The 57,671-nt window shown below is 64.0% G+C and carries 41 protein-coding genes and 1 other RNA gene (1 of these 42 running past the window's edge); 18 read left to right on the top strand and 24 right to left on the bottom strand.

The features are described from left to right. Both F6X62_RS10135 and F6X62_RS10130 read right to left on the bottom strand, forming a co-directional pair. Positions 1-854, bottom strand: the 5' portion of a protein-coding gene (locus tag F6X62_RS10135; RefSeq protein ID WP_054893623.1) for a MoxR family ATPase. 106 nt of this gene lie to the left of the window's left edge; 854 of the gene's 960 nt are visible here — the first part of the coding sequence; the start codon lies at positions 852-854; the stop codon falls past the left edge of the window. 159 nt (positions 855-1,013) lie between these two features. After that, a complete protein-coding gene (locus F6X62_RS10130; protein WP_371105597.1) occupies positions 1,014-2,249 on the bottom strand; it encodes an NCS2 family permease in 1,236 nt (411 codons plus the stop codon). A 467-nt stretch (positions 2,250-2,716) separates the two neighbouring features. Here F6X62_RS10130 and F6X62_RS10125 point away from each other — a divergent pair, with 467 nt between their 5' ends. Next, positions 2,717-3,472: a GntR family transcriptional regulator gene (locus F6X62_RS10125; RefSeq protein WP_151924144.1), complete on the top strand. Its 756-nt coding sequence runs from the start codon at positions 2,717-2,719 to the stop codon at positions 3,470-3,472. Positions 3,473-3,672: 200 nt separating this feature from the next. Here the strand turns inward: F6X62_RS10125 and guaD are convergent, their stop codons facing one another. From guaD to xdhA, 4 genes are all read right to left on the bottom strand, one after another. Continuing rightward, on the bottom strand, positions 3,673-4,977 hold the full coding sequence (guaD, locus tag F6X62_RS10120; RefSeq protein ID WP_153773405.1) for a guanine deaminase: 1,305 nt from the start codon (positions 4,975-4,977) through the stop codon (positions 3,673-3,675). 10 nt (positions 4,978-4,987) lie between these two features. Next, complete coding sequence (gene xdhC, locus F6X62_RS10115) at positions 4,988-5,833, bottom strand: xanthine dehydrogenase accessory protein XdhC (RefSeq protein ID WP_153773404.1); 846 nt, start codon at positions 5,831-5,833, stop codon at positions 4,988-4,990. Positions 5,834-5,950: 117 nt separating this feature from the next. Next, on the bottom strand, positions 5,951-8,350 hold the full coding sequence (gene xdhB, locus F6X62_RS10110) for a xanthine dehydrogenase molybdopterin binding subunit (RefSeq protein ID WP_153773403.1): 2,400 nt from the start codon (positions 8,348-8,350) through the stop codon (positions 5,951-5,953). Further along, entirely contained in the window at positions 8,343-9,797 is a 1,455-nt protein-coding gene (xdhA, locus tag F6X62_RS10105; RefSeq protein ID WP_153773402.1) for a xanthine dehydrogenase small subunit, read from the bottom strand. Before xdhA ends, xdhB begins: the two co-directional genes overlap by 8 nt. A gap of 269 nt (positions 9,798-10,066) precedes the next feature. On the opposite strand from xdhA, the gene F6X62_RS10100 reads away from it, so the two are divergent. The 5 genes from F6X62_RS10100 to ffs all read left to right on the top strand — a co-directional run bounded on the left by F6X62_RS10100 (position 10,067) and on the right by ffs (position 18,220). Continuing rightward, a complete protein-coding gene (locus tag F6X62_RS10100) occupies positions 10,067-10,726 on the top strand; it encodes a GntR family transcriptional regulator (RefSeq protein WP_063543931.1) in 660 nt (219 codons plus the stop codon). Between the two features lie 3 nt (positions 10,727-10,729). Further along, complete coding sequence (gene smc, locus F6X62_RS10095; RefSeq protein WP_153773401.1) at positions 10,730-14,218, top strand: chromosome segregation protein SMC; 3,489 nt, start codon at positions 10,730-10,732, stop codon at positions 14,216-14,218. Between the two features lie 204 nt (positions 14,219-14,422). Next, positions 14,423-15,307, top strand: coding sequence for a cell division protein ZipA (gene zipA, locus F6X62_RS10090; protein ID WP_054893632.1), 885 nt, complete (start codon positions 14,423-14,425; stop codon positions 15,305-15,307). 246 nt (positions 15,308-15,553) lie between these two features. Next, positions 15,554-17,884, top strand: coding sequence for an NAD-dependent DNA ligase LigA (ligA, locus tag F6X62_RS10085; protein WP_112897785.1), 2,331 nt, complete (start codon positions 15,554-15,556; stop codon positions 17,882-17,884). Positions 17,885-18,123: 239 nt separating this feature from the next. Further along, positions 18,124-18,220, top strand: an RNA gene (ffs, locus tag F6X62_RS10080) — signal recognition particle sRNA small type. A 130-nt stretch (positions 18,221-18,350) separates the two neighbouring features. Here the strand turns inward: ffs and F6X62_RS10075 are convergent. Then, a complete protein-coding gene (locus F6X62_RS10075; RefSeq protein WP_153773433.1) occupies positions 18,351-19,295 on the bottom strand; it encodes a helix-turn-helix domain-containing GNAT family N-acetyltransferase in 945 nt (314 codons plus the stop codon). Positions 19,296-19,535: 240 nt separating this feature from the next. On the opposite strand from F6X62_RS10075, the gene F6X62_RS10070 reads away from it, so the two are divergent. The 4 genes from F6X62_RS10070 to F6X62_RS10055 all read left to right on the top strand — a co-directional run bounded on the left by F6X62_RS10070 (position 19,536) and on the right by F6X62_RS10055 (position 23,671). Continuing rightward, positions 19,536-20,582, top strand: a complete 1,047-nt coding sequence (locus tag F6X62_RS10070; protein WP_153773400.1) for an N-acetylmuramidase family protein — start codon at positions 19,536-19,538, stop codon at positions 20,580-20,582. A 1-nt stretch (position 20,583) separates the two neighbouring features. Beyond that, a complete protein-coding gene (locus F6X62_RS10065; protein ID WP_232233557.1) occupies positions 20,584-21,204 on the top strand; it encodes a hypothetical protein in 621 nt (206 codons plus the stop codon). 106 nt (positions 21,205-21,310) lie between these two features. Beyond that, positions 21,311-21,721: a hypothetical protein gene (locus F6X62_RS10060; RefSeq protein WP_063543945.1), complete on the top strand. Its 411-nt coding sequence runs from the start codon at positions 21,311-21,313 to the stop codon at positions 21,719-21,721. Positions 21,722-21,730: 9 nt separating this feature from the next. Beyond that, positions 21,731-23,671, top strand: a complete 1,941-nt coding sequence (locus tag F6X62_RS10055) for a hypothetical protein (protein ID WP_153773399.1) — start codon at positions 21,731-21,733, stop codon at positions 23,669-23,671. Here the strand turns inward: F6X62_RS10055 and F6X62_RS10050 are convergent. Then, positions 23,665-24,423: an ABC transporter substrate-binding protein gene (locus tag F6X62_RS10050; RefSeq protein WP_125930391.1), complete on the bottom strand. Its 759-nt coding sequence runs from the start codon at positions 24,421-24,423 to the stop codon at positions 23,665-23,667. The two genes, F6X62_RS10055 and F6X62_RS10050, sit on opposite strands and share 7 nt — an antisense overlap. Positions 24,424-24,555: 132 nt before the next feature. On the opposite strand from F6X62_RS10050, the gene dnaX reads away from it, so the two are divergent. The 3 genes from dnaX (at position 24,556) to recR (ending at position 27,694) form a co-directional block, all read left to right on the top strand. Then, positions 24,556-26,610: a DNA polymerase III subunit gamma/tau gene (dnaX, locus tag F6X62_RS10045; RefSeq protein WP_153773398.1), complete on the top strand. Its 2,055-nt coding sequence runs from the start codon at positions 24,556-24,558 to the stop codon at positions 26,608-26,610. 62 nt (positions 26,611-26,672) lie between these two features. Then, entirely contained in the window at positions 26,673-27,008 is a 336-nt protein-coding gene (locus tag F6X62_RS10040; RefSeq protein WP_054893640.1) for a YbaB/EbfC family nucleoid-associated protein, read from the top strand. A gap of 83 nt (positions 27,009-27,091) precedes the next feature. Beyond that, on the top strand, positions 27,092-27,694 hold the full coding sequence (gene recR / locus F6X62_RS10035) for a recombination mediator RecR (RefSeq protein WP_054893641.1): 603 nt from the start codon (positions 27,092-27,094) through the stop codon (positions 27,692-27,694). 199 nt (positions 27,695-27,893) lie between these two features. Here recR and F6X62_RS10030 read toward each other — a convergent pair whose 3' ends face one another. The 8 genes from F6X62_RS10030 to gcl form a co-directional block, all read right to left on the bottom strand. Then, entirely contained in the window at positions 27,894-28,892 is a 999-nt protein-coding gene (locus F6X62_RS10030; RefSeq protein ID WP_054893642.1) for a sulfate ABC transporter substrate-binding protein, read from the bottom strand. A 93-nt stretch (positions 28,893-28,985) separates the two neighbouring features. After that, the gene (locus F6X62_RS10025; RefSeq protein WP_063543957.1) at positions 28,986-29,822 is read right to left on the bottom strand and encodes an ion transporter; all 837 of its coding nucleotides are present in this window, start codon (positions 29,820-29,822) and stop codon (positions 28,986-28,988) included. Between the two features lie 45 nt (positions 29,823-29,867). After that, the gene (locus tag F6X62_RS10020; protein ID WP_153773397.1) at positions 29,868-30,743 is read right to left on the bottom strand and encodes an urea transporter; all 876 of its coding nucleotides are present in this window, start codon (positions 30,741-30,743) and stop codon (positions 29,868-29,870) included. A gap of 231 nt (positions 30,744-30,974) precedes the next feature. Next, positions 30,975-32,390 (bottom strand): pyruvate kinase, encoded by a 1,416-nt coding sequence (gene pyk, locus F6X62_RS10015; RefSeq protein WP_153773396.1) that lies wholly within the window; start codon positions 32,388-32,390, stop codon positions 30,975-30,977. Beyond that, positions 32,387-33,661, bottom strand: a complete 1,275-nt coding sequence (locus tag F6X62_RS10010) for a glycerate kinase (RefSeq protein WP_153773395.1) — start codon at positions 33,659-33,661, stop codon at positions 32,387-32,389. Before F6X62_RS10010 ends, pyk begins: the two co-directional genes overlap by 4 nt. A gap of 245 nt (positions 33,662-33,906) precedes the next feature. Then, entirely contained in the window at positions 33,907-34,800 is an 894-nt protein-coding gene (locus F6X62_RS10005; protein WP_153773394.1) for a 2-hydroxy-3-oxopropionate reductase, read from the bottom strand. Between the two features lie 154 nt (positions 34,801-34,954). Next, positions 34,955-35,737, bottom strand: a complete 783-nt coding sequence (gene hyi / locus F6X62_RS10000) for a hydroxypyruvate isomerase (protein ID WP_063543965.1) — start codon at positions 35,735-35,737, stop codon at positions 34,955-34,957. A gap of 54 nt (positions 35,738-35,791) precedes the next feature. Continuing rightward, on the bottom strand, positions 35,792-37,567 hold the full coding sequence (gene gcl, locus F6X62_RS09995; RefSeq protein ID WP_063543967.1) for a glyoxylate carboligase: 1,776 nt from the start codon (positions 37,565-37,567) through the stop codon (positions 35,792-35,794). A 257-nt stretch (positions 37,568-37,824) separates the two neighbouring features. Here gcl and F6X62_RS09990 point away from each other — a divergent pair, with 257 nt between their 5' ends. After that, on the top strand, positions 37,825-38,265 hold the full coding sequence (locus F6X62_RS09990; RefSeq protein WP_153773393.1) for a heme-binding protein: 441 nt from the start codon (positions 37,825-37,827) through the stop codon (positions 38,263-38,265). A 66-nt stretch (positions 38,266-38,331) separates the two neighbouring features. Here the strand turns inward: F6X62_RS09990 and F6X62_RS09985 are convergent, their stop codons facing one another. Continuing rightward, on the bottom strand, positions 38,332-38,943 hold the full coding sequence (locus F6X62_RS09985; protein ID WP_054893651.1) for a TetR/AcrR family transcriptional regulator: 612 nt from the start codon (positions 38,941-38,943) through the stop codon (positions 38,332-38,334). Between the two features lie 274 nt (positions 38,944-39,217). Between F6X62_RS09985 and F6X62_RS09980 the strand changes: the two genes are divergently transcribed. After that, complete coding sequence (locus F6X62_RS09980; RefSeq protein WP_153773392.1) at positions 39,218-40,132, top strand: DUF808 domain-containing protein; 915 nt, start codon at positions 39,218-39,220, stop codon at positions 40,130-40,132. A gap of 54 nt (positions 40,133-40,186) precedes the next feature. On the opposite strand, the gene F6X62_RS09975 is transcribed toward F6X62_RS09980, so the two are convergent. The 7 genes from F6X62_RS09975 to puuE all read right to left on the bottom strand — a co-directional run bounded on the left by F6X62_RS09975 (position 40,187) and on the right by puuE (position 47,228). Continuing rightward, positions 40,187-40,969, bottom strand: a complete 783-nt coding sequence (locus F6X62_RS09975; protein ID WP_054893653.1) for an outer membrane protein OmpK — start codon at positions 40,967-40,969, stop codon at positions 40,187-40,189. Between the two features lie 354 nt (positions 40,970-41,323). After that, positions 41,324-42,109: an outer membrane protein OmpK gene (locus tag F6X62_RS09970; protein WP_153773391.1), complete on the bottom strand. Its 786-nt coding sequence runs from the start codon at positions 42,107-42,109 to the stop codon at positions 41,324-41,326. Positions 42,110-42,246: 137 nt separating this feature from the next. Then, positions 42,247-43,602: a nucleobase:cation symporter-2 family protein gene (locus F6X62_RS09965; protein ID WP_153773390.1), complete on the bottom strand. Its 1,356-nt coding sequence runs from the start codon at positions 43,600-43,602 to the stop codon at positions 42,247-42,249. 199 nt (positions 43,603-43,801) lie between these two features. Next, positions 43,802-45,121: a urate hydroxylase PuuD gene (locus F6X62_RS09960; protein WP_153773389.1), complete on the bottom strand. Its 1,320-nt coding sequence runs from the start codon at positions 45,119-45,121 to the stop codon at positions 43,802-43,804. 56 nt (positions 45,122-45,177) lie between these two features. Then, a complete protein-coding gene (locus F6X62_RS09955; RefSeq protein ID WP_054893657.1) occupies positions 45,178-45,681 on the bottom strand; it encodes an ureidoglycolate lyase in 504 nt (167 codons plus the stop codon). Between the two features lie 105 nt (positions 45,682-45,786). Then, on the bottom strand, positions 45,787-46,302 hold the full coding sequence (gene uraD / locus F6X62_RS09950; protein WP_112897793.1) for a 2-oxo-4-hydroxy-4-carboxy-5-ureidoimidazoline decarboxylase: 516 nt from the start codon (positions 46,300-46,302) through the stop codon (positions 45,787-45,789). After that, positions 46,302-47,228, bottom strand: coding sequence for an allantoinase PuuE (puuE, locus tag F6X62_RS09945; RefSeq protein ID WP_054893659.1), 927 nt, complete (start codon positions 47,226-47,228; stop codon positions 46,302-46,304). Before puuE ends, uraD begins: the two co-directional genes overlap by 1 nt. A 400-nt stretch (positions 47,229-47,628) precedes the next feature. Between puuE and uraH the strand changes: the two genes are divergently transcribed. The 3 genes from uraH to F6X62_RS09930 all read left to right on the top strand — a co-directional run. Then, the gene (uraH, locus tag F6X62_RS09940) at positions 47,629-47,982 is read left to right on the top strand and encodes a hydroxyisourate hydrolase (protein WP_054893660.1); all 354 of its coding nucleotides are present in this window, start codon (positions 47,629-47,631) and stop codon (positions 47,980-47,982) included. 391 nt (positions 47,983-48,373) lie between these two features. Next, on the top strand, positions 48,374-50,068 hold the full coding sequence (locus F6X62_RS09935) for a ShlB/FhaC/HecB family hemolysin secretion/activation protein (protein WP_153773388.1): 1,695 nt from the start codon (positions 48,374-48,376) through the stop codon (positions 50,066-50,068). 89 nt (positions 50,069-50,157) lie between these two features. Further along, on the top strand, positions 50,158-57,671 hold a 7,514-nt coding region (locus F6X62_RS09930), incomplete at its 3' end, for a filamentous hemagglutinin N-terminal domain-containing protein (protein ID WP_153773387.1).

Here is a 57,671-nt window from a genome sequence, read left to right as displayed (position 1 = left end):
AACAGCACGGCCTGGATGTCTTCCGGGCTGACGAAGTCGCGCCCGGCCAGCCAGGCATGGGCACGTGCGCAGCGGTCCAGGGCGATCGAGCCACGGGGGCTGGCGCCGTAGGCGATCCAGTCGGCCAGTTCGCTGTCGAACTTGGCCGGGGTGCGCGTGGCCATGACCAGTTGCACCAGGTATTCCTCCACGGCATCGGCCATGTACAGGCCGAGGATTTCCTTGCGTGCGGCGAAGATCGCCTGCTGGCTGACCTGGCGCTCCGGCTTGACCTCGCCGCCCAGCGCCTCGCCACGGGCCTGCTGGAGGATACGACGTTCGACGGCAGCGTCGGGGAAGCCGATTTTCACGTGCATGAGGAAACGGTCGAGTTGCGCTTCGGGCAGCGGGTAGGTGCCTTCCTGCTCGATCGGGTTCTGCGTGGCCATGACCAGGAACAGCGGCGACAGCTCGTAGGTGCTGCGGCCCACGCTGACCTGGCGCTCGGCCATGGCCTCGAGCAGTGCCGATTGCACCTTGGCCGGGGCGCGGTTGATCTCGTCTGCCAGGACCAGGTTGTGGAAGATCGGCCCTTGCTGGAACACGAAGCTGCCGGTTTCCGGACGATAGATCTCGGTGCCGGTAATATCGGCCGGCAGCAGGTCGGGGGTGAACTGGATACGGTGGAACTGCGCCTCGATACCCTCGGCCAACTCCTTGATGGCCTTGGTCTTGGCCAGGCCCGGTGCACCCTCGACCAGCATATGCCCGTCGGCGAGCAGGACGATCAGCAGGCGCTCGACCAGCTTCTCCTGGCCAAGGATCTGGGAGGAGAGAAAGGTGCGCAGCGCGATCAGCGCTTCACGGTGTTCCATCGTCGGCGGTTCCTGGAAATGGGCCGGGCGCTTGGGGGAGGGCGGTTGCCGGGCAGGGGGTGATACTTTAATCCATCCAGGGGTGCGGCGACCAATTGGGTTTCCGAAAAATTCCTGACGGCTGGGGTGGGCCGGGCCCGTTGCGGGCCCGGCGACGTTTCAGAGGAACACGAACTTGGCGATGAAGATCACGCACAGCACCCACAGGCTTGCGGAAATTTCCTTGTACTTGCCGGTCCCGGCCTTGAGCACGACGTAGCTGATGAAGCCCAGGGCGATGCCGTCGGCCACCGAAAAGGTCAACGGCATCATGATCGCGGTGACGATCGCCGGGATGCTGTCGGTCGCCTCGTCCCAGTTGATGTGCGCCATGCTGCCCATCATCAGCATCGCCACGTAGATCAGCGCGCCGGCCGTGGCGTAGGCGGGGATCATCCCGGCCAGCGGGGCGAAGAACATCGCCGCGACGAACAGCAGGCCGACCACCACCGCCGTCAGGCCGGTGCGCCCGCCCGCGGCGACCCCGGCGGCACTTTCCACGTAGCTGGTCACCGGCGGTACACCCACTGCGGCGCCGAACACGCTGGAGGCACTGTCGGCTTTAAGGGCACGCGACAGGTTCTCGATCCGACCGTCCGGGGCCACCAGGTTCGCCCGCTGCGCCACGCCCATCAAGGTGCCGGCGGTGTCGAACATGTGCACGAACAGGAAGGCCAGCACCACGCTGATCATGCTGACGTTGAAGACACCGGCCACGTCCATGGCCATCCAGGTCGGTGCCAGGCTCGGTGGCAGCGAGAACACCCCGCCATACTGCACCAGGCCCAGGCCCCAGCCGGCCAGGGTCACGGCGATGATGCTGATGAGAATGGCGCCGAACACCCGGTGGTAGCTCAGCACCGCGATCATCAGGAAACACACGGCCGCCAGCAGCGGTCCGGGCTCATGCAGCGAACCGAGCTTGATCAGCGTCGCCGGGCTGTCGACGATGATGCCGGCGGTCTTCAGGCCGATCAGCCCGAGGAACAGCCCGACCCCGGCACCCATGGCATGGCGCAGGCTCACCGGAATGCTGTTGAGCAGCCACTCGCGCACCCGCGACAGGGTCAGCAGCATGAACAGCACGCCCGAGACGAACACGGCGCCCAGCGCGGCCTCCCAGGTGTAGCCCATGGTGCCGACCACGGTGTAGGTGAAGAAGGCGTTGAGCCCCATGCCCGGTGCCAGGCCCACCGGCCAGTTGGCGTACAAGCCCATCAGCAGGCAGCCCAGGGCGGCGGCGATGCAGGTGGCGACGAAGGCGGCACCGTGATCGATACCGGCGTCGGCCATGATGTTGGGGTTGACGAAGATGATGTAGGCCATGGTGATGAAGGTGGTCATCCCGGCGATCATTTCGGTCCTGACGGTCGTGCCGTGGTGCCGGAGTTTGAAGATCCGCTCCAGCCATCCCGGTCGGGGCGACGCAGCGAGATCCAGCGTTGGGGCTTCGGATTTGCGGCTTTCCACAGCGAGTACTCCTCAAGTCTTTCTTGTTGTTCTGGAGCCTTGGTCCTGCGCATGCACTTGGCGGCTCCGCGAGGGGGTGGCAGACGCCTGACGGCTTTGTTGACTTTTGGGTCAGGAAGTTGCTCGGTGGATTATGCTTTTGTGTACAAAGAATGCAAATAATGTTTTATCTTTTGTGCGCACAATCTGCGTCAGCGCAGCTATATGGGAATTGGCCACCTGCAGAAACGGCTCAGCCTGTGTACAATGCGCAGATACCTTGATCCCTTTTTTCACCCCAGGACTTGCCAGCCACCCTCTGACAGGTATTACAGTCGAGGTTCCACTGGCCGATCCCTTGTGCTCGAGTGCCCATGAACGAACAGCTGCAACCTCTGAAGAAACCTGCGCGCACAGCCAAGGCCGGCCGCAGCGGTACCCAGGACGACATCGTCTATGCGCACATTTTCGAGGCCATTCTCGAACAGCGCCTGGCGCCGGGCACCAAGTTGAGTGAGGAAGCGCTGGGCGAAATCTTCGGCGTCAGCCGCACCATCATTCGCCGCGCCCTGTCGCGTCTGGCCCATGAAAGCGTGGTGCTCCTGCGACCCAATCGTGGTGCGGTCGTGGCCAGCCCTACGGTGGAGGAGGCGCGCCAGGTGTTCTTCTCCCGGCGCATGGTCGAGCGCGCCATCACCGAGCTTGCGGTGCAGCACGCCACCGGCGAGCAACTCAACGAACTGCGCCAGATGGTCCGTGATGAGCGCGACAGCTTCTCGCGTGGCGATCGTGGCGCCGGCATCCGTCTTTCCGGCGAGTTCCACCTCAAGCTGGCCGAGGCGGCCGGCAATGCACCGCTGGTCAGCTTCCAGCGCAGCCTGGTGTCGCAAACGTCGTTGATCATCGCCCAGTACGAAAGCGGCAATCGCTCGCATTGCTCGTACGACGAGCACATGCAGCTGATCGACGCCATCGAGGCGCGTGATGCCGAGCAGGCGGTGAGCCTGATGATGCATCACATGGATCATATCGACAGCAAGCTCAACCTTGACGAAGACAGCGCGTCCGACGACCTGCATGCGGTGTTCTCGCACCTGCTGAAAAAACCCAAGGCTGCCGCCAAGGGTTGATCGTTTGCCTGAATGAATGACCGAGGGCTGCTGCGCAGCCCATCGCGGGACCAGCCCGCTCCCACAGGTTGGACTGCTGCCAAGTTGGACATGAATCCAACCTTTGCGGCAGTTCAGGTACAGCACACCCCTCGGGACTGGTGCTTTCTCTGTGGCAGCGGGCTCGTCCAGCGATGGGCCGCGCAGCGGCCCTTTGTGTATCAGCGCCGATGTACCGAGCGCCCCGCGGCGAAGGTCTCGCGCACGGTACGGTCATCGCCCAGGGTGGTCAGCACGAACAAGGTCTCCTCGATGCTGTTGGATTGCTGGATGCGGTAGTCCAGCAGCGGCGTGGCCTTGTAGTCGAGCACCACGAAATCGGCATCGTTGCCGGCGCGCAGGCTGCCGATGCGGTCGTCCAGGCGCAGGGCGCGGGCGCCGCCGAGGGTTGCCAGGTACAGCGACTTGTACGGGTGCAGGCGCGCCCCCTGCAGTTGCATCACCTTGTACGCCTCGTTCAGCGTGTTGAGCAGCGAGAAGCTGGTTCCGGCGCCTACGTCGGTGCCAAGCCCGACATTGACCTTGAAACGCTCGGCCTGGGGCAGGTTGAACAGACCACTGCCCAGGAACAGGTTGGACGTCGGACAGAAGGCCACGGCCGAGCCGGTTTCGGCCAGGCGCTGGCATTCCTCGTCGCACAGGTGCACGCCGTGGGCGAACACCGAGCGCTCGCCCAGCAGTTCGAAATGGTCGTAGACGTCCAGGTAGCCCTTGCGCTCGGGGAACAGTTCCTTGACCCAGTCGATCTCCTTGAGGTTCTCCGACAGGTGGGTGTGCAGGTACACGCCCGGATGCTCCTTGAGCAGTTGCCCGGCCATGGCCAATTGCTCGGGCGTGCTGGTGGGCGCGAAGCGCGGCGTCACCGCATAGTGCAGGCGAGCCTTGCCATGCCAGCGCTGGATCAGCGCCTTGCTCTCGCTGTAGCTCGACTCGGCGGTGTCGGTCAGGTAGTCAGGGGCATTGCGGTCCATCATCACCTTGCCGGCGATCAGGCGCAGGTCCAGGCGCTCGGCCTCCTCGAACAGGGCGTTGACCGACTCCGGGTGCACGCTGCCGAACACCAGCGCGGTGGTGGTGCCATTGCGCAGCAGTTCCTGCAGGAAGATCTTCGCCACCTTGTCGGCATGGGCCTTGTCGGCGAACTGCTTTTCGCAAGGGAAGGTGTAGGTGTTCAGCCAGTCCAGCAGTTGCTCGCCGTAGGAGCCAATCATGCCGGTCTGCGGGAAATGGATATGGGTGTCGATGAAGCCCGGGGTGATCAGGGCATCCTGGTAGTGCACCACCTCGATACCGGCGTCGAGGGTCGGCAGCAGGTCGCTGGCGTGCCCCAGGGCGCTGATGCGGCCTTCGTCGACCACCAACAGGCCGTCTTCGTAGTATTCGTGGGAGGCCTCCAGGCCGACCTCGGCAGGGTCGGCGATGCTGTGCAGGATGGCGGCACGGTAGGCTTTGCGGGTTGCAGTCATAAAGCGCTCGTCAAATGGCTTGGCTGCGCCGGGAGGGCGGCAGCAACTGGGCAATGGGGCCTGCATTGGCGCCAGCGTCATGCTGGCCGAAGCAGGCGTTGTAGGTGGCGATGATTTCGCCGGCGATGGACACCGCGATCTCGATGGGCAGCTTGCCCTTGACCTCCGGCAGGCCCATGGGGCAGCGCATGTGTGCCAGCACGGCATCGTCGTAGCCGCGCTCGCGCAGGCGGTGTTCGAACTTGACCCGTTTGGTCTTCGAGCCGATCAGGCCGAACCAGGTGAAGTCGTTGCGCTTGAGGATGGCGGCGGTCAGTTCCAGGTCGAGCTGGTGATTGTGGGTCATGACGATGCAGTAACTGCCCGGCGGCAGTTCGGCCACTTCGTCGACCGGCTCCTCGCTGACCACCTTGGTCACCCCGTGGGGGATAAGCGGCGGGAACTCCTGCTCGCGCGAATCGATCCAGCGCACCCGGCAGGGCAATGCGGCGAGCAAGGGTACCAGAGCCCGGCCGACATGGCCCGCGCCGAACACCGCGATCTGCGCCTGCACCGGCGCCATGGGTTCGAACAACAGCACCGTGACGCCGCCACAGCACTGGCCCAGGCTCGCGCCCAGGCTGAAGCGCTCCAGATGCGGTGTGCTGCGCTGCTCGGCAAGCATCTGCCGGGCGATGTGCAGGGCCTTGAACTCCAGGTGCCCGCCACCGATGGTGTCGAACAGGTTGCTGGCGCTGACCACCATCTTCGAGCCAGCGTTGCGTGGCGTCGAGCCGCGCTCCTCGATGATGGTCACCAGGATGCAGGGTTCGCCGCGGGACTGGTGGTCGGCGAGGGCATTGATCCATTGGTGCATGATGTAGCCTCTCTAAACCATGCTGAGGGCCCTGTAGGAGCGGGCTTGCCCGCGAAGAGGGCGGTAAGGCCATCTTCACATTCGCGGGCAAGCCCGCTCCCAGGGAATCCCTCGCTGTCAGTGGGTGACGGTTTCCAGTTCTTGTTCGGTCGGCTGCTGTTGCGCCGCTGCCTTGCGCATCTGCTCGCACCCCCACAGCACCCGCTCGGGTGTCGCCGGGGCGTCGATGTGCGGCTGCACGCGATAGTCGGCGAGGCTCGCCACCGCATCCTTGATCGCGCACCAGGCGGCGATACCGAGCATGAACGGCGGCTCGCCCACTGCCTTGGAGTGGAACACCGTGTCCTCGGGGTTCTTGCGGTTCTCCACCAGCTTCACGCGCAGGTCCAGGGGCATGTCGGCCACCGCCGGGATCTTGTAGCTCGCCGGGCCGTTGGTCATCAGCTTGCCCTTGGCGTTCCACACCAGTTCCTCGGTGGTCAGCCAGCCCATGCCCTGGATGAAGCCACCCTCGACCTGACCGATGTCGATCGCCGGGTTCAGCGAGTCGCCGACGTCGTGCAGGATGTCGGCGCGCAGCATCTTGTACTCGCCGGTCAGAGTGTCGACGATCACTTCGACGCAGGCGGCGCCAAAGGCGAAGTAGTAGAACGGTCGGCCGCGCGCCTGGCTGCGGTCGTAGAAGATCTTCGGCGTGCGGTAGAAGCCCGTGCTCGACAGCGACACCTGGGCGAAGTAGGCCTGTTGCACCAGTTGCTCGAAGCTCAGCAACTGGTCGCGCACGCGTACATGGCCGTTGCGGAACTCGACATCTTCCTCGGTGACCTGGTAGTGCCGGGCGGCGAACTCGGTCAGGCGTTTCTTGAGGATTTCGGCCGCGTTCTGCGCCGCCTTGCCATTCAGGTCGGCACCGCTGGACGCCGCCGTTGGCGAGGTGTTGGGCACTTTGTCGGTGTTGGTGGCAGTGATCTGGATGCGGTTGAAATCGACCTGGAACACCTGCGCCACCACCTGGGCGACCTTGGTATTCAAGCCCTGGCCCATCTCGGTGCCGCCGTGGTTGAGGTGGATGCTGCCGTCGGTATAGATGTGGATCAAGGCGCCCGCCTGGTTGAGGAAGGTGGCCGTGAACGAGATGCCGAACTTCACCGGGGTCAGAGCCAGGCCCTTCTTCAGCACCGGGCTGTGTTCGTTGAACTGGCGGATCGACTTGCGCCGCTCGGCATAGTCGCTGCTGGCTTCCAGGTCGGCGGTCATTTCCTCGAGCAGGTTGTGCTCGACGGTCTGGTAGTAGTGGGTGACGTTGCGTTCGGTCTTGCCGTAGTAGTTGGCCTTGCGCACCGCCAGTGGGTCGAGCGCCAGGTGGCGGGCGATGTGGTCCATCACCTGCTCGATGGCGACCATCCCCTGCGGGCCGCCGAAGCCGCGGTAGGCGGTGTTCGACGCGGTATTGGTCTTGCAGCGGTGGCCGTTCACCGTGGCGTCGCCCAGGTAGTAGGCGTTGTCGGAGTGGAACATGGCGCGGTCGACGATCGAGCCGGACAGGTCCGGCGAATAACCGCAGTTGCCGGCCAGGTCGAATTCAATGCCGTGCAGGCGGCCTTCATCATCGAAGCCGACGTCATATTCGACGTAGAACGGGTGACGCTTGCCGGTCATGGTCATGTCCTCGACCCGCGGCAGGCGCATCTTGGTCGGCTGCCCAGTGAGGCGCGCGATCACCGCGCACAGGCAAGCGGGGCTGGCGGCCTGGGTTTCCTTGCCACCAAAACCGCCGCCCATGCGGCGCATGTCCAGCACCACCTTGTTCATCGGCACGTCGAGCACCTCGGCGACAAGCTTCTGCACCTCGGTGGGGTTCTGCGTCGAGCAGTAGACGATCATGCCGCCGTCTTCGGTGGGCATTACCGAAGAAATCTGGGTTTCCAGGTAGAAGTGCTCCTGGCCGCCGATGTGCAGGGTGCCTTGCAGGCGATGCGGGGCACTGGCCAGGGCCTTGGCCGAGTCGCCGCGCTGGTGGGTGTGGCTGTCGAGCACGAAATGTTTCTTGCGCAAGGCCTCGACCACATCGAGCACCGGTTCCAGGTCTTCGTATTCGACGATGGCCGCCAAGGCGGCGCGGCGAGCGGTGTCCAGGTCGCGGGCGGCGACGGCGAGCACCGGCTGGCCGAAGAACTCGACCTTGTCGATGGCCAGCAGCGGATCGCCCGCGACCACCGGGCCGATATCCTTGAGCCCAGGGATGTCCTCGTGAGTGATGGCGATGCGCACGCCTTCGAACTGATAGCAGGGAGTCGTGTCGATGCGTAGGATGCGCGCGTGAGCACGGTCGGCGGTGCGCGCATAGACGTGCAACTGGTTGGGGAATTCCAGGCGGTCGTCGATGTACACCGCTTCACCTGACACGTGCTTGTCGGCGCTGTCGTGCTTGACGCTGCGACCGACCCCGCTGGTCAGGTCCTGGCTGAACAGTTCGGCCATCTCGGCCTGGCTCTTGACGGCGTGATGGTTAGACATAAGCGGTCACCCGGGTCTCGATGTACGGCGATTGCTGTTCGATGAAGTATTTGCGCAGCAGATTCTGCGCGGTCAGCAGGCGGTATTCCTTGCTGGCGCGAAAATCCGTCAGGGGGCTGAAGTCTTCGGCCAGTGCCTGGCAGGCGCGCTCGATGCTCGCCTGGTTCCAGGGCTTGCCAAGCAGTGCCGCCTCGCAGGCACGGGCACGCTTGGGAATCGCTGCCATGCCACCGAAGGCGATGCGCACGCCGCCGACCACGCCGTTCTCGATGTTCAGGTTGAACGCTGCGCATACCGCAGAAATGTCATCGTCCAGTCGCTTGGACACCTTGTAGGCGCGGAACGTCCACTCGCTGCTGGCGCGTGGCACCAGGATCTTCTCGATGAACTCGCTGTCCTGGCGGGCAGTGATGCGGTAGTCGATGAAATAGTCTTCCAGCGCCAGGGTGCGCTGGCGATCGCCCTGGCGCAGGACGATCTGTGCGTTGAGGGCGATCAGCAGGGGTGGCGAGTCGCCGATCGGCGAGGCGTTGCCGATGTTGCCGCCCAGGGTGCCCTGGTTGCGGATCTGCAGCGAAGCGAAGCGGTGCAGCAGGGCGCCGAAGTCGGGGTATTCCTCGTTCAGCGCGCCATAGCAGTCGGTGAGCGGGGTGGCGGCGCCGATTTCCAGGTGGCTGCTGGTCTTGTCGATGCGCTTGAGCTCGGCGACATGGCCGACATAGATCATCACCGGCAGGGTCTTGTGGAACTGGGTGACTTCCAGTGCCAGGTCGGTGCCGCCTGCGAGCAGGCGTGCCTCGGGGTGCGAGCTGTACAGGTCGGCCAGGTCGGCGACGGTCAGCGGGACCAGGCAGCGCTTGTCACCACTGTTGAGCTCGCCAGTCTGCTGCGGGGCGATGGCCTGGAGACGGGCGATGGTCTGCGCCTTCTGGGCGTCGAACTGGTCCTGGCAGGGGCGGGCGCAACTCTGCTCGGCGGCGTCGAGTATCGGCCGGTAGCCGGTGCAGCGGCACAGGTTGCCGGCCAGGGCTTCCTGTGCCTGGTGCAGGTCGTGGCCGCTGCTGTTCTTCTGCAGGGCGAACAGCGACATGACGAAGCCTGGAGTGCAGAAGCCGCACTGCGAGCCGTGGCAGTCGGCCATGGCCTTCTGCACGCTGTGCAGCTCGCCCTGGTGCTTGAGGCCCTCGACACTGATCAGTTGCTTGCCGTGCAAGGAGGAAACGAACGTCAGGCAGGAGTTGAGGCTGCGATAACGCAGCGTCGGCTGGCCCAGGTCATCCGGGGTCAGTTCGCCCACGACCACGGTGCAGGCGCCGCAGTCGCCGCTGGCGCAGCCTTCCTTGGTGCCGGGTTTGCCCAGGTGCTCGCGCAGGTACTGCAGCACCGTCATGTTCGGGTCCAGGGCGTGCTCGTTGCGCAGCTCCTGGTTGACGAGAAACTGGATCACGGGGAAGGCCTCGTAATGGTTTTATTGTTGTTGGGCGGACTCTAAGCAAGGGCTGACCTTGAGGTCAATATTTTTCTGACTCAAAGGTCAAGATTTTGCCCGTGCCGGGTTCTGGCCGCCCAACCCTGTCTCTTTACAAGCATAGATCGCGCCGGGCATGGCAACTGACCGACAGGTCGCACAAAGCCTCGCGCGCCGCTGCGCGCAAGCCCGGCGAGTGCGCTACAATCGCGCCTTTCGTGCCCCGTTTTCGATTCCGAAGGAAAATCATGACGTTCAAGGCGCCGGACAGCCTCTCCGAGCAAATTGCCCACTACCTGGCCGAGCGGATCATTCGCGGCGAGCTTGCACCCGGCGAGCGCATCCAGGAGCAGAAGGTCACCCAGGCCCTGAATGTCAGCCGCGGCTCGGTACGCGAAGCGCTGCTGATTCTTGAACGTCGTCATCTGGTGGCGATCCTGCCGCGCCGCGGAGCCCACGTCACCGAGCTCGACGAGCACAGTGTGCGCAGCCTGTGCAGCCTCATGGGCGAGCTGTACATCCTGCTGGGCAACGCCGTCGCCCAGCAGTGGCGCAGCGAGACCGACCTGCTGCCGTTCCTGGAGATCCAGCAGCGCCTGCACCAGGCCCGCAACAACCTGGACATCAAGGCGTTCGTCGCCGAAAGTTTCGCCGTCATGCGCGCTGCCTTCCCCTTCGCACGCAACCCTTACCTGCAGGAGACCGTGGAGAACCTGCAGCCGGCCATGAGCCGCGCCTACTACCTGGCGCTGGATCAACGCCAGGCCAGCATGGACGACTACGTCGACCTGTTCGCCCGCCTGCTGGAGGCGGTATTGCTGCGCGACCTGCCGCGTATCCGCGAGGTGCTGATCGCCTATTGCCAACGCAGCTGCGAGCTGGTGTTGGCTGCGCTGGCGCAGGCCTGACCGATGCGCCTCAAGTGCATTCGCCTGGCCGGGTTCAAGTCGTTCGTCGATCCCACCACGGTCAATTTCCCCAGCAACATGGCGGCGGTGGTCGGGCCCAACGGCTGTGGCAAATCCAACATCATTGACGCCGTACGCTGGGTCATGGGCGAAAGCTCGGCGAAGAACCTGCGTGGCGAGTCGATGACCGATGTCATCTTCAACGGCTCCTCCGGGCGCAAGCCGGTGAGCCAGGCGAGCATCGAGCTGGTGTTCGACAACAGCGACAGCACCCTGGTCGGTGAATACGCCGCCTATGCCGAGATCTCCATCCGTCGCAAGGTGACCCGCGACGCGCAGAACACCTACTACCTCAACGGCACCAAGTGCCGCCGCCGTGACATCACCGATATCTTCCTCGGCACCGGCCTGGGCCCGCGCAGCTACTCGATCATCGAGCAGGGCATGATCTCCAAGCTGATCGAGGCCAAGCCCGAGGAGCTGCGCAACTTCATCGAGGAAGCGGCGGGGATCTCCAAGTACAAGGAGCGTCGCCGCGAGACCGAGAACCGCATCCGCCGCACCCAGGAGAACCTGGCGCGCCTGACCGACCTGCGCGAAGAGCTGGAGCGCCAGCTCGAACGCCTGCATCGCCAGGCCCAGGCCGCCGAGAAATATCGCGAATACAAGGCCCAGGAGCGCCAACTCAAGGCGCGCTTGTCGGCACTGCGCTGGCGTGCACTGGATGAGCGCGTGCGTCAGCGCGAAAGCATCATCGGTGACCAGGAAGTGGCCTTCGAGGCACTGGTGGCCGAGCAGCGCAATGCCGATGCCAGCATCGAACGCCTGCGCGACGGGCACCATGAGCTGTCCGAGCGGTTCAACCAGGTGCAGGGGCGCTTCTATTCCGTAGCGGGCGATATCGCCCGGGTCGAGCAGAGCATCCAGCACGGCCAGCAGCGCCTGCGCCAGTTGCAGGATGATCTCAAGGAAGCCGAGCGCACGCGCCTGGAAACCGAGTCGCACCTGGGCCACGACCGCACCCTGCTGGCGACCCTGGCCGAGGATCTGGCGATGCTCGAGCCCGAGCAGGAAATGACCCTCGCCGCCGCCGAAGAGTCCGCTGCGACGCTCGAGGAGGCCGAGCGGGGCATGCACGGCTGGCAGGCTCAGTGGGACGATTTCAATACCCGCTCCGCCGAGCCACGGCGTCAGGCCGAGGTCCAGCAGGCACGCCTGCAGCAACTGGAGAGCAGCCTGGAACGTCTGGCCGAGCGCCAGCGCAAGCTGAGCGAAGAGAACCAGCAACTGGGCGCCGATCCCCAGGACGCCGCCATGCTCGAACTGTCGGAGCAGGTGGCCAGCAGCGAGTTGCAGCTCGAAGCGTTGCAGTTGCAGGAGCAGCAGGTGGTCGAGCGGCTTGAGGCTGTGCGCGAGCAACTGCAGCAGGCGACCCAGGCCCAGCAGCAACAGCAGGGTGAATTGCAGCGCCTGGGCGGGCGTCTGGCGTCACTGGAGGCCCTGCAGCAAGCGGCCCTCGAACCCGGCAGTGGCGCGGCTGAATGGCTGCAGGGGCAGGGCTTGGGCAGCCGTCCGCGCCTGGCTGAAGGGCTGCGTGTGGAGCCCGGCTGGGAGCTGGCGGTGGAGACCGTGCTGGGTGCCGACCTGCAGGCGGTGCTGGTGGACGATTTTGCTGCACTTGATTTTGCCGCCCTGGAGCAGGGCGACCTGCGCCTGCTGCAGGCGAGCGGCGAGGGTGCGCGCCTGCCCGGCAGCCTGCTGGACAAGGTCGACGGACGCATCGATCTGGCACCCTGGCTCGGCCAGGTCAAGCCGGTCGAATCCCTGGAGCAGGCCCTGGCCCTGCGCGCCACGCTTGAAGAGGGCCACAGCCTGGTCAGCCGCGATGGCTACTGGGTGGGCCGGCATTTCCTGCGGGTCAGCCGCGGTGGCGAGTCCCAGGGTGGCGTATTGGCGCGAGGGCAGGAGATCGAGCGCCTCGGCCATGAGCAACTGGAGCACGAGGCGTTGCTCGAACAGCTCACGCAGCAGCTGCAAAACCTTCGCGAGCAACAGCTCGCCCATGAAGAACAGCGCGAGCAACTGCGCCGCCGCAGCCAGGACGAAAACCGGCAGCTTGGCGAGCTGAAGGCGAGCCTGTCTGCCGGGCGTGCTCGTGCCGAACAGTTGGAGCTGCGCCGCCGCCGCTTGCAGGAAGAACTGGCCGAACTCCAGGAGCAACGCGCCCTGGAGCATGAGCAACTGGGCGAAGCACGCCTGGTGCTGCAGGAGGCTCTGGACCTCATGGCCCAGGACACCGAGCAGCGTGAACAACTGATGGCCCGTCGCGACACCCTGCGCGAAACCCTCGACCGCGTCCGCCAGGAGGCCCGTCAGCACAAGGACCATGCCCACCAGTTGGCAGTGCGCCTGGGTTCCCTGCGCGCCCAGCACGATTCCACGCGCCAGGCCCTGGAGCGTCTTGAGCAGCAGGCTGCACGGCTGAGCGAGCGCCAGGAGCAGTTGAGCCTCAACCTTGAAGAGGGCGAGGCCCCGCTTGAAGAGTTGCGCCTGAAGCTCGAAGAGCTGCTCGAACGGCGCATGAGTGTCGATGAGGAAATGCGCCAGGCGCGCCTGCACATGGACGAGGCCGATCGCGAACTGCGCGACGTCGAAAAACGCCGTGCCCAGGCTGAACAGCAGGCCCAGTTGTTGCGCGGGCAACTGGAACAGTCACGTCTGGAGTCCCAGGGGCTGGATGTGCGGCGCAAGACCCTGCAAGAGCAATTGCTCGCGGACGGTTACGACCTGCAGGGTGTGCTCGCCACGCTCGAGCCCGAAGCCAGCGAGCAGGGGACCGAGCAGGAATTGGAGCAGACTGAAGCGCGGATCCAGCGCCTGGGCGCGATCAACCTGGCGGCAATCGAGGAGTACGAGCAGCAGTCCGAGCGCAAGCGCTATCTCGATGCCCAGAACGCTGACCTGGTCGAGGCGCTGGAGACGCTCGAGAACGTCATCCGCAAGATCGACAAGGAAACCCGAAACCGTTTCAAGGATACCTTTGATCAGATAAATGCCGGATTACAGGCACTTTTCCCAAAAGTTTTCGGTGGCGGCAGCGCTTATCTGGAACTGACGGGCGAAGATCTACTCGATACAGGGGTGACGATCATGGCGCGCCCGCCGGGCAAGAAGAACAGCACCATCCATTTGCTGTCCGGCGGCGAGAAGGCACTGACCGCATTGGCGTTGGTGTTCGCCATCTTCAAGCTGAACCCGGCACCGTTCTGCATGCTCGACGAAGTCGATGCGCCGCTGGACGATGCCAACGTCGGGCGTTACGCCCGGTTGGTGAAGGAAATGAGCGAGACCGTGCAGTTCATCTACATTACGCATAACAAGATTGCCATGGAAATGGCTGATCAATTGATGGGGGTCACCATGCATGAGCCCGGTTGTTCACGTCTTGTTGCAGTTGATGTGGAGGAGGCGATGGCCATGGTTGACGCCTGATGCGTGAAGATTGGGGGATATCGGTAGGCAAATGCGCCTTGCATGTGCGACAGACGGTGTAAAGTTGTCTTTGGTCGTGCTAGCTTAATGTCACTCGTTTTTTGCGTGGGTAAAACGCCTGTCAGAACATAGAGTTGGCGCCACGTGTTAAAGGGCTTTGAAGCCTTTGTTTTCAAGCATATTTTTATAGAGGCACGGGATTACATGGAAATCGGTCTGCGCGAGTGGCTGATCGTCATCGGCATCATTGTCATCGCCGGTATTCTTTTCGACGGCTGGCGCCGCATGCGCGGCGGCAAGGGCAAGTTGAAGTTCCGTCTGGATCGTAGCTATTCCAACCTCCCGGACGACGAGGGCAGTGCCGAGGTGCTCGGCCCTGCGCGCGTCCTGGACACGCATAAAGAGCCGGAGCTGGACGAAACCGACCTGCCGTCGATGAGCGCCCCGGCCCGTGAACGCGAGCGCGAGCCAAAGCCGGCCAAGGCGCCCAAGCGTGGCAAGCGTGCTGCTGCCGAGTCGCAGCAGGGCGACCTGAATCTGGTCGCTGAACCGCGCGAGCCGGATCTGTTCGCCGACAGCGATGATGACTTCAGTGCCGACAACAACCGCAACAGCGGTTTCGCCACGAGCAACAACGCCGCCAAGGAGTTGCCTCCGGTCGAAGAGGTGCTGGTGATCAGCGTCATCTCCCGTGACGAAGGTGGCTTCAAGGGCCCGGCGTTGCTGCAGAACATCCTGGAAAGCGGCCTGCGTTTCGGCGAGATGGACATCTTCCATCGTCACGAAAGCATGGCCGGTCACGGCGAGGTGCTGTTCTCCATGGCCAACGCGGTCAAGCCAGGCATATTCGACCTGGATGACATCGACCATTTCAGCACCCGTGCGGTCAGCTTCTTCCTTGGCCTGCCCGGCCCGCGTCATCCGAAGCAGGCCTTCGACGTGATGGTTGCCGCCGCGCGCAAGCTGGCCCACGAGCTCGACGGTGAGCTCAAGGATGACCAGCGCAGCGTGCTGACCGCGCAGACCATCGAGCACTACCGCCAGCGTATCGTCGAGTTCGAGCGCCGTGCGCTGACCCAGAAGCGCTGATAGATCCAGACTCAAGAGCAGCCCATGGGATTGCTGGTCGGTTCGGCAGATGACGTTGCCTGTGCCGGCCCCATTGCCGGACAAGCCGGACGCCGCACCGCCGCTCCCACAGATACACGATTGTCTGTGGAAACGGCGGTGCGGCGTCCGGCTTGTCCGGTGATGAGGTCAGTACATGCTGAACAGCATCCCGATCCGCGCCGGCATCACCCAGGCTGCTCTTTTGCTTTGCAAGAGACCTGAAAGATGAACGCCGAAAACCGAATCCACGAACTGCGCGCCGAACTCGACCAGCACAACTATCGCTACTACGTGCTGGACGAGCCCAGTGTGCCCGACGCCGAATACGACCGGCTGTTCAACGAACTCAAGGCCCTGGAAGCCGAGAACCCACACCTGGTCACTCCTGACTCGCCCACCCAGCGCGTCGGCGGTGCAGCCTTGGCGGCCTTCACCCAGGTGCGCCACGAGATCCCGATGCTCAGCCTGGGCAACGCCTTCGAAGAGGCCGATCTGCGTGAGTTCGGGCGGCGCGTGGTCGAAGGGCTCGACCAGGCCGAGGCGGTCGACTACAGCTGCGAGCCCAAGCTCGATGGCCTCGCGGTGAGCCTGTTGTATCGCGACGGCCAGCTGGTGCAGGGCGCCACCCGTGGCGACGGCACGACCGGCGAAGACATCAGCACCAACGTGCGCACCATCCGCAACGTCCCGTTGAAGCTGCATGGCAGCGGCTGGCCTGAAGTGCTCGAAGTGCGTGGCGAGGTGTACATGAGCAAGGCGGGCTTCGAGCGGCTCAATGCCGCTCAGGCCGAAATCGGCGGCAAGACCTTCGCCAACCCCCGCAACGCTGCCGCTGGCAGCCTGCGTCAACTGGACTCGAAGATCACCGCCAGCCGCCCGCTGGAATTCTGCTGCTATGGCATCGGCCAGACTTCAGCGAGCGTCGGCGACAGCCATATCGGCATCCTCGAGCAGCTCAAGGTCTGGGGCATGCCAATCAGCCCTGAGCTCAAGCACGCCGCCGGTATCGAACAATGCCTGGCCTATTACCAGGACATCGGCGCCCGCCGCAACGCGCTGCCCTACGAAATCGACGGCGTGGTGTTCAAGGTCAACAGCCTGGCGGCGCAGCGCGAGCTGGGTTTCCGTGCGCGTGAGCCGCGCTGGGCCATCGCCCACAAGTTCCCGGCCATGGAAGAACTCACCGAGGTGCTGGACGTCGAGTTCCAGGTCGGCCGTACCGGCGCGGTGACTCCGGTCGCCCGTCTCAAGCCGGTCAAGGTGGCCGGGGTGACCGTATCCAACGCCACCCTGCATAACATGGACGAGATCGCCCGCCTGGGCCTGCGCATCGGCGACACGGTGATCATCCGCCGTGCCGGTGACGTGATCCCGCAGGTGATGCAGGTGGTGCTCGATCGTCGCCCTGATGACGCCCGCCCGGTCGAGGTGCCGAGCGCCTGCCCGGTGTGCGGCTCGCAGGTCGAGCGCACGCAGTTGGTCAAGCGCAGCAAGGGCAAGGAGACCACCAGCGAAGGGGCGGTGTATCGCTGCGTCGGCCGCCTGGCCTGTGGCGCCCAGCTCAAGCAGGCGATCATTCACTATGTGTCGCGCCGGGCGATGGATATCGACGGCCTTGGCGAGAAGAGCGTCGAGCAATTGGTCGACGAAGGCCTGATCGGTTCCCCGGCAGACCTGTACAAGCTGCAGTTCGAGCAGATCGTCGACCTGGAGGGCTTCGCCGAAGTCTCCAGCCGCAAGCTGCTCGAAGCCATCGAGGCGAGCAAGCGCCCGCCGCTCGCGCGCTTCATCTTCGCCCTGGGCATCCCCGATGTGGGCGAGGAGACCGCCAAGGTCCTGGCCCGCTCCCTGGGCAGCCTGGAGCGGGTGCAGGTGGCGCTACCGCAGGTGCTGACCTACCTGCCGGACATCGGCCTTGAAGTCGCCTACGAGATCCACAACTTCTTCGAGGATGCGCACAACCGCGAAGTCATCCAGCAGTTGCTCGACAGCGGCATGCAGTTACAGGACCAGGGCGAGCTGGCGGCGGAGTTCGCCGCCAGCACCACCCTTGCCGGCATGATCGCCAAGCTCGATATCCCCTCGGTCGGCCCGACCGGCGCCGAGAAGCTGGTGGACAAGCTCGGCACCCTCGACAAGATCATCGCCGCCGACGGTATCGACCTGCGCCAGGCCCTGAATACCAAGCAGGCCGATGCCGTGCGCGAGTTCTTCAAGGTCGAGGCCAACCAGCAACTTGCCCGCGCCATCGAAGCCCAGCTCCAAGCGTTCGGCATGCACTGGCACAGCGAGAAGAAAACCACCGAGGGCCTGCCCCTGGCCGGTCAGACCTGGGTGCTGACCGGCACCCTGGAGCGCATGAGCCGCGACATCGCCAAGGACAAGCTGGAAAGCCTCGGCGCCAAGGTGGCGGGCTCGGTGTCCGGCAAGACCCACTGCGTGGTGGCAGGTCCGGGGGCGGGGTCGAAGCTGGCCAAGGCCAGTGAGCTGGGGGTCAAGGTGCTGGACGAAGAGGCCTTCGTCGCCTTCCTGGCGGGGCAGGGCATCACGGTTTGAGGTTCAGTGCCGGCCTATTCGCGGGCAAGCCCGCTCCCACAGGTAAATCTGCAGCTGTCGTGGTACCTGTAGGAGCGGGCTTGCCCGCGAAAGCGCCAGCGCAAACACCCAGAATCTTCCGGGCGAAAAGGACAAGTCCTTGAGAAATGATGGTTTTTTTGCCATCAAAGGTTGTAACTTCCCTGCGTAACGGTACAATGGCGCGGCTCGTCACCTGATGAGCTGCGTTATGGTGGCCCCACCGGTCCCCCCGCATTGATTACCCGTTAACCTGGTCAGGCCCGGAAGGGAGCAGCCACAGCGGGAACATCGAGTGCCGGGGTGTGGCTGGTGGGGCTGCCTCCATTTCTCTCGAAGTCCTGCTCTCGAACGGCTTTCGCTCTTTCACCGCCTGGTGATCCAAAGCGTGACGCACCGTACGCCTAGCCCTCCCTGCCTTTGCTTATCCCGCCACTTGGTCCCATCGTCAGCGTTTACGCGTGAACTGCTGTTCCGTAACCGTCGAGCCCCATTGGCTGCCTTGCTCTTCATGAGTCAGTTCGAAGCCCAGCGATTCGTAGAGGTGCCGGGCGGCTTCCAGTCCTTTGAACGTGTGCAACTGGATTGCCGAGAAGTTCTGCCGGTCACAGAAAGCGACTGCTTCGGTGAGTAGCCGGCGACCTACACCGCCACCACGGCAGCCATCATCCAGCAGGAACCAGCGCAGGTGAGCTTCATCGTTCCCGAGGTCCTCGCCGTCGATAGCCACCGACCCTACGATTCGGCCAGCGTCTTCAGCGACCCAGACTGCGTTGCGCGGGTTCCCCAGCCGTCCTGCAAACTCGGCAATGTTGGTTGCAACCCTGCTCTCGAAGAACTGGCCGAAACCGGCATGGCGCGAGTAGTAGCTTGCATGCATCTGCGTCATGCGTCCGATCAGGCCGGGACGGTATCCGAGGGTGATTTGAATCCTGGAGGCCGCTGTTTCGGTGGGCTGTTGGCGAGAAGCCTTCAACGCCTGGGCATAGGCATTCAGACCTTGGGCGATGACCTGCTGTTCTTGCGGGGGCAGTGGGGCCAGCGTTGAGCTGACCTGCATTTGCCCGTAGGCATGAATCTCTTCAAGGGTGCGTTTCCCTTGCTCGGTCAGGCGCAGTTGCTTGGTGCGGCCATCCTGCTCACTTTCATGCTCTTGCAGTTCACCCAGTTGAACGAGCTTCGCAACCATGCGGCTCACGCTGGACTTCTCAAGCCCTAGCGCCTGCACCAGTTGAGCGGCAGTCCGCTCCCCATGCTCGCCTAGCTCAAGCAGCGTGTGAACGGCAGAGGGGGAGTACTCCGTGCCTGCCAGCGTCGTTCGCATGAAGCCCAGTTCACGGACCATCGTGCGTGAGGCGGAGCGGATTTGCTCCACGACCGAAGGGTCGATCATTTTCAAGGTCTCATCAGGAATGGTTGCGCAATACAACCATGTTTGGTTGTATTGCGCAACCATTCGTCGGCCCCTGGGCGGTTCGCTGCGGGTGAAGACTGCTTCACAGCCTTGAAGTCCGGTTCTGGACAACTGAAAACACCCTTGTTAGTTTGCGTCCGCCATGTATTTCAAAATATGACAGTGGCACTTAAGTGATATTGATTTGATATCAATTTATGACGAGCAAGGACGCATTGAATGAAAAGCCTGCAAGGTTTGCCCAGTCTTATCAGCGCTTCGGTAGGCACGCCCGGTAAAGCCCGAAACTTGCCCGCCGATGTTCAGTGCATCCAGTACCTGTTCAACCTACTCATCCCGCGGCTCGGTTTTCCATTGCCCGAGAATGGCCGTTGCGACGGGCAGCTGGTGCAGCGCATCAGTCAGTACCAGTTCCGTCACCTGAAGTACGCGCATCCCGATGGGGTCGTCGATCCGAATGGGCGCACTTTCAACAGCCTGGTCGAGGAGGCTGTTCGAGTGCCGGTCAAGTTGATTCCAGCACTGCGCCTGCCCACCTTCATCAATGTCTTCGCCAATAATGTCGACGCCCAGGTGCAGGCCACGGTCAATCATTATCTGGACCGGATGCGCGCGGTGATCGAAGCCGAGCGGCGCAATCGGCAGATGGTGCTGCAGGTCACCTGCGATGGCGGCATGACGCTCAGCGACAGCGACTTCCAGAACGCCGCCACTCAATTGGGCAACGGCATCTCAGCCAACCTGATCAAGGCATTCGCCACGGTGGAGTCGGGTGGTCGTTCGGGTTTCGGGCCGGCCAAGCTGCCGGTGATCGCCTTCGAGGGGCATCACTTCCAGCGCTATACCAAGCACAAGTACGACCAGACTCATCCGCTGCTCTCGTACAAGTACAAGAAGAAAGCCGGCCCGCAGTGGCAAGCCAACAACAAGGATCAGGCCAAGGCCTGGGAAACCATGGCCACGGCATTCGGGCTGGATCAGGAGGCGGCATTGAAGTCTGCGTCCTGGGGCATGTTCCAGATCATGGGTTTCAACTTCGCCGATAGCGGGCACGCGAATGTGTTTGAATTCGTCGCGGCCATGAAACTCAATGCCGGGCAGCAACTCAAGGCCTTCCTCGGTTTCTGCAGCAAGAACCCGTCGTTTATCAAGGCGGCGAAGAACAAGGACTACGCCGGCATGGCCGCCAGTTACAACGGCAAGGATTATGGTGACTATGACGTGCGTATCAAGAAGGCCTACGAAGCACTTGAAGGGAAGAAGTGACATGGCAAAGAGTTTCTCGCGGCGACTGACTGTTCTGGCCACCGCACTGCTGGGATTGTCCGGGGCTGTTCATGCAGACGCCGCCGTACTGAAGCCCGGGCAATACGATGCGCTGATGCTGGCGGTCACGCCGGATCGCCAGGTGGAGGGCTACTATTCCGAGGTCCTTGGCGAAGGTGTGACCCGGCATTGCACTTTCTACCTCAAGGGGCAGATCAGCGGCGATGGGGCGGTTGCGCTGGCCACCTGGGAAGACCAGGCCTTCCCCGGCAGCCTGGCGGCCACGGGCGATGGCGTTACCCTCACTGTGGCACGAGGCCGCGAGCATCCCGGCTGCGTCAGTGTGCTGATGCCGGAGATCGCCACGGGGCTGGAGCTCAGTCGCTATGCGGAAAAGCCCTGGATCGCGCTGCTGACGGTCACTGCTGACAAGGCCTATCTGCGCAAGCAGGCGGGCAGCAGCGCGAGCAAACGACCCTATATCGTCAAAGGCGATGTAGTGGGCGTGCTGGCGTTCAAGGACGGCTGGGCCAAGGTCGAGTTCATCAACCAGGACGACCGCTCGTTCACGGGTTGGATCAGTCAGGATCAATACCGCCGACTCGTTGCGCCCAAGGGCTGAAGCTGTGCTCGGGTGACGAGCCGAGCCCGCCGCACCTGCATTTATCGGCAAACAGGCTTATGATGCGCCTCTCGCAGCCCACCCATTTCTGAGAGAGGCCATCAGCATGGATCAGGTTGACGATCTGACCCGCCAGCGCATCCGCGACTGGCAAGCGCGCCGCCTGGAGATCAAGGACCAGATGGCCTCGCACCCCGAGCGCACCCTTGAGCTTTCGAAAGTACTCGACCAGATGGAAGAGGAACACGAACGCATCCTTGGCGAAGCCACGCCCGCAGCCGACACCCCAGCAGCGGTCGATCAGGCACCGGGGCTGGATTTTCGCCTGAGCGTCTCGGCGCGCAATGCCCAGGACCTGCGCAAGCTGCTGGAGATGGCGCTGCACGAGCTCGATAGCGCGCTGGCTGCCGAAGCCCGCTGCGAGGATGACGCGCGGCGCGTCTACCCGGGCGGCATGTCCGGCTCGCTGGGCGCCTACGCCTATGAACTTGAAGCCAATCCCGACACCAGCGAATGACCTGCGCGCATGCAACCTGAACACTACGATTTCGCCGACACCGTATTTCTTCCCGTTACTCTGGAAGTCTGCCAAGGCCTGCTCGAGGATGCCTCCGGGCTCGAAGGGTTGAGCGATCCGGAGCTGGCGGCGGTGCTGGTGATCCAGAACCTGTCCCAGGCGCGCGAGCAGGTGCTCGACCCTGCGGCGGCGGAAAAGGTGCTGGCCAGGTTGCTGCAGTGGTCGGTGCGGGGGCCGCATGCGCCGGGCGTAGGGCTGGGCTCCGAGGCGCGGCGGCTGTTCGATGCGCGCAAGCTGTATTTCGGCCTGGAAGTCATCAAGGGCTCGCGCTTGCAACTGCTGGGGGCCGAGGAGGTGGCGCAGCGCGAGTACTTGTTGGATGACGGTACCTGGGACATGCGCTTCAGGTCGCTGCGCCACCCGCGCCACAATCCGTTCAGCCAGCAGGCCCTCACCGGCTTCAATAAAGAGCGCTGGCTGACCCGCGAGCAAGACAAGTTGCTGCGGGTGCTGCGCGCCAATCCTGACGAAGACCTGCATGTGCAGGGCTATGCGGGCATCGGCAAGAGCTACCTGCTGGGAGCGCTGATCGATTGCCTGCCCAGGGGGCGGGTGTTGGCACTGGCGCGCACGCCCGGCAAGCTCGACGCCCTGCGGCGGCGTATCGGAAAAGGCTCCAAGGCTGGCAAGACGTTCGCCGAGTTTGCCCAGGCCCTGCTGAGCGTGCCTGGGCGGCCTGCCGCACGCGCATCGGCACGCCTGCCGGGCAAGCGCGCGGTGGCCGAAACCCTGAACATCCTGGGCTTTCGCCAATACGATGGCGAAAAGACCCTGGATATCTGCCTGGAGCTGCTGAAAAACTACTGCGAGTCCCGCGATCACAGCCTCACTGTGCGCCACCTTCCGCACTTCGCCCAGGCGCTGTCGCGGCTGGATAGCCAGGTGCTGCTCGAATACGCCAGCCGCCTGTGGACCTATCTGCAGGACAACCCTGCCTGGGATCGCCAGACCGGCTTCCCCACGTTGCTGCTGCTCAAGCGCGCCAGCCTCTATGGCCACAGTGTGCCGAGCCGCTACAGCCATGTGATCGTCGACGAGAGCCAGGACATGCCTGGCCCGTTGATGCAGATCATCGAGCGTGGCCGCCAGGTGCTGATCACGCTGGGTGACGAATACCAGCGTGCCGACGGGCCTGGGCTGCGCCGCGCGCGTCAGGTGCGCCAGCGCGACATCGCCTTCTCGGTGCGCTGCGGGCCGAAAGTGGAGCGGCTGATCAACCCGCTGATCGGGGTGCATTCGCAAAAATCCAAGCTCGCCTTCGAAGGCGCCGGCAGCGTGGATGTCGGCATCGAGCACTACCCCCTCGATTTCGTGCCACCGCAAGGTTGTGTGGTGCTCACCGCGTCGCCCTGGGATTCGATGAAGTGGGCCATGCAACTGGCCGACAACCAGTGCCGGGTGGGCTTCTCCGATAACGTCGGGATGCAGCGTTTCATGTCCAGCGTCGTGCAGTTGTTCCGTGCCGACCTCTATGGCGCGGGCAGCGATGGCCAGGACACGCACGCCTATTTCGCCCACGCGCTGAACTGGCGACAAGTGCATGAGGACAATCGCTTCGACGAGTCATTCCTGTGGGTCGAGGCGCGGCTGCAGGACGGTTTTCGGATTGCCGAGCTCAACGCCTTGTCGGCACGCTTCTCCAATGAGCCGGACAGCCTGTTGCTGATGCCGGCGCAGGAGGCCGGGGGGCAGGAGTTCGATCACGTGCTGTTGACCCAGGAACTGATGGCGCTGAATCCGTTCAAGGATGCCTACGCCTTCGACAACCGGGTCTGCGCGGTCTATATCGCGCTATCACGTGCCCGGCGCCATCTGTATCTGCCCTACGATGTGGACGAGTGGGTGGCCTACCACAAGGGCCAGAAATTCCGCGAATCACACGGCTACTGATCGGCCGACAGCGTCCCTTGCACCTGGGTGTAGCGCTCGATGATCCGATCGATTTCGCCGGACTGCTTCAGGCGCACCAAGGCCCGCAGCACCTGCTGAGCGGGAATGGCCGGGTCGTTGCGCACCATGCAGCCCAGGTCCTGCTCTTCCAGCAGGGCCAGCGGGCGCAGGCGCTGCTCCCGGGGTTGCTGGCGGTTGAACCATTGCAGCGACAATTGGTTGCTCACCGCATAACGATAACGGCTGGCTTGCAGTTTCTGCAGGGCCAGGTCCTGGTTGCGGCTGTCTTCCCGCGTCAGCAGACGCTGCGCGAACATCGGGTCCAGGGTCGGGTAGGTGTAGCCCAGTACTGTACCGATGGGTTGTGCGGGCAGTTGCGCCAGGCCGCCGGGCAGCCCATCGCCAGCACGCCCGACCAGCAGGTCGCGTTGGTGGATCAGCGGCACGCTCCAGATGAACTCACCGGGCCGTTCGTTGAGCCAGTTGCTGGCCACGTAGCAGCGCACGTCGATGTCGCCAGCGGCCATGGCCTGCTCCAGGCGCAGGCGCGCCATCACGTGGTATTGCGGGCGTACCCCGGCTTCGCGGGCCAGGGCCTGGATCAGGTCGAAGAGAATGCCGTCGACCGGCACGTCGCCCTCGGTGCGCATCAACGGCATGCTCCAGCTCTCCGCGACGGAAAAGCGCAGCACCGGCTGCTCGGCAAGGCCGCTTGAGCTCCATAGCAACAGGATGGCGAGAAGTCGCCGCACGTCTATCCTCCTTGGACTTTCCATGTTCACCGGCAGCGCCCAAAGTCTAGACGAGCCGGGCAGGGTGCAATTTTGCCCCCGCTCCGCTAGCATTAGCGATCTTCCGCTCGATCAGGCTGCGATGGTTTTTTGATGAGTTATCAGGTTCTTGCACGTAAATGGCGCCCGCGCTCGTTCCGCGAGATGGTAGGCCAGACCCATGTGCTCAAGGCATTGATCAACGCCCTGGACAACCAGCGGCTGCATCACGCCTACCTGTTCACCGGCACCCGAGGGGTCGGCAAGACCACCATCGCGCGGATCATCGCCAAGTGCCTGAACTGCGAAACCGGTATCACCTCCACACCTTGCGGCACCTGTTCGGTATGCCGGGAAATCGATGAAGGCCGCTTCGTCGACCTGATCGAGATCGACGCCGCCAGCCGCACCAAGGTCGAAGACACCCGCGAACTGCTCGACAACGTGCAGTACGCGCCCAGCCGCGGACGCTTCAAGGTCTACCTGATCGACGAAGTGCACATGCTGTCCACCCACTCCTTCAACGCCTTGCTCAAGACGCTGGAAGAGCCGCCACCCTACGTCAAATTCATCCTCGCCACCACCGATCCGCAGAAGTTGCCGGCAACCATTCTTTCGCGCTGCCTGCAGTTCTCGCTGAAGAACATGAGCCCGGAGCGGGTGGTCGAGCACCTTACCCACGTGCTCGGCGCCGAAAACGTGCCATTCGAGGAAGATGCCCTGTGGCTGCTGGGCCGCGCCGCCGACGGTTCGATGCGCGATGCCATGAGCCTGACCGACCAGGCCATCGCCTTCGGCGAGGGCAAGGTACTGGCAGCCGATGTGCGGGCGATGCTCGGCACGCTCGATCATGGCCAGGTGTACGGTGTGCTGCAGGCCTTGCTCGAAGGTGACGCCCGGGCGCTGCTCGAGGCGGTGCGCGCCCTGGCCGAGCAGGGGCCTGACTGGAATGGCGTATTGTCCGAGATGCTCAACGTGCTGCACCGGGTCGCCATCGCCCAGGCCTTGCCGGAGGCGGTGGACAACGGCCAGGGCGATCGCGACAAGGTGCTCGCGCTGGCGGCTGCGTTGCCGGCCGAGGATGTGCAGTTCTACTACCAGATGGGCCTGATCGGTCGGCGCGACCTGCCGCTGGCGCCGGATCCGCGGGGCGGCTTCGAGATGGTCCTGCTGCGCATGCTCGCCTTCCGCCCGGCCGACACGGATGACGCGCCGAAACCTGCGCTAAAGTCGGTGGGGATCAGCCAGGCCACAGCTGATCCAGCCAGACCGGTGGCAGCTGCGACCGTGGTTGCCGAGCCTTCCGTGGTTGCCGCTGCGCCTGAGCCTGTTGCGCCGCCCGCACCTGTGGTCGATAAGGTACCCGTCGTCGAGCCGGTCGCTGCTGCTGTGCCTGCCGTGGCACCGGAACCGCTGCCTGCGATCGAGCCCGAGCCCGTGCACGCCGTTGCGCCGCCAGAGACAGTCGTCGATCTGCCGTGGGAAGAGCCTTCCCCAACGGTCGCGCCCTCGGCGCCGGTCATCCCGGCCGCCGTCGCGCAGCCGCCTGACGATCAGCCGGACTACGACGAACCGCCCTTCGATCCGTCGGCGTATGCGTCGGTCGGCATGGAGCGCGACGACGACGGTGTGGATGACGATTACTACGCACCGCAAGCCGATCCGGCAGGTTTCAGCTACCTGGACGAGCTCGCCGAGCATATCCAGGAGGACGCACCTGCGGCGGCGCCCGAGCCTCTGCCCGCGGCGCAGCCGGCCACGGGCCTGGCCCTGCAATGGCTGGAATTATTCCCACAGTTGCCTGTCTCCGGTATGACAGGCAACATCGCCGCGAACTGTACGCTGATCAGCGCCGATGGCGATGACTGGCTGCTGCACCTGGACCCAGGCCAGGGTGCGTTGTTCAACAGCACCCAGCAACGCCGGCTCAACGAGGCGCTCAACCAGCATCTGGGGCGTACGCTACGCCTGCAGATCGAGCTGATCCGCCCCGAGCAGGAAACCCCCGCGCAGGCCGCCGCGCGCAAGCGCGCCGAGCGCCAGCACGACGCGGAGCTGTCGATCGAGCAGGACCCGCTCATCCAGCAGATGATCAAGCAGTTCGGCGCCCGGGTGCGGCACGATACAATCGAACCTGTAGACGCCGCCCTGGCAACCCCGGGGCAGTGAAGCGAACCCCTTGCGCCCGGCCTCGTGCCGGCCGCATACATGACCCAATCGAGGATTCTCCCATGATGAAAGGTGGCATGGCCGGCCTGATGAAGCAGGCTCAGCAGATGCAGGAAAAAATGGCCAAGATGCAGGAAGAGCTGGCCAATGCAGAAGTCACCGGCCAGTCCGGTGCAGGTCTGGTCAGCGTGGTGATGACCGGTCGTCATGATGTCAAGCGCGTCAACATCGACGCCAGCCTGATGTCGACCGATCCGGACGACAAGGAAGTGCTCGAGGACTTGATCGCCGCGGCACTCAACGACGCCGTGCGCAAGGTCGAGCAGAACAGCCAGGACAAGATGGGCAGCATGACTGCCGGCATGCAGCTGCCGCCTGGTTTCAAGATGCCGTTCTGATCGACGGTTTGCAGCACATGGGGAGCACGATCGACTGATCGCTGCTCCCTTCTTCATTCTGTACCACTGACAGGCCTGCCTACATGAGCTTCAGTCCCCTGATCCGCCAACTGATCGATGCCCTGCGTGTGCTCCCGGGTGTCGGCCAGAAAACCGCCCAGCGCATGGCCCTGCAGTTGCTCGAGCGCGACCGCAGCGGAGGCACGCGCCTGGCACAGGCCCTGAGCCAGGCCATGGAAGGTGTTGGCCATTGCCGCCAGTGCCGCACCCTGACCGAGCAGGAGCTGTGCCCGCAGTGTGCCGATCCACGCCGCGACGACACGCAACTGTGCGTGGTGGAAGGGCCGATGGATGTGTATGCGGTAGAGCAGACCGGCTACCGTGGCCGTTACTTCGTGCTCAAGGGGCACCTGTCTCCGCTCGACGGCCTGGGCCCCGAGGCGATCGGTATTCCACAACTGATGGCGCGGATCGAGGAGCAGGGCACCTTCAGCGAGGTGATCCTGGCGACCAACCCCACGGTGGAAGGCGAGGCGACGGCGCATTACATCGCCCAGTTGCTGGCCGAGAAGGGCCTGACTGCCTCGCGTATCGCCCATGGCGTGCCGCTGGGGGGGGAGTTGGAGCTGGTGGACGGTGGCACGCTTGCGCATGCCTTTGCCGGGCGCCGTCCTATCTCGCTGTAAGCGTTGGGGCAGCCGGCGCACGGCCCTCAGCACCGGTGCGGTACCTGTGGGAGCGGGTTTACCCGCGAAAAAGACACCGCGCTGCTTGGCACGGGCTACGCCCGTGTTCGCGGGACAAGTCGCAGCGGCGAACCGCCGCTCCTACAGATACAGATGGGGTGGTCGGTGTGATTGGGGCGCGCAGCGCGCCCCAAGCCAGTTACTTGTTGGTGTAGATCTGATCGAACACGCCGCCGTCGTTGAAGTGGGTCTTCTGCACGGTGCGCCAGTCACCGAAGGTCTTCTCCACCGAGAGGAAGTCGACTTTCGGGAAACGGTCGGTGTACTTGGCCAGGACGGTGGCATCACGCGGGCGCAGGTAGTTCTGCGCAGCGATTTCCTGGGCCGCCGGCGACCACAGGTATTTGAGGTATTCCTCGGCCACGGCGCGGGTCTGCTTCTTCTCGACCACCTTGTCGACCACGCTCACCGGTGGCTCGGCTTCCGCCGACACGCTCGGATAGACCACTTCGAACTGATCACGACCGAACTCGCGGGCGATCATCTCGGCTTCGTTCTCGAAGGTGACCAGCACGTCGCCGATCTGGTTGGTCATGAAGGTCGTGGTGGCAGCGCGACCGCCAGTGTCGAGCACCGGTGCCTGCTTGAACAGCTTGCCGACGAAATCACGGGCCTTGGCTTCGTCGCCGCCTTGCTTGAGTACGTAGCCCCAGGCCGAGAGGTAGGTGTATCGGCCGTTACCCGAGGTCTTGGGGTTGGGCACGATCACCTGCACGCCATCCTTGAGCAGATCCGGCCAGTCTTTCAGCGCCTTCGGGTTGCCCTTGCGCACGATGAACACGGTGGCCGAGGTGAACGGCGCGCTGTTGTTCGGCAGGCGGGTAACCCAGTTGTCCGGCACCAGCTTGCCGTTGTCGACCAGGGCATTGATGTCGGTGGCCATGTTCATGGTGATGACATCGGCCGGCAGGCCATCGATCACAGCACGCGCCTGCTTGCTCGAGCCGCCGAAGGACATCTGCACGTTGACCTTTTCCTTGTGCTCTTCTTCCCAATGCTTCTGGAACGCCGGGTTGTAGTCCTTGTAGAAGTCGCGCATCACGTCGTACGAGACGTTCAGCAGGGTCGGCGCGGCCTGGGCCAGGTTGCCGAGGGCCAGGCCTGCGGCGAGCAGCGAGGCGCTGAAGAGTTTTTTCACAGAGGCGTTCCTTGTTGTGAGTGAAAGTTTGGCAATGTGCCAGTAACTATAACCTTTGGTTCTTGAGCCATTAAAGATCAAAACAGACTTTGCTTATGCCTGCTTGGTCGCTGCCTTGGGAAACAGCGCATTGCCACAGCGCGAACAGAATGCTGCCGTCGGCTCATGGGTTTTCTTGGCGCAGGTCGGGCAATCGTGGCGCAACTGTTCGCCGCGCATGGCGTTGGCCAGCTCGGCAGTGAAGATCCCGGTGGGCACGGCGATGATCGAGTAGCCGATGATCATCACCAGCGATGACAGTACCTGGCCCAACGGCGTCTTGGGCACGATGTCGCCGAAGCCGACCGTGGTCAGGGTGACGATGGCCCAGTAGATGCCCTTGGGAATGCTGGTAAAGCCGTGCTCGGGCCCTTCGATCACGTACATCAGCGTACCGAACACGGTGACCAGGGTCGAAACGCTGACCAGGAACACGATGATCTTCTGTTTGCTGCCGCGCAACGCCTCGAGCAGATAGTGCGCCTGCTTGAGGTAGGGGCTGAGCTTGAGCACGCGAAAGATCCGCAGCATGCGGATTACCCGGATGATCAGCAGGTACTGGGCGTCGCTGTAGTACAGGGCGATGATCCCCGGCACGATGGCCAGCAGGTCGACCAAGCCGTAGAAGCTGAACGCATAGCGCAGCGGCTTTGGCGAGCAGTACAGGCGAGTGAGGTACTCGGCGAGGAAGATCGCCGTGAAGGCCCACTCGATGCCTGCCAGCAGGCCGGAATAATTGCGGTGCACATCGTCGATGCTGTCGAGGATGACGGTGACCAGGCTGGCCAGGATGATCAGCAGAAGGATCTTGTCGAAGCGTCTTCCAGCGACGGTGTCGGTCTGGAAGACGATGACATAGAGCCGCTCGCGCAGGCTCGAAGGGGTGTCCATGGGCTCGTTCCGTTATACGTTGCCGGTGAGCCTAGGGGCTGGCTCTCAACCGTGCAAGCGTTGCGCGCTGCGCTGTCGGCCTTGCTGTATGAGATGACCGCCCAGGTGCATCAACCAGCAAGCGAGGACGAAGGGCGCGGTGAGCGCCGGCAGCGGCCACAGACTGGACAGCGCCTGCAGCAGCAGGGCCAGGGCGATGGCCAGCAGCGGGACCCAGGGGCGTTCGCCCTGGCGGCTGAAGGCCAGTGCGGCCAGTGCGGTGTTGAAACCATACAAGCCCATCCAGGCCGCAGCTGCCTGGTCAGCGAGCAAGGCCGCACCGCCACCGATGGCTGAGCCGATCAGGGCCCAGCACGCAGCACGAGGCTGGGCGAAGAACATGCCGGCGACGATCAGCAGGCCCGCCAGCGGTGCATCGAGCAGAAACACCTGGCCGACCCCACGCAGTACCCCGTGCACGTGGCTGGCTTCGGCCTGGCCGCTGACGCCGGGCTCGATGATCAGCAGCATGATCCAGCCCAGCAGCACGAAAGGCGCGGTATAGGCCAACAGCAGAGGGCCGCCGCGCTTGCGCCACTGGTGGGTGATGATGCTCGACAGGCCGCCTGCAGCAAGGATCAGCGCAGGCACGATCGCCGACCAAGGCACCAGCGCACTGATCAGCAGGCCGATCAGCACACCGTTGTAGCTGTAAAGGCCGGCCTGGCGATCAGCGCGGGCATAGCCGCGGCGCTGCGCCGTGAGCAGGCCGGCGAGGGCGCCAAGCAGCGCGCCGCCGACCAGGTCCGGGGCGGTGAGCAGGATGGCCAGCAGGCAGCATAGGCCGCACAGGGGATCGCGCAGCAGCAGCACCTGGCTGAAGCCGTTGAGCAGCGCCGTGGCCCAGTCGGGGCACGGGTTGATGAAATTCTTGGTGTACATGGGCAGTCGGCAAGGTGAGTGAAAGGCGCTGGGCCTCTTCGGGCCTCGGTTGTGCGCCATTGGATTGGCTCTGCGCGCTCTGTAGGAGCGGGCTTGCCCGCGAAAAAGACACCGCGCTGCCTGGCACGGGCTACGCCCGTGTTCGCGGGACAAGCCCGCTCCCACAGGGATTGGGCTGGCCTTCAGATTTCGAACAAGACAGTTGCTTCTACAAAGGTGCAGAGCCGGTCTTCAGATCAAGGTCTCGATCCGCAAGGTATTGGTGCTCCCCGGCTGGCCGAACGGCACCCCCGCGGTGATCAGCAGGGTGTCGCCACGGCTGGCCATGCCTTGCGCCTGGGCGATCTCAAGCGCAGTCGAGCAGATCTCATCGACCTGGCGCAGGCGGTCGTTGACCACCGAATGCACACCCCAGGTGACGCTGAGTCGGCGCGCGGTCTTGAGGTTCGGGGTCAGGTTGAGGATGGGGGCCCGTGGCCGCTCGCGGGCGGCGCGCAAGGTCGAGGCCCCTGACTCGCTGTAGTTGACCAGCACCGCCACCGGCAGGATGCCGCTGATGCGCCGAATCGCGCAGCTGATGGCGTCCGAAACCGTGGCTTCGGCCTTGGGGCGGCCAACGTCGAGCTGGGCCTGGTAGTCCGGGCCGTTTTCCACCTGGCGGATGATCTTGCTCATCATCTGCACCGCCTCCAGTGGGTAGTCGCCGGAGGCGGTCTCGGCCGACAGCATCACCGCGTCGGCGCCTTCGGCCACGGCATTGGCCACGTCGGTGACCTCGGCGCGGGTCGGAGCAGGCGAGAAGCGCATCGACTCGAGCATCTGCGTCGCCACCACCACCGGCTTGCCCAGTTGGCGGCAGGTACTGATGATGCGCTTCTGGATCTGCGGCACGCTTTCAGCCGGCACTTCCACGCCCAGGTCGCCACGGGCGACCATGATCGCATCGGACAGCTCGGCGATGGCCAGCAGTTGCTCGACCGCCGAGGGCTTCTCGATCTTGGCCATCAGGTAGGCACGATCGCCGATCAACTGGCGCGCCTCGACGATATCCTCGGGGCGCTGGACGAACGACAGCGCCACCCAGTCCACGCCCAGTTCCAGGCCGAAGGCCAGGTCGCGGCGGTCTTTCTCGGTGAGCGGGGAGAGGTCCAGCACAGCTTGAGGGACGTTGACGCCCTTGCGGTCGGACAGCTCGCCGCCGGCCAGCACTTCGGTGTCGATGGCGTCGGCGTGCTTGGCGGTGACCCGCAGGCGCAGCTTGCCATCGTCGAGCAGCAGGTCCATGCCGGGCTCCAGCGCGTCGATGATTTCCGGGTGCGGCAGGTTGACCCGGCGGCTGTCGCCGGGGGCCTTGTCCAGGTCCAGGCGCAGGGCCTGGCCACGCTGCAACTGCACCTTGCCTTCGGCGAAACGGCCGACACGCAGTTTCGGCCCCTGCAGGTCCATGAGGATGCCCAGCGGGTAGTTCAGTTGCTGCTCGACCTCGCGGATCCACTGGTAGCGCAGGGCGTGATCGGCGTGTTCGCCGTGGCTGAAGTTGAGGCGGAAGATATTCACTCCGGCTTCGACCAGTTGGCGGATGTCATCGATGCCGTTGATCGCCGGCCCCAGGGTGGCGAGGATTTTCACTTTTTTATCGGGCGTCATGATTGCGAGGTCTCGAGGATCAGGATGGCGCGGAAGTCGTTGACGTTGGTGCGGGTTGGCTCGGTGACGATCAAGGCATCGAGCGCGGCGAAGTAGCCATAGCCGTTGTTGTTGTCCAGCTCGTCACTGGCCGACAGGCCCAAGGCCTGTGCGCGGCTGAAGCTGTCCGGGGTCATCAGGGCACCGGCGTTTTCTTCGGAGCCGTCGATGCCGTCGGTGTCGCCGGCCAGTGCGTATACGCCAGGCAGGCCCTTGAGGCTTTCGGTGAGGCTGAGCAGGAACTCGGCGTTGCGCCCGCCACGGCCATCGCCGCGCACGGTGACGGTGGTCTCGCCGCCGGACAGGATCACGCAAGGGGCCTTCAGCGGCTGGCCATGCAGGACGATCTGCCGGGTGATGCCGGCGTGCACCTTGGCCACTTCGCGCGATTCACCTTCCAGATCCCCCAGGATCAGTGGGCTGAAACCGGCCTGGCGGGCTTTCACCGCGGCAGCCTCGAGCGATTGCTGGGGTTTGGCGATCAGTGTGAAGTGGCTGCGCGCCAGGGCCGGGTCATCGGCCTTGACGGTTTCCGATGCCGGGTTGTTCAGCCAGTCGATGACCGCCTTGGGCGCCTCGATGTCGTAGCGCTTGAGGATCGCCAGGGCATCGGCCGAGGTGCTCGGGTCGGCCACGGTGGGGCCGGAGGCGATGACGGTAGCCAGATCGCCCGGCACATCGGAAATGGCGTAGGTATAGACGGTGGCGGGCCAGCAGGCCTTGGCCAGGCGTCCGCCCTTGATCGCCGAGAGGTGCTTGCGCACGCAGTTCATCTCGCCGATGGTGGCGCCGGACTTGAGCAGCGCCTTGTTGATCTGCTGCTTGTCGGCCAGTGTGAGGCCCTCGGCGGGCAGTGCCAGCAGGGCCGAGCCGCCGCCGGAGAGCAGGAAGATGACGCGGTCGTCTTCATCGAGGTTGCTGACCAGTTGCAGCACGCGCTTGGCGACCGCAAGGCCGGCGGCGTCGGGGACCGGGTGGGCGGCTTCGACCACCTCGATCTTCTGGCAATTGGCGCCATGGCCGTAGCGGGTCACGACCAGGCCCGAGACTTCGCCCTGCCAGCTCTTCTCGACCACTTCGGCCATGGCGGCGGCGGCCTTGCCAGCGCCGATGACGATGACCCGGCCGCTGCGATCGGCGGGCAGGTGAGGTTCGAGGACCTGACGGGGATGGGCGGCGGCGATGGCTGTGTCGAACAGCTCGCGCAGGAGTTTCTGTGGATCGACCGACATGGCAGGCTCCCAAAATTCTTGTTGTTCTGCAGAATCGAAAACGCCCCTGGAACTGCCTCCGTGCAGGCCGAACCAGGGGCGGGTGTTGCTCGGTGTCACCTGATGAACCTGTGGTCGCAGGCTCATCGGGGCAGGCTTCTTCGCGGGTGAACCCGCTCCCACAGGATTACCGCAGCCCTCAGGCCTGTGGAGTACCTGTGGGAGCGGGTTTACCCGCGAAGAGGCCCTTGAGGGTTACATCAAGATCACTTGTCGTCACGAATCGAGAAGTTGGCCATGTGTTCCAGCCCCTTGATCAGTGCCGAGTGGTCCCAGTTGCTGCCACCCAGTGCTGCGCAGGTGTTGAACACCTGCTGGGCATTGGAGGTGTTGGGCAGGTTGATGCCCAGCTCCTTGGCACCCTGCAGGGCCAGGTTGAGGTCTTTCTGGTGCAGGCTGATACGGAAGCCCGGGTCGAAGGTGCCCTTGATCATGCGCTCGGCATGGACTTCGAGGATCTTCGAGGAGGCGAAACCGCCCATCAGCGCTTCGCGCACCTTGGCCGGGTCGGCGCCGTTCTTGGCGGCGAACAGCAGCGCTTCGCTGACGGCCTGGATGTTCAGGGCGACGATGATCTGGTTGGCCACCTTGGCGGTCTGGCCATCGCCACTGCCGCCGACGCGAGTGATGTTCTTGCCCATGGCTTCGAACAGCGGCAGGGCGCGCTCGAAGGCTTTCGGGCAGCCGCCGACCATGATGCTCAGGGTTGCGGCCTTGGCGCCGACTTCACCGCCGGACACCGGGGCGTCCAGGTAGGTGGCGCCGGTTGCCTTGATTTTCTCGGCGAAGGCCTTGGTGGCGGTGGGGGAGATCGAGCTCATGTCGATCACCACCTTGTTCGGGCCGACGCCTTCACCAACGCCATTCTCACCGAACAGCACGCTCTCGACCTGCGGGGTGTCGGGCACCATCACGATGATGAATTCGGCTTCCTGCGCCACCTCTTTAGGGTTGGCCAGGGCCACGGCACCTGCGGCGACCAGGTCGGCAGGGGCGGCGTCGTGGTGGGTGGAGACGAACAGGCTGTGACCTGCTTTCTGCAGGTTCTGGGCCATGGGCTTGCCCATGATGCCGGTGCCGATGAAACCGATTTTAGCCATGAGAATGTGCCTCTTTGTATTTGTGATATCTCAAGCGAACTGAGCGCCTTGTGGGAGCGGGCTTGCCCGCGAATGCGGCAGGTCAGGCGACGAAGGTGTCCTTGCGGGCGCCATCGCGGGACAAGCCCGCTCCTACAGGGAGCGACTGTGTTCGTTAGATCGCGTTATGGGTTTTCAGCCAGGCGAGCCCGGCCTCGGTGGTGGTCTTGGGCTTGTACTCCGCACCCACCCAGCCCTGGTAACCGATGCGGTCCAGGTGCTCGAACAGGAAGCGGTAGTTGATCTCGCCAGTGCCCGGCTCGTGACGGCCGGGGTTGTCGGCGAGCTGGATGTGGTTGATCTGCTTGAGGTGGGTTTCCAGGGTCCGCGCCAGGTCACCTTCCATGATCTGCATGTGGTAGATGTCGTACTGCAGGAACAGGTTGGCACTGCCCACCTCGGCCTGGATCTCCAGGGCCTGGGCGGTGGTGTTCAGGTAGAAGCCTGGGATGTCGCGGGTATTGATCATCTCCATGACCAGGCGAATCCCGGCGGCTTCGAGCTTGTCGGCGGCGTACTTGAGGTTGTCGACGAAGGTCTTGCGCACCTCGGCGCACTGCAGGCCTTGTGGGCGGATACCGGCCAGGGCATTGACTTGCTTGTTGCCCAGCACCTTGGCGTATTCGATGGCCTTGTCGACGCCGGCGCGGAACTCTTCGATGCGATCGGGATGGCAGGTGATGCCGCGTTCACCTTTGGCCCAGTCGCCTGCAGGCAGATTGAACAGCACCTGGGTCAGGCCGTGGGCATCGAGCTGCTGCTTGATCTCGCTGGCGCTGAAATCGTACGGGAAGAGGTATTCGACACCGCTGAAGCCCGCATCTGCGGCGGCTTTGAAGCGGGCCAGGAAGTCCTGTTCGGTGAACAGCATGGACAGGTTGGCAGCGAAGCGAGGCATGGTTGTCTCCTTGCAGATGAAAGCCCCCGGCAGCCTGCGCGGGGGCGTCGGCAATCAGTCGAGCAGCGAGATGGCGGTCGGCGCGTCGTTGCCGACCAGCGCGAGGTCTTCGAACTCGTTGACCGCGTTGATCTCGGTACCCATGGAAATGTTGGTGACGCGCTCGAGAATCACCTCGACCACCACCGGCACGCGGAACTCTTCGGCCATTTTCTGCGCCTTGAGCAGGGCAGGGGCGATTTCGCCCGGCTCGAACACGCGCAGCGCCTTGCAGCCCAGGCCCTCGACCACGGCGACGTGATCCACGCCGTAGCTGCCGGCTTCGCTGGAGTTGATGTTCTCGAACGCCAGTTGTACACAGTAATCCATGTCGAAGCCACGCTGGGCCTGGCGGATCAGGCCGAGGTAGGCGTTGTTCACCAGCACATGTACGTACGGCAGGTTGAACTGCGCACCGACGGCCAGCTCCTCGATCATGAACTGGAAGTCGTAGTCACCCGACAGCGCCACCACCTTGCGTTTCGGGTCGGCCTTGACCACACCCAGGGCCGCCGGGATGGTCCAGCCCAGCGGGCCGGCCTGGCCGCAGTTGATCCAGTGGCGCGGCTTGTACACGTGCAGGAACTGCGCGCCGGCAATCTGCGACAGGCCGATGGTGCTGACGTAGCAGGTGTCCTTGCCGAATACCTGGTTCATTTCTTCGTATACGCGCTGCGGCTTGACCGGCACGTTGTCGAAGTGAGTCTTGCGCTGCAGGCTCGACTTGCGCTGCTGGCAATCTTCCAACCAGGCCTTGCGGCACTTGAGCTTGCCGGCCGCTTTCCATTCGCGGGCCACTTCCAGGAAGGCGTCCAGCGCAGCGCCCGCGTCGGAGACGATGCCCAGGTCAGGGGTGAACACACGGCCGATCTGGGTCGGTTCGATGTCGACATGCACGAACTTGCGGCCTTCGGTGTAGACATCGACGGAGCCGGTGTGGCGGTTGGCCCAGCGGTTGCCGATGCCGAACACCAGGTCGGACTTGAGCAGGGTAGCGTTGCCATAGCGATGCGAGGTCTGCAGGCCGACCATGCCGACCATCAGTTCATGGTCGTCAGGGATGGTGCCCCAGCCCATCAGGGTCGGGATCACTGGCACGCCGGTCAGTTCGGCGAACTCGACCAGCTTGTCGCTGGCGTCGGCATTGATGATGCCGCCACCTGCAACCAGCAGCGGACGTTCGGCGTCATTGAGCAAGGCCAGGGCTTTCTCGGCCTGGATTCGCGTGGCCGAAGGCTTGTGTACCGGCAGTGGCGCGTAGGCGTCGATGTCGAATTCGATTTCGGCCATCTGCACGTCGAATGGCAGGTCGATCAGCACCGGGCCTGGGCGGCCGGTACGCATCTCGTAGAAGGCTTTCTGGAAGGCGTAGGGCACCTGGCCCGGCTCCAGCACGGTGGTGGCCCACTTGGTCACCGGCTTGACGATGCTGGTGATGTCGACGGCCTGGAAGTCTTCCTTGTGCAGGCGGGCGCGGGGGGCCTGGCCGGTGATGCACAGGATCGGGATGGAGTCGGCCGAGGCGCTGTACAGGCCGGTGACCATGTCGGTGCCGGCTGGGCCGGAGGTGCCGATGCACACACCGATGTTGCCTGGGTTGGCGCGGGTGTAGCCCTCGGCCATGTGCGAGGCACCTTCGACGTGGCGAGCGAGGACGTGATCGATGCCGCCGACTTTCTTCAGGGCCGAGTACAGCGGGTTGATGGCAGCCCCGGGAATGCCGAATGCCGTCTCTACGCCTTCACGGCGCATGACCAGAACGGCTGCATCGATTGCTCTCATTTTGCTCATGATTTGTGCCTCATCGATTTTGTAATTGTATACAACTTGCTTTGCGCCAAAGTGTATTCACGCTCTGAGCTTCAGGTCAATGCATTTTCATCGGGTCGATTGGCTTTCGCTGGAAACCCCACAGAAAAGGCGTTCTATCTGTTGGAGTACGATCGTTCAAACATATTGTATACAAAAAATCTTTCTGTTGTGTTCTATTTGCTTATCGGTTTTCAACTGCCCATCAGGGCTTCTCACAACAAGAAGAGGACCTTTCCATGAACGCAATGACGCTCAACGTCGCCAACACCTTGGTCGCCGCCGCCCTTGCCGCCGGGCGCAAGATCGACGCCGCACCGCTGACCGTGGCGGTGCTGGATGCCGGCGGCCATCTGCTGGCCTTGCAACGCGAGGACGGTGCCAGTCTGTTACGTCCGCAAGTGGCGATGGGCAAGGCCTGGGGGGCTGTGGCCCTGGGCAAGGGGTCACGCCTGCTGGCGCTGGATGCACAGCAGCGACCGGCGTTTTTCGCGGCGTTGAACGGCTTGGGCGAGCGGTCGGTGGTACCCGCACCAGGTGGGGTGCTGATCCGTGATCAGTCGGGGAAAGTGCTGGGTGCGGTGGGGATCAGCGGGGACACGTCGGACATCGACGAGCAGTGCGCAATCACTGCCATCGAGGCGCTGGGGCTTACGGCTGATGCTGGGGTAGCTGTCTGATACTGCGCTGGCCTGCGCTCCCGCCAAGGCCCGTCGGCCACGGGTGGGAGCGGTGTACGCCGACCGTCAGGCCGCCTCGGGCTCACACCCCTTGAGCACCAGGCGGATGATGGTTTCGGCGGCGGCGTCGTAATCGCTGTCGGCGAGCTTGGCCTTGCCGGTCACCACGGCAATCTGCCAATCGAAGTCGGCGTAGGTTTGCGTCGCCGCCCAGATGCTGAACATCAGGTGATGTGGATCGACCGGGGCGATCTGGCCGCGTTCGATCCAGCGCTGGATGCACTCGATGTTGTGACGCGCCTGCTCGTTGAGCTGCTCGACCTGCCCAGGCGAGAGGTGCGGGGCGCCGTGCATGATCTCGCTGGCGAACACCTTGGAGGCATGCGGCAGGTCGCGGGAGATGCGGATCTTCGAGCGGATGTAGCCGCTGAGCACTTCTTTGGGATCGCCATCGGCGTTGAACGGCGTGGACGCCTGCATGATCGGCGCGATGATGCTCTCGAGCACCTCGCGGTAGAGGTTCTCTTTCGACTTGAAGTAGTAGTAGACGTTCGGCTTGGGCAGACCGGCCTTGGCAGCGATATCGCTGGTCTTGGTGGCGGCGAAGCCTTTGTCGGCGAATTCCTCGCTGGCCGCGCGCAGGATCAGTTCCTTGTTGCGCTCGCGAATCGTGCTCATGGTCTATGGATCTTCCTGTGACTGGCCGCCTCTAGGCTCTGTACGAAAAGCCTTGATACTCGGTGATGCTGCGTTGAAAACCGCCTCGGAATGCTCATTTACAAATCCGTAAACTCCGCTTCCTCGGCTGTTTTCGCCTTGCCTGACCTTCGTCTCAAGGCTTTTCATACAGACCCTGAGAGCGTCGGGCATGGTAGCACCGGCCCAGAGAGCGGCTCAAGGCGACGGCATTGGGCTAGAATCGGACCTTTGCAATCATTGGAAACACAACGACATGGCAGGAAGCAGCTTACTGGTGTTGATCGACGACATCGCCACGGTGCTGGACGATGTTTCGCTGATGACCAAGGTCGCGGCGAAGAAGACCGCAGGCGTGCTGGGCGATGACCTGGCGCTCAACGCCCAGCAGGTGACCGGGGTACGGGCCGAGCGGGAGATCCCGGTGGTCTGGGCGGTGGCCAAGGGCTCGCTGCTGAACAAGGCGATCCTGGTGCCGGCGGCCCTGTTAATCAGTGCCTTCATCCCCTGGGCGGTCACGCCGTTGCTGATGCTCGGGGGTGCCTACCTGTGCTTCGAGGGCTTCGAGAAGCTGGCGCACAAGTTCCTGCACAGCAAGGAGGAGGATCAGGCGCAGCACACGGCGCGCAAGGAGGCCGTGGCCGATGCGAATGTCGACTTGGTCGCCTTCGAGAAGGACAAGATCAAAGGCGCAGTGCGCACGGACTTCATCCTCTCCGCCGAAATCATCGCCATCACCCTCGGTACGGTGGCCGATGCGCCGCTGAGCCAGCAGATCATCGTGCTGTCAGGCATTGCCGTGGTCATGACATTGGGTGTGTACGGGCTGGTGGCCGGAATCGTCAAGCTCGATGACCTGGGGCTGTGGCTGACCCGCAAGGGCTCGAGCCTGGCACAAGCGGTCGGTAATGGCATCCTGCGTGCGGCCCCCTACATGATGAAGAGTCTGTCGGTGATCGGCACCGCGGCCATGTTCCTGGTCGGTGGCGGCATTCTCGTGCACGGCATCGCGCCGTTGCACCATGCCATCGAGGCCTTTGCCGGCGGACGTGGCGGGGCACTGACCGGGGCGTTGATCAACGGCGTGCTGGGAGTGGTAGCCGGGGCGGTGGTGCTGGCGGTGGTGAGTGTGGCTGGCAAGTTGTGGCGGGCGCTGCGGCCTGCGGCGTGATCATCGGCGAGTCTGCTTCGCGGTTTTACCCGCGAAGCAGACTCACCGCTCAGATCAGAAGTGCACCTTGACCAGGAAACTCATGGTGTTCTGGTCAGTGGTGAAGGCATCGCTGTCCTTGATCCCGTACTTGTCGCTCCAGTAGTCGTACTCGATACCGACGTACAACTGCTTCTCACCCAGGTGCAATGCCTTGCCCAGGTCATATTTGACCTGCGGGTTGAAGTGCAGGTTGGCGTGGTAGCTGCCACGGCTGTTCTCGTCGTTGTCCACCACCCAGTCCATGAAGCCGTCGATCAGCACATCCGATGAGCCCACGGGAATGGTGTAGGACCACACTGGAGTGATCTGCCAGACATGATCACCCGGGCGGCTGCCATCGGTGGTGCGGTGGTAGAAGTTCAGCTGGAAATAGTCGAAGCCAGGAATCGCCAGGTCGAAGCCAGGGCCGATCAGGTAGGACTCGGTATCACCCTCGCCGAACTCGTAGGTCATGGCCAGCAGCACATCCTTGACCGGGCCGAACTCCAGCTTCTGGTCGAAGATCTTGCCGAACGACAGGCGCGGGCTGATCTCGCCGTAGTAGGTGTTCGGGCCGTTGTTCGCGTCTTTCTTGCCCTGGTAGAAGATCTTGTCGACGAAGATGAAGTTGTCGCCGTACTTCCAGGCATCGGCGTGCTCGAAGGTGACGGTCTGCTGGGTCTCGGGGTTGACCTTGAAGTTCTTGCCCCAGAGGTAGGTCAGGCTGTTGGTCTGCCACTGCAGCAGGTCGTCGGCGAAGCTGGTGCCGCAGGCGAGCAGGCCGCCGGCGAGGATCAGGCTGTTGATGATGCGCATTGCGTGTGTCGCTCCCTTGATTGGATGTTGCTGTCAGCGCTCGTGTCGGCGCCTTTCTTGTCTTTCGGGTCAGTTTTTTCGGGTTGGCCACAGCTCTCTGGCAAGTGCTGCGCCAACTTTCCGGGTTGGTCACAACCATCCTGCTCGACGTCGTTCTGAACGGATGAAAAGGGTGTTTCTGGCTGGCAAAACATCGACCAACCGCCCGAATTCATTGACTGAGCGGTCAGTAAACGCGGGCAGGATCCGGCCTGCCCTGAGCGAGGGGGCGCGCAGATTACTGGCTTGCGCGCCGGTCCTCAAGTGCTCCGTCCTGGAGCGCGGTGATACAAAATTGGGCGTTCGGTCAGGTTTTTAGAAATGCACCTTGACCAGCGCACTGGCCACGCTCTGGTTGCTCTGCAGATTGCCGCGACTGTCGATGCCGTACTTGTCCTTCCAGTAGCTGTACTCGAACCCGACATACAACTGCTTGGCGCCCAGGTTGAGGGCCTTGCCCAGGTCGTACTTGACCTGCGGGTTGAAGTGCAGGTTGGCGTGGTAGGTGCCGCGGCGGGTCTGGTCGTTGTCGGTCACCCAGTCCATGTAGCCGTCGATCAGAAGGTCGGAGCGGCCCAGGGGAATGGTGTACGACCAGCCGGGGGTGAACTGCCAGACGTTGTCGCCGGGGCGACTGCCCTCGGTGTTGCGCAGGTAGATGTTGAGGTAGAAGTAGTTGAAGCCAGGGATGTCCAGGTCGAGCCCGGGGCCTATCAGGTAGGCGGCGTTCAACCCTTCGCCACGCTCGTAGGTCATGGCCAGCAGCACGTCCTTGACCGGGCCGAAGGCCAGCTTGCGGTCGAGGATCTTGCCAAACGACAGGCGCGGGCTGAACTCGCCGTAGTAGGTGTTCACGCCTTTGCTGGCGTCGGTCTTGCCGTTGTAGAAGATCTTGTCGATGAACAGGAAGGTGTCACCGTACTTCCACTTGTTGGCGTGCTCGAAGGTGATGGTCTGCTGGATGTCCGGGTTGACTTTGAAATCCTTGCCGTAGAGGTAGGTCAGGCTTTCGCCGTGCCATTGCAGCCAGTCGCCCGCGAACGCGGGGAGGGTGGCCAGCAGGCTGCTGCCCAGCAGCAGGGACGAGGTGGTGCGCTTCATGTGCGAATTCCCGTGTTCTTGTTGTTGTTCGAGGTTTCTTCGGCGCGCAGGCGCCCCGGACGGCCCGCTCCCGTGGGCCGCCGGTACTGCGTTTCACTGCTTGGGCGAGACGGGCGGCCAGGGCGCCGCCCGCTGACTCAGTGCGGGTGACAGGCCTCGTTGTGGGCCGCGCGTTCGGCGCCCCCGAGGATGTTGAACAGCACGTTCAGTATCAGGGCGCTGAGCGTGGCCATGGCGATGCCGCTGTGGGTGATGGGCTCCATCCACTGGGGCATCTGCGCGAAGAACTCCGGACGCACCACCGGGATCAGCCCGAAGCCGACGCTGACCGCAACCAGCAACTGGTTGCGCCGATCACTGATGTCGGCCTCCTGGAGGATCTTGATGCCGGTGGCGGTGACCATGCCGAACATGGCAATGGATGCACCGCCCAGTACCGCAGGCGGGATCGAGGCGATCAGGAAGGCCGCCTTGGGCAGCAGGCTGAGCAGGATCAGCAGCGCGCCCGCGACCACCGTGACATAGCGGCAGCGCACCCCGGTCATCTGCACCAGGCCGATGTTCTGGGCGAAGGAGGAATGGGTGAAGGTGTTTAAGAAACCGGCCACGAACGAGGCGCCGGCATCGCACAGCAGGCCGCGACGCAGCATGCCGGGTGTCACTTCGCGGTCGGTCACCTTGCCCAGGGCCAGGAACATGCCGGTGGATTCGACGAAGATGATCACCACCACCAGGCACATCGACAGGATCGGCGCCAGGCTGAAGGTCGGCATGCCGAAGTGCAGTGGCGTGACCACCTGCAGCCACGGCGCTTCGCTCAGGCCCGACAGGTCGACCATGCCGATGGAACCGGCCAGCACATAACCCAGGCCCATGCCCACCAGCACCGACACGTTGACCCAGAAGCCACGCATGAAGCGATTGATCAGCAGGATCACGGCCAGCACCAGGCCTGCGACCATCAGGTAGATCGGCGAGCCGAAGGTTTCCGCCTGTTGCCCGCCGCCGGCCCAGTTGACCGCGACCGGGAACAGCGACAGGCCGATGGAGGTGATCACGGTACCTGTGACCAGCGGCGGGAAGAAGCGCACCACCTTGGACATGAACGGCGCGATCAGCATGCCGAAGAACCCGGCAGCGATGGTCGCGCCGAAGATCCCCTGCAAACCCACACCGGGCATGCCGGCCATGGCCACCATGCTGCCGACGGCGGCGAAGCTTGCGCCCATCATCACCGGCATGCGGATGCCCACCGGGCCGATGCCGAACGACTGGATGATGGTAGCGACACCGGCCACGAGCAGGTCGGCGTTGATCAGGAAGGCGACTTCTTCACGGGACAGCCCGGCGGCCTGGCCGATGATCAGCGGCACGGCGATGGCGCCGCCGTACATCAGCAGGACATGTTGCAGGCCCACCAGGATCAGCTGGAACAGGGGCAGGGGCTGTCGTGGCGGCGCAACGGGGACGTACGCCTTGGGTGACTCGGACATGCAGCACCTCGAGTTTTGTTTTTATTCTCGGATCCAAGCGGGCGGCTCCAGGCGGCAGGCGCTTCGGTTGAAGGACCTGGGGTTTCCGGATGGCGCCGTACGCTCGATGCTTGCTTGTTACGGTGTTTCATTGGAAGCGAGGCCGGCAACACCGGCCTCTACGCGGGCAAGCCCGCTCCCACAAACAGAATGTGCGGTGTCAGTTGACCGGGGCACCCTTGGCGATCCAGTCGCCGACCAGCTTGCGTTCCTCGACGGTCATCTGGGTGATGTTGCCCAGCGGCATGATCTGGCTGGCGACGGCCTGCGCCTGGATGCGCGCGGCCTGGGCCTGGATCTGCTGCGGGGTGTCGAACATCACGCCGCCCGGGGCGGTGCTGAACAGTGGGCTGGTCGGTTTCGACGAATGGCACACGGTGCAGCGTTCCTGGATGACGTCGTGGATCTTCTCGAAGTTGCCGGGCGCAGCCTGGGCGGTGGCCTGGGCCGGCGCTTCGGCAGGTGCCTGGGCAGCCTTGGCAGCTTCCTCGGCGCGCAGCTCGGCAGCGGTCTTGCCGCCGACTGCAGTGGCGGGCAATGGCTGGTACTCGATCTTCGCAGCAGCCTGCTCGGGCGAGGTCGGCAGCGGCTTGGGACCGGTCACATAGGCCAGGCAGATCATCGCCAGGGCACCCACAGGGAGGGTCCAGGCGTACTTGTTGCTGTCGTGGCGGGTGTTGAAATAGTGACGGATCAGTACCGCAGCCACTGCGATCCCGGCCAGGATCAGCCAGTTGTACTGGCTGCCGTAGGTGCTCGGGAAGTGGTTGCTGATCATGATGAACAGCACCGGCAGGGTGAAGTAGTTGTTGTGTCGCGAGCGCAGCAGGCCCTTGGCCGGCAGTACCGGATCAGGGGTCTGGTTGTTCTCGATCGCCGCCACCAGCTGGCGCTGGGCCGGCATGATGATGCGGAACACGTTGCCCACCATGATGGTGCCGATGATCGCGCCGGTGTGCAGGTACGCGCCACGACCGCTGAACACCAGGCTGAAGCCCCAGCACGCCGCGATGATCAGCACGAACAGCACGGCGCCGAGCAGGGCGGGGCGCTTGCCCAGTGGTGAGTCGCACAGGAAGTCGTAGACGAACCAGCCGACGACCAGTGAGCCGATGCCGATGGCCACGCCTTCGGCGCCGCTCAGGGTGCTGCCAGGTGCCAGCAGGTACAGGGTTGGGTTCCAGTAGAACACCACGCACAGCAAGGCGATCCCGGACATCCAGGTGAAGTAGGCTTCCCATTTGAACCAGTGCAGGTTCTCGGGCATTTTCGGTGGTGCGAGCTTGTATTTCTCCAGGTGGTAGATACCACCGCCATGGATGGCCCAGAGGTCACCTGACAACCCATCGCGCGGGTTGCTTCGATTCAGGTGGTTCTCCAGCCAGACGAAGTAGAACGATGCACCGATCCAGGCCACGCCGGTGATCATGTGAACCCAGCGAATGCTCAGGTTCAGCCATTCGTGAAGGTGTGCTTCCACAGTATGTACCTCTGCCGATCACCGACAGGCCGAGACCCGGGATGACCGACCTTTTCTTATTGGTGGGGATTGAGGATCAACATCTGTTCCTCGGTGAAGTAATGCTCGTCGCAGTTGTTGCCGGAACCACTGCGATCAACCACCAGGAAGTCATCCCGCTTTTCGATCGTCAGCACCGGGTGGTGCCAGACGCCGCGATGGTAATTAACGCCCTGCCTGCCGTTGCTGCGGAAGGCTCGGACCAAGCCTGATACAGGTGCATCGCCAACTGGCGCGACCACGATCAGAAAGGGGTTGCCGAGCAGCGGAATGAAAGCCTGGCTGCCCAGCGGATGGCGCTCCAGCATGCGTACGGTCAGCGGCATCTCCAGCGCGTCGGCGCGGAAGATGCTGATGATCGCCTTGTCTTCCGGCTCGGCGGTCTCGACCGTGGCGAGCTTGTGGAAGCGCATGGTCGAGCCGTTGTTGATCATGAAGTGGTCGCTGCCATCGGTTTCGATCACGTCACCGAACTGGGCGAAGGCTTCTTTGGTCAGGGGCTCGATCATCAGGGTACGCATGCGGTTATCTCTTCTGTATTCGTTATCGGTATGTAGGGCGGACCTCGTTCGGGCAGGCCCTGGGTGCGGTCGCGTCACGCACTCGGGCCAGTCCGGGTTTGGTCCTCAAAGCTGCAGCAGGCGGAACAGGGCGATCAGGTTGATCTGCGCCAGCGCTTCCTTGAATTCGGCATCGGTGTCGTTGTGGATGCGCTTTTCGAAGGAGGCGAGGATCTGGTGCCGGTTGCTGCCCTTGACCGCCATGATGAACGGAAACTGGAATTTTGCCTTGTAGGCGTCGTTGAGTTCGGTGAAACGTGCGAACTCTTCGGCAGTGCACTGGTGAATGCCGGCGCCGGCCTGTTCGTTGGTGCTCGATTCGGTCAGTTCGCCCTGCACCGCTGCCTTGCCGGCCAGGTCCGGGTGAGCGTTGATCAGCGCCAGTTGCTCGGCGTGGCTGGCGCTGAGCAGGATGTCGCTCATGCGCTGGTGCAGCACCTCGATCTCGTCCAGCTCGCTCAGGTTGCCCAGCGCGTAGGCTTTTTCGGCGACCCACGGCGAGTGCTCGTAGATGTCGGCGAAGGCCGCGACGAAGGCGTCACGGTCAAGGGTCGAGGGCTTGAGGGTGTTGAAAGCGGTCATCAGGCGTTCTCTTTCTTGTACGGATGGGTGGCGTGCCAATGGCGGGCGATGTCCACGCGACGGGCGAACCAGACCTGCTCGTGGCTCTTGGCATACTCGACGAAGCGCTTGAGCGCGGCCAGGCGCGCGGGGCGGCCGACCAGGCGGCAGTGCAGGCCGATGGAGAGCATCTTCGGCGCGTGCTCGCCTTCTTCGTAGAGCACGTCGAAGGCGTCCTTGAGGTACTGGAAGAACTGCTCGCCGCAGTTGAAGCCCTGCACCTGGGTGAAGCGCATGTCGTTGGTGTCCAGGGTGTAGGGGATCACCAGGTGCGGCTTGTCGGTGGGGTTGTTCGGTTCCCAGTAGGGCAGGTCGTCGTCGTAGGTGTCGCTGTCATAGAGGAAGCCGCCTTCCTCCATCACCAGGCGCCGGGTGTTCGGGCCAGTTCGCCCGGTGTACCAGCCCAGCGGGCGCTCGCCGGTCAGTTCGGTGAGGATGCGGATGGCCTCGAGCATGTGCTCGCGCTCCTGCGCCTCGTCCATGTACTGGTAGTCGATCCAGCGGTAGCCGTGGCTGCAGATCTCATGGCCGGCCTCGACCATGGCGCGGATCACGTCCGGGTGGCGCTGGGCGGCCATGGCCACGGCGAACACGGTCAGCGGTACGCCGGTGTCCTTGAACAGCTTGAGCAGGCGCCACACCCCGGCGCGGCTGCCGTATTCGTAGAGCGACTCCATGCTCATGTTGCGCACGCCCTGCAGCGGCTGGGCAGCCACCATTTCAGAGAGGAAGGCTTCGGACTCCTTGTCACCGTGCAGGATGTTGCGCTCGCCACCTTCTTCGTAGTTGAGCACGAAAGACAGGGCAATGCGGGCGTTGCCCGGCCATTGCGGGTGAGGTGGGTTGTTGCCGTAACCGATCAGGTCGCGAGGGTAGTCAGCGCTCACTGCAGTCTTCCTTATGTTCGTAGGTGCGGGTGGTGGGTGGACCGCGGCGGGTTGTCGCACGCACCGGATGGGATGATTGTATACAACTTATTTGACCATTTGTAAGCCCGTTTTTCCGCATTTCTTCCCACTTGTCGCCTCAAACTCAGGCTGGAAAAGCACTGCAAGAAACCTGCCTGATCGGTCAGATAATACCTCGGCCTGCTGCACAGGCCCTGTATTTGCGACGGATGCTCGTGCTCGGAAGGCCTGCCATGAGCGGTGCGCAGCGGGGTTCAAAAAATTGTGTACAATCTGAATCGAAAGTGTCTTAATGAGCCCATTCCGGCATTTCGTCAGCCTCGTGTTGGTGCATGCCGTGTATTTTCTGCCCATGCAAACGACAAGAGGCGACAAGCAAATGGGACGTTTGACCACACACGTACTGGATGCCGCTCACGGCTGCCCGGGCAGCTCGATCAAGGTCGAGCTGTACCGTGTCGAAGGCCAGCAACTGGAGCTGGTGAACAGCGCACTGACCAACAGCGATGGCCGCGTCGATGCGCCTTTGTTGCAGGGCGATGACTACCGTACCGGTGTCTACCAGTTGCAGTTTGCCGCCGGGGACTACTACCGGGCCAAGGGTGTTGCACTGCCTGACCAGGCGTTTCTCGATGTCGTGGTGCTGCGCTTCGGCATCGATGAAGGGCAGGAGCACTATCACGTGCCGCTGCTGATCTCGCCTTACAGCTATTCGACCTATCGTGGGAGCTAGGGTCTGGCTGAAATGTGTCTGCGCGAAGGCCAGGCAAGGCGAAACGGGGCGAGGAAGCGGAGTTTACGGGTTGTAAATGAGCATTCCGAGCGCCGTTTCAACGCAGTATGGGCGAGTGCAGATACATTTCAGACAGAGCCTGGTTGGTCGCTAGAAGAATCTTCGTAGGTCCTTGCCCGCTATCACACTGGCGGGCTTTTTTCATTCTGTAGCAATTGCCCGAAACCCCGCCCGATCCCCCCGACCCGCATCCCTTCGCTATCCAAGCACGGAAACGAATCAGCGTTCGTCGCAAAGCACTAAGTGGCGCATTGATGGCGTGGTTCTGCTCTTGTATCCTGCGCACCCTTTCGCAGTGATGCGATCAGTTCTCAAGTGACGGATTACTTGCATGTCCCTCTTCCTCCGTGCGCTGGCGACCGGCTTTGCGCTCCTGCCGCTGCTTGCCAGTGCCGCCCCCTTCCAGTCTCCCGGCGACCGCGACCTGATTCGTGACCGTCAGGAAAACCTTCTGCAAGAGCAGCGCAAGCGCCTTGAGGAATTGCAGCAATTGCCCGGCAAGCAGGCCCCTCAGGCCCCCGTGGTGCGCTCGGAGCAAGGGCGGTGCTTCCAGATCCGCAGCGTCGAGCTGCAAGGTGCGACCCTGCTCAGCGAGCGGCAGCGCCAGGCACTGGTCGAGGGCTATGAAGGCAAGTGCCTGCAGGTGGGCGAGCTCAACGGCCTGCTCAAGCGCATCACCGATCACTACATCGACCGTGGCTACCTGACCACCCGTGCCTACCTGCCGCAGCAGGACCTGGGTTCGGGCATCCTGCAGATCATCATCGTCGAAGGGCGCCTGGAAGGCCTGGACAGCTCAGCGCTCGCCAGCCCACGGGAAATGGCCATGACCTTCCCCGGCCAGGTCTCCGAAGTGCTCAACCTGCGGGACATGGAGCAGATGGTCGACCAGCTTGGTCGCTTGCCGTCGCGTCAGGTCGAAGTCGAGCTGGTGCCAGGCCAGGAAGTCGGCGGTAGCCGCGTGCAGCTCAAGGGCCAGCGTGACAAACCCTGGCGAGTCTCGGCCAGCCGCCACAACAATGGTGATGCCAGCAGCGGCGAGCAACAGATGAACCTGGGCCTGGAGTGGGACAGCCCGTTGGGCCTGGCCGATCAGCTGAGCCTCAGGGGCGGGCGTGATGTGGTCAGCGACCACTGGCGCCATTCCGACAGCCATGGCCTGAACTACAGCCTGCCGTGGGGCTGGTGGACCTTCAACTACAGCTACAACCACAACTACTACCGCACCCGCGACACCTCCAGCGGCTTTCCCTTCAAGCTCGACGGCGACAACAGCGTGCACCAGTTCCAGGCCGAACGGGTGATCCACCGCGACAGCCTGAGCAAGACGGCGGTGAACATCGGTGTGAGCCACTTGCGCGCGCGCAACTACCTTGACGACACCCTGATCGATGTCTCCAGCACCCGCATCACCGAGCGTCAGCTTGGCGTCAACCACGGCCGACGCATCGGCAATGCCTTCGTCAACCTCGATGCCGGCTGGCAGCAGGGCATCGGCGCGCTCGACGCCCAGGGCGCAGGCGACCCCCACGGCAACGAACCGGTGTCGCGCTACAACAAGTACACCCTGACCCTGAGCTACCTGCAGCCGTTCCAGCTGTGGGGCGAGCAGTTCAGCTTCGACAGCCTGGCCACCGGCCAGCGCAGCGAGGACGCGCTCTACAGTGCCCAGCGCATCAGTGTCGGCGGGCTGACCTCGGTGCGTGGCTTCAAGGATCAGACCCTCACCGGCGACAGCGGCGGCTACTGGCGCAACCAGTTGCGCTGGCGTCGGCCGGTCACCTGGGCTGCGCTGCAGCCCTGGTTGCGCGAATACGGCATGGCGTTCGCCTACGACGCCGGTGTGATCAAGGGCCAGCATGGCAACGGCAAGGACCATGGGCGCCTGAGCGGCAATGCCCTGGAGTTCAATGTGCGCGGCCAGTACTTCGCTGCCAGCGCAACCTTTGCCCGTTCGCTGGAGCGCCCCGATGCGGTGACCCGCCGCGAGCACCCGATCTATTTCCGCGTCGACGCCTTCTTCTGAGCGCCGGCCCCACCCAATACCCGTGACATCGCTGCCCCTTGCGGGGCAGGCCGGCAACAGGCCTGAGCTGCGACTGGAGTTTGTTCGACATGGATATCCGCACCCCACTGAACCAGTGCATCGCCCTGATCGTTGCTGGCGTGATGTTTCTCAACCCCATCGTCAGCACGGCTGCACAGCTGACCGTCGATGCGGCGGCCAATGCCAACACCAGCATCAACCAGGCCGGCAACGGGGTGCCGATCGTCAATATCGCCACCCCCAACGGCAGCGGCCTGTCGAGCAACACCTTCCGTGACTACAACGTCGGCAGCAACGGGCTGATCCTCAACAACGCCACCGGCAAGACCCAGTCGACTCAACTGGGCGGCATCATCGTCGGCAACCCCAATCTCAGGGGGCAGGCGGCCCAGGTCATCCTCAACCAGGTCACCGGCGGCAACCGCAGTACCCTGCAAGGCTACACCGAGGTGGCGGGCCAGGCGGCCCGGGTCATCGTCGCCAACCCCCACGGCATCACCTGCAACGGCTGCGGCTTCATCAACACGCCACGGGCGACCCTCACCACCGGCAAGCCGATCATGGACGGCGAGCGCCTGGACCGCTTCCAGGTCGATGGCGGCGACATCGCCATCGAGGGCGATGCGCTCAACGCCACCAACCTCGACCAGTTCGACCTGATCACCCGCAGTGCCAAGCTCAATACCGAGCTGCACGCCAAGCAGTTGAACATCGTCACCGGGCGCAACGACGTCCAGGCCGATACCCTGCAGGCCACCCCGCGTGCCGATGACGGCAGCGAAAAGCCTCTGCTGGCCATCGACAGCTCGGCGCTGGGCGGCATGTATGCCAACACCATCCGCCTGGTCGGCACCGAGCAGGGCGTGGGCGTCAAGCTGGCTGGCAACATGGCCGCCACCACCGGCGATATCCAGGTAGACGCCAACGGCAAGGTGACGCTTGCCCAGACCTCCAGCGCCGGCGACCTCAAGATCGCCGCGCAAAGCGCCGAGTTGACCGGCAAGACCTACACCGCCGGCAGCGCCACCGTGCGTGTGCGCGACGATGTGACCGTCGGCCAGAGCCTCGCCGCCAAGGGCAGCATCAGCGTGCGGGGCGCGCGGATCGACAACCAAGGGATCATCGAAGCCGGCGTGGAGCCAGACAACAGCCGCAACGCCCAGGGCGACGTGAGCCTCAAGGGCCAGACCCTGCACAACCGCGGTAGCGTGGTCGCCAACCGCAACCTCGAGATCGACAGCAGCGCCACGCTCGACAACCAGGGTGGCAGCCTCAAGGGCCGCAACACCACGCTGACCGCAGGCCTGCTGGACAACCGCAAAGGCCAGGTGCTGGCCGACGACACCCTTAAAGCCACGGGCGGTGCGATCGACAACCGTGAGCAAGGCCTGCTGCAGGGCAAGGGCCAGGCCGTGGTGGATATCACCGGCAACCTCGACAACCGTGGCGGCCGTGTGGTCGGCCAGGGGGACCTGCAGGTCACCGCCGCCCAGGTGGACAACCGCGGCAACGGTCTGATCGGCAGCGACCAGCAGGCAAAGCTGACCACCCGCGCGCTGCTGGACAACCAGAACGGCGGCAAGCTCAAGGCCGATCGCCTCGACATCACCACCGCCGGGCTGCTCAACAGCGGCGGGCAGATGCTGGGCGGCGACGTGCTGATCGTCGCCAGCGCCGACATCGACAACCGCCTCGGCCTGATCTCGGCCAAGCGCCTGCTCGATCTCAAAGCCGTGGGCCTGGACAACAGCGGCAAGGGCAACCTGCTCAGCGACGGCACCCTGGCCGTCAAAGTGGCCACCCTGAACAACCGCGACAACGGCATGCTGTCGAGCGTCGGCGATCTCTCACTGCATGGCGAACGCCTCGACAACCGTGGCGGCCTGGTGCTTGCCGACCGCTCGCTGACCGTCACCGGTGGGGACTTCGACAACCGCGACAAGGGCGTAGCCACCACCAAGGGCAAGGCCCACATCGAAGTTGCCAGCCTGGCCAACAGCGATGCCGGCCACCTGCAGAGCGATGGCCGCCTCGAACTGATCGCCGACAAGGTCGACAATCAACGCCTGGGTAACATCACGGCCAAGGGTGACCTCGAAGCTCACCTTGGCACCTTGAACCAGCAGGGCGGCAGGCTGACCAGCCTGGGCAGCCTGCTGCTCACCGCCAACACGATCGACAACCAGAACGGCGGCGGGATTGGCGCGACCAATCTGGTCGACATCCGCGCGGCGCGCGTGCTCAACCAGCAGGGTGAGATCTCCAGCGCAGGCAAGGTCGTGCTCGACGCCAGCGCACTGCTGGACAACCAGGCTGGCAAGGTCATTGGCGACCGTGGCCTGACCCTGACCGTCCAGCGCCTGCTGAACCAGAACAAGGGCCTGCTCAGCGGCTACGACAGCCTGAGCCTGAAAGGCACCGAACTGCTCAACAACGGCGGCCGGTTGAGCAGCCACACGCATATCGAGCTGGCCCTGGACGGCCAGTTGGACAACAGCGACGCCGGGCTCATCGTCAGTGACGGCACCCTCACGCTGAACGCCGGCACGTTGCGTAACCGCCAGGGCGGCAAGGTCTCGGCCATCGCTGCCATGGGCCTGACCAGCCAAGGGCTGCTGGATAACCAGGGCGGCATTCTGGTGACCGATGCCGGGCTGGTGCTTGACGCCGCCCGCCTGGACAACAGCCAGGGCGGCGCCATCAGTGCAGCTGGCCATGCCCAGTTGCGCAGCGGCGCCATCGACAACAGCGCCAAGGGCAACATCGGTGCCGGCAGCCTGCTGCTGGTCGCCACCCAGCTCGACAACAGCGCCCGTGGCCGTATCAGTGCCTCCGGCCAGATCGATGCGACGCTGACCGGCCTCGACCAGCATGACCACGGGCAACTGGTCAGCGGGACCGGCATCGACCTCGACCTGCAGCACGGCCAGCTGGTGAACCGCGACGGGGGCTTGCTGTGTTCGCCAGGCAGCCTGCTGTTGCGCCAGATCGGCGCGGTGGACAACCGCAACGGCGCAGAGATTTCCAGCGACCACGGCTTCAGCCTGATCGCCGACAGCCTCGACAACCGTGGCGGACGCCTGATCAGCGCCCAGGACCTGACCCTGCGCATTGCCGGTGTTCTGGACAACAGCCTCAAGGGCGTGTTGTCGGCTAGCCACGATCTCGACGTCGAGGCTGCCAGCCTCGATAACTTCAGCGGCGGCACCCTGGCCAGCGGCAAGGCCCTCAAGGCCGTGATCGACGGTCAACTCGACAACCACGACCAGGGCATCCTTTCTGCCGCCGCAGCGCTGACCGTCACCAGTGCAGGCGTGCTCAACAGCGAGCGTGGCCTGCTGTCGGGCAACACCGGCCTGACCGTCACGACCGGACAACTGGATAACCACCAGGGCGGCCAGCTCATCAGCCAGGCGGGGTTGACCGTCACCAGCGACGGCCTCGACAACCGGGGCGGCGCCTTGAGCAGCAAGCAGGCCATGACCCTGACCACGGGCGACGTGCGCAACGGCGCCGATGCCCTTCAGCGCGGCGGTCGCATCCACAGCGATGCCGAGTTGACACTGGTGGCCGGGCAGGTCGATTCCAGCGAGGGCGGCGAGATCTCCGCCAAGGGCGATCTGCTGCTGCGGGTGAGTGCGTTGATCCAGCGCCAGGGGCGTCTGATCGGTGAACAGAAACTCGACCTCGACCTCAACGGCGGCGACCTGACCAACCAGGGCGGCCTGATCAGTGCCAATGGCCCACTGATCATCCAGCGCTTGGGCACGCTCGACAACAGCGCTGGCGAAGTCACCAGCCAGCAATCCTTCAGCCTGCTCGCCAAGCGCATCGACAACCAGCAGGGCCGCATCCTCAGCGACGGCCGGCTGACCGTAGAGGCGGCACAGCTGGACAACAGCACCAAGGGCCTGATGTCCGGCGTTCAAGGCTTGCAGGTCACCGGCAGCGACCTGAACAACAGCGCCGAGGGCACGCTGTCGAGCAAGGACGGCGATCTTACCGTGACCCTGACAGGCGCCCTCGACAACCGTGACGAGGGCGCTCTGGTCAGCAAGGGCCGCCAGCAGGTCACGGCGGCCAGCCTGGACAACCGCAAGGGCATCGTCTCCTCGGAGCAGGCGATCACCCTCAGTGTCGGCGATCGTTTGGACAACAGCGGCGGTCTCATTTCCGCCACAGGTGACCTGACGCTCGACCAGGACAGCACCGTCATCGACAACCAGGGCGGGCAGATCAACGGCCAGGCGATCAGCGTCGCCGGCAAGCGTCTGGAAAACGCCAAGGGCCAGCTCGTCAGCCGTGCGGCGCTCGACCTGACCTTGGCCGATGCACTGCTCAATACCGACGGCGCGCGCCTGGTCAGTGGCGCCGATCTGCTGCTCAAGGCCGCGCGTGTCGACAACCAAGGCGGCAAGCTGATCAGCCATGGGTTGCTGCATGTCGATTCGGGCGCGCTGGACAACAGCCACGGCGGCAACCTGGCCAGCCAGCAGAACCTGGTGCTGCGCCTGAGCGGCGATCTGCTCAACGGCAACGATGGCCTGCTGTTCAGTGAGCACGGCAAGCTCGATATCCACGCCGTTGCCCTGGACAACCAGGCCGGCGCGCTCAAGAGCCAGGGCGATATCGACGTGCGCCTGGACAAGCGCCTGGACAACCGCGGCGGTCGCCTGGAGAGCCAGGCAGGCAACCTCGAACTGCACGCGGCGAGCCTCGACAACAGTGGCAATGGCATGCTCAGCGCGGCCAAAGGCCTGTTCAAGGGCGTTTTCAGCGACCTGTTCGACAACGCTGGCGGTACCACCCAGGCGCAGTCCGTGGACATCGCAGCCGACGCCAAGGTGAACAACCAGGGCGGCTACCTTTCGGCGCTGGGCGGTGACGGCAAGATCGTCACCGCCGATCTCGACAACCGCGGCGGTGGCCTGTACGCCGCCGGATTGCTGAAGGTGCAGGGCCAGCAACTGTTCAACCAGAGCGGCAAGATCGGCGCCGGGCGCATCGACTTCGGCCTCGGCGGCGCGCTGTACAACAGCCTCGGCCAGTTGGAAAGCGAGAGCGAGCTGCAACTGCGTGCCAGCGAACTCGACAACCGCAGCGGCAACCTGCGCGCCCTTGGCAAGACCGGCACCAGTCGATTGATCGTCGCGGGCAACCTGCTCAACGACAACGGTGTGCTGGCCACCGCCAACCAGGACCTCGACCTGCAGATCGGTGGCCTGAGCAACAGCGGCGGGCAACTGCTGCACACCGGCCAGGGTAGCTTCGGCCTGGCCTCCGACAAGGTCACCCAGGCTGGCGGCGTACTGCACACCGATGGCCTGCTGAGCATCGCCGCTGCCAGCTGGACCAACAGCAGCGTGCTGCAAGCCCGGCGCCTGGAGCTGGACATCGGTCGCTTCGTCCAGACCGCCAGCGGCAAGCTGCTGGCCGTCGAGAGCCTCAAGGGCCGGGGCGGCGACTGGACCAACCATGGCCTGCTGGCCAGCGATGGCAGCCTGCAACTGGATCTGACCGGCAACTATGATGGCAATGGCCGCCTGAGCAGCCTTGGCGCACTGACGCTGGGCGCCAACGATATCCGCCTGTCCAGTACCGCCAGCCTGGCCGGTGGCGCCGACACCGCGGTGACCGCGCGCAACCTGCTGAGCAACGACGGTCGCCTGACCGCCCTGGGCGGCCTGACGGTGACGGCCGCCAGCCTCGAAAACCGCGGCACCCTGGGTGGCGCTGCGGCGGTGAAGCTGGCCGCCAACAGCCTGAGCAACCAGCGCGGCCTGGTGTTCAGCGGCAATGACATGACCTTGCGCGTCGGCAGCCTGAGCAACTACTACGGCGATATCTACAGCCTTGGTGGCCTTGATCTTGCCGGCAACGCCGGTGCCCGCGCGGTGCTGCTGGACAATATCTCCGGCAGCGTGGAAAGCGCCGGCAACATGACCCTGGCGGTGGACACGCTGCTCAACCGCAAGGAATTCCTGAGCTCGACCAAGAAACTGGTCGCCGGCAACGTCAACGTTTATTCCGACGACCGCTGCAAGGGCAAGGGCTGCGAGCTGTACTTCTCGGCAACGGAAAGCTGGGAAGACGTCATCGACCGCGATACCCCCACCGCCTTCATCACCACCGGCAGCAAGCTGACCTTCGCTGGTGACGCATTCCGCAACCACTACAGCAGCGTTTCGGCGGCGGGTGACATCGCCATCAACACGGCGGTGTTCGAGAACAAGGGCGCCGGTGGAGGCGAGCAGCGCAACCTCACCGCGAGCATGTATACCCGTGATCGCGGCCAGTACAACGCGTTCATCCAGGCCAAGAACCAGTTCAACCAGAACCCCGGCTCGCTGACCCTCGACCAGGTCATGGCCGCTGCGGGGTATCCGCAGTACAGCATCTATGACGTCATCGACAACAGGACGCCGATCGCTGGCGCCGTGGTTGCCCCGGCGGTCGTGCAGTCGGCTGGCGCCGTGACCATCAACGCCACCCAGCGCATCGACAACAGCGTGGTGCGCGTCAACCAGGCCGGCGCCGGTACCATCGGGGCCCGTGGCGATGCCACGGCTGATCCGCGCCAGGTCCAGACCCAGGTGCGTGCGCTCAACCCGCAGTTACCGCCCGACCTCGCCCAGCGCCAGGTCAATCCGGTCACGCTGCCCAGCTTCAGCCTGCCTCAAGGCAGCAACGGCCTGTTCCGCATCAGCACCCAGACCGGCCAGGCCGCGATCAGCGGCGATGCCCTGGGCGCCACCGCCGACCATACCCAAGCAGGCAGCGGCACCTTCATCTCACCGCTGGCCAGCACCACCAATGCCGACAACCGTGCGGCGCAGACGCTGTCCGCCCAAGGCTCGGCTGCGGCCCAAGGCGCCGTCAGCGGCGCCGGTGTAGCACTGGATGGCCTGGCAGCGGGTGTTCGACTGGTCCAGGGCGTCCCTGAACGCAGCGTGCCGAGCACCTCGCACAAATACCTGGTGGAGACCAACCCGGCCCTGACCGACCTCAAGCAGTTCCTGAGCTCCGACTACCTACTTGGCCAGCTCGACGTCAATCCAGACCAGGCCATCAAGCGCCTGGGCGACGGCCTCTATGAACAACGCCTGATCCGCGAAGCCGTGGTGGCCCGCACCGGCCAGCGCTACATCGATGGCATGACCAGCGACGAGACGCTGTTCCGCTACCTGATGGACAACGCCATCGCCAGCAAGGACAAGCTGTCGCTGAGCGTGGGGGTGTCGCTCAGCGCCGAGCAGGTCGCCGCCCTGACCCACGACATCGTCTGGATGGAGCAGGTCGAGGTCAACGGCGAGAAGGTGCTGGCCCCAGTGCTGTACCTGGCCCACGCCAACGGTCGCGTCGCCCCCAACGGCGCGCTGATTCAAGGCCGTGACGTCAACCTGATCAGCGGCGGCGACCTGGTCAACGTCGGCACCCTGCGTGCCACCAACAACCTCGCCGCCAGCGCCACTAACATCAGCAACAGCGGACTGATCGAAGCAGGCGGGCGCCTGGACATGCTCGCCACCGACTCGATCCGCAACGCCCAGGGCGGGATCATCGCCGGTCGTGAAGTGAGCCT

It is taken from the genome of Pseudomonas sp. MNR3A (assembly GCF_009650575.1).
Lineage (GTDB): Bacteria > Pseudomonadota > Gammaproteobacteria > Pseudomonadales > Pseudomonadaceae > Aquipseudomonas > Aquipseudomonas machongensis.
This window is presented reverse-complemented; position numbering and strand designations above follow the sequence as displayed.

Bases quoted from the DNA above. Each gene is read 5' to 3' on its own strand.
- F6X62_RS10130 (WP_371105597.1), bottom strand. From the start codon at position 2,249: ATGATCGCCGGGATGACCACCTTCATCACCATGGCCTACATCATCTTC.
- F6X62_RS10125 (WP_151924144.1), top strand. From the start codon at position 2,717: ATGAACGAACAGCTGCAACCTCTGAAGAAACCTGCGCGCACAGCCAAG.
- guaD (WP_153773405.1), bottom strand. From the start codon at position 4,977: ATGACTGCAACCCGCAAAGCCTACCGTGCCGCCATCCTGCACAGCATC.
- xdhC (WP_153773404.1), bottom strand. From the start codon at position 5,833: ATGCACCAATGGATCAATGCCCTCGCCGACCACCAGTCCCGCGGCGAA.
- xdhB (WP_153773403.1), bottom strand. From the start codon at position 8,350: ATGTCTAACCATCACGCCGTCAAGAGCCAGGCCGAGATGGCCGAACTG.
- F6X62_RS10100 (WP_063543931.1), top strand. From the start codon at position 10,067: ATGACGTTCAAGGCGCCGGACAGCCTCTCCGAGCAAATTGCCCACTAC.
- smc (WP_153773401.1), top strand. From the start codon at position 10,730: ATGCGCCTCAAGTGCATTCGCCTGGCCGGGTTCAAGTCGTTCGTCGAT.
- zipA (WP_054893632.1), top strand. From the start codon at position 14,423: ATGGAAATCGGTCTGCGCGAGTGGCTGATCGTCATCGGCATCATTGTC.
- ligA (WP_112897785.1), top strand. From the start codon at position 15,554: ATGAACGCCGAAAACCGAATCCACGAACTGCGCGCCGAACTCGACCAG.
- F6X62_RS10075 (WP_153773433.1), bottom strand. From the start codon at position 19,295: ATGATCGACCCTTCGGTCGTGGAGCAAATCCGCTCCGCCTCACGCACG.
- F6X62_RS10070 (WP_153773400.1), top strand. From the start codon at position 19,536: ATGAAAAGCCTGCAAGGTTTGCCCAGTCTTATCAGCGCTTCGGTAGGC.
- F6X62_RS10065 (WP_232233557.1), top strand. From the start codon at position 20,584: ATGGCAAAGAGTTTCTCGCGGCGACTGACTGTTCTGGCCACCGCACTG.
- F6X62_RS10060 (WP_063543945.1), top strand. From the start codon at position 21,311: ATGGATCAGGTTGACGATCTGACCCGCCAGCGCATCCGCGACTGGCAA.
- F6X62_RS10055 (WP_153773399.1), top strand. From the start codon at position 21,731: ATGCAACCTGAACACTACGATTTCGCCGACACCGTATTTCTTCCCGTT.
- dnaX (WP_153773398.1), top strand. From the start codon at position 24,556: ATGAGTTATCAGGTTCTTGCACGTAAATGGCGCCCGCGCTCGTTCCGC.
- F6X62_RS10040 (WP_054893640.1), top strand. From the start codon at position 26,673: ATGATGAAAGGTGGCATGGCCGGCCTGATGAAGCAGGCTCAGCAGATG.
- recR (WP_054893641.1), top strand. From the start codon at position 27,092: ATGAGCTTCAGTCCCCTGATCCGCCAACTGATCGATGCCCTGCGTGTG.
- F6X62_RS10025 (WP_063543957.1), bottom strand. From the start codon at position 29,822: ATGGACACCCCTTCGAGCCTGCGCGAGCGGCTCTATGTCATCGTCTTC.
- F6X62_RS10020 (WP_153773397.1), bottom strand. From the start codon at position 30,743: ATGTACACCAAGAATTTCATCAACCCGTGCCCCGACTGGGCCACGGCG.
- pyk (WP_153773396.1), bottom strand. From the start codon at position 32,390: ATGACGCCCGATAAAAAAGTGAAAATCCTCGCCACCCTGGGGCCGGCG.
- F6X62_RS10010 (WP_153773395.1), bottom strand. From the start codon at position 33,661: ATGTCGGTCGATCCACAGAAACTCCTGCGCGAGCTGTTCGACACAGCC.
- F6X62_RS10005 (WP_153773394.1), bottom strand. From the start codon at position 34,800: ATGGCTAAAATCGGTTTCATCGGCACCGGCATCATGGGCAAGCCCATG.
- hyi (WP_063543965.1), bottom strand. From the start codon at position 35,737: ATGCCTCGCTTCGCTGCCAACCTGTCCATGCTGTTCACCGAACAGGAC.
- gcl (WP_063543967.1), bottom strand. From the start codon at position 37,567: ATGAGCAAAATGAGAGCAATCGATGCAGCCGTTCTGGTCATGCGCCGT.
- F6X62_RS09990 (WP_153773393.1), top strand. From the start codon at position 37,825: ATGAACGCAATGACGCTCAACGTCGCCAACACCTTGGTCGCCGCCGCC.
- F6X62_RS09985 (WP_054893651.1), bottom strand. From the start codon at position 38,943: ATGAGCACGATTCGCGAGCGCAACAAGGAACTGATCCTGCGCGCGGCC.
- F6X62_RS09980 (WP_153773392.1), top strand. From the start codon at position 39,218: ATGGCAGGAAGCAGCTTACTGGTGTTGATCGACGACATCGCCACGGTG.
- F6X62_RS09975 (WP_054893653.1), bottom strand. From the start codon at position 40,969: ATGCGCATCATCAACAGCCTGATCCTCGCCGGCGGCCTGCTCGCCTGC.
- F6X62_RS09970 (WP_153773391.1), bottom strand. From the start codon at position 42,109: ATGAAGCGCACCACCTCGTCCCTGCTGCTGGGCAGCAGCCTGCTGGCC.
- F6X62_RS09965 (WP_153773390.1), bottom strand. From the start codon at position 43,602: ATGTCCGAGTCACCCAAGGCGTACGTCCCCGTTGCGCCGCCACGACAG.
- F6X62_RS09955 (WP_054893657.1), bottom strand. From the start codon at position 45,681: ATGCGTACCCTGATGATCGAGCCCCTGACCAAAGAAGCCTTCGCCCAG.
- uraD (WP_112897793.1), bottom strand. From the start codon at position 46,302: ATGACCGCTTTCAACACCCTCAAGCCCTCGACCCTTGACCGTGACGCC.
- uraH (WP_054893660.1), top strand. From the start codon at position 47,629: ATGGGACGTTTGACCACACACGTACTGGATGCCGCTCACGGCTGCCCG.
- F6X62_RS09935 (WP_153773388.1), top strand. From the start codon at position 48,374: ATGTCCCTCTTCCTCCGTGCGCTGGCGACCGGCTTTGCGCTCCTGCCG.